Annotated in this window: 54 protein-coding genes and 1 tRNA gene (1 of these 55 cut by a window edge); 14 read left to right on the top strand and 41 right to left on the bottom strand. The window is 36.3% G+C overall.

Annotation, left to right across the window (positions count from 1 at the left end; genetic code table 11):
• Positions 1-1,781, top strand: the 3' portion of a protein-coding gene (locus tag LPB89_RS04770; RefSeq protein WP_230700501.1) for a S9 family peptidase. Its footprint begins 121 nt before the window's first position; the window shows 1,781 of its 1,902 coding nt (coding positions 122-1,902); its start codon lies off the left edge, out of view; its stop codon occupies positions 1,779-1,781.
• A 201-nt stretch (positions 1,782-1,982) separates the two neighbouring features.
• Entirely contained in the window at positions 1,983-4,424 is a 2,442-nt protein-coding gene (locus LPB89_RS04765; RefSeq protein ID WP_370635461.1) for a hybrid sensor histidine kinase/response regulator, read from the top strand.
• Here LPB89_RS04765 and LPB89_RS04760 read toward each other — a convergent pair.
• From LPB89_RS04760 to pdxA, 12 genes are all read right to left on the bottom strand, one after another.
• Entirely contained in the window at positions 4,421-5,773 is a 1,353-nt protein-coding gene (locus LPB89_RS04760) for a sigma-54 dependent transcriptional regulator (protein ID WP_230700497.1), read from the bottom strand. The genes LPB89_RS04765 and LPB89_RS04760 overlap by 4 nt on opposite strands.
• A gap of 129 nt (positions 5,774-5,902) precedes the next feature.
• Positions 5,903-6,199: a hypothetical protein gene (locus LPB89_RS04755; protein WP_230700496.1), complete on the bottom strand. Its 297-nt coding sequence runs from the start codon at positions 6,197-6,199 to the stop codon at positions 5,903-5,905.
• Positions 6,200-6,204: 5 nt separating this feature from the next.
• A complete protein-coding gene (locus LPB89_RS04750) occupies positions 6,205-6,504 on the bottom strand; it encodes a PepSY-like domain-containing protein (RefSeq protein ID WP_230700494.1) in 300 nt (99 codons plus the stop codon).
• A gap of 31 nt (positions 6,505-6,535) precedes the next feature.
• Entirely contained in the window at positions 6,536-6,826 is a 291-nt protein-coding gene (locus tag LPB89_RS04745) for a hypothetical protein (protein WP_154340565.1), read from the bottom strand.
• Between the two features lie 26 nt (positions 6,827-6,852).
• Positions 6,853-7,149 (bottom strand): hypothetical protein, encoded by a 297-nt coding sequence (locus LPB89_RS04740; protein ID WP_230700492.1) that lies wholly within the window; start codon positions 7,147-7,149, stop codon positions 6,853-6,855.
• 69 nt (positions 7,150-7,218) lie between these two features.
• On the bottom strand, positions 7,219-7,515 hold the full coding sequence (locus LPB89_RS04735; protein ID WP_230700491.1) for a hypothetical protein: 297 nt from the start codon (positions 7,513-7,515) through the stop codon (positions 7,219-7,221).
• Between the two features lie 304 nt (positions 7,516-7,819).
• Positions 7,820-9,166, bottom strand: a complete 1,347-nt coding sequence (accC, locus tag LPB89_RS04730; protein WP_127339109.1) for an acetyl-CoA carboxylase biotin carboxylase subunit — start codon at positions 9,164-9,166, stop codon at positions 7,820-7,822.
• Between the two features lie 111 nt (positions 9,167-9,277).
• A complete protein-coding gene (gene accB, locus LPB89_RS04725) occupies positions 9,278-9,766 on the bottom strand; it encodes an acetyl-CoA carboxylase biotin carboxyl carrier protein (RefSeq protein ID WP_127339108.1) in 489 nt (162 codons plus the stop codon).
• Between the two features lie 22 nt (positions 9,767-9,788).
• Positions 9,789-10,787, bottom strand: a complete 999-nt coding sequence (locus tag LPB89_RS04720; protein ID WP_230700489.1) for a beta-ketoacyl-ACP synthase III — start codon at positions 10,785-10,787, stop codon at positions 9,789-9,791.
• Between the two features lie 173 nt (positions 10,788-10,960).
• Complete coding sequence (gene rpmF / locus LPB89_RS04715) at positions 10,961-11,155, bottom strand: 50S ribosomal protein L32 (RefSeq protein WP_007137315.1); 195 nt, start codon at positions 11,153-11,155, stop codon at positions 10,961-10,963.
• 9 nt (positions 11,156-11,164) lie between these two features.
• Complete coding sequence (locus tag LPB89_RS04710) at positions 11,165-11,707, bottom strand: DUF177 domain-containing protein (protein WP_230700488.1); 543 nt, start codon at positions 11,705-11,707, stop codon at positions 11,165-11,167.
• A gap of 106 nt (positions 11,708-11,813) precedes the next feature.
• Positions 11,814-12,863, bottom strand: a complete 1,050-nt coding sequence (pdxA, locus tag LPB89_RS04705; protein ID WP_230700486.1) for a 4-hydroxythreonine-4-phosphate dehydrogenase PdxA — start codon at positions 12,861-12,863, stop codon at positions 11,814-11,816.
• Between the two features lie 57 nt (positions 12,864-12,920).
• On the opposite strand from pdxA, the gene LPB89_RS04700 reads away from it, so the two are divergent.
• Positions 12,921-13,511 (top strand): riboflavin synthase, encoded by a 591-nt coding sequence (locus LPB89_RS04700; protein ID WP_230700484.1) that lies wholly within the window; start codon positions 12,921-12,923, stop codon positions 13,509-13,511.
• 34 nt (positions 13,512-13,545) lie between these two features.
• On the opposite strand, the gene LPB89_RS04695 is transcribed toward LPB89_RS04700, so the two are convergent.
• The 5 genes from LPB89_RS04695 to LPB89_RS04675 form a co-directional block, all read right to left on the bottom strand.
• Positions 13,546-13,782: a hypothetical protein gene (locus LPB89_RS04695; protein WP_230700482.1), complete on the bottom strand. Its 237-nt coding sequence runs from the start codon at positions 13,780-13,782 to the stop codon at positions 13,546-13,548.
• Between the two features lie 393 nt (positions 13,783-14,175).
• Positions 14,176-14,249: transfer RNA gene (locus LPB89_RS04690), tRNA-Ile, on the bottom strand.
• 148 nt (positions 14,250-14,397) lie between these two features.
• Positions 14,398-14,802, bottom strand: a complete 405-nt coding sequence (mce, locus tag LPB89_RS04685) for a methylmalonyl-CoA epimerase (RefSeq protein WP_230700481.1) — start codon at positions 14,800-14,802, stop codon at positions 14,398-14,400.
• Between the two features lie 19 nt (positions 14,803-14,821).
• Positions 14,822-17,179 carry a hypothetical protein gene (locus tag LPB89_RS04680; RefSeq protein ID WP_230700480.1) on the bottom strand — a complete coding sequence of 786 codons (2,358 nt, stop codon included), beginning with the start codon at positions 17,177-17,179 and terminating at the stop codon, positions 14,822-14,824.
• The gene (locus tag LPB89_RS04675) at positions 17,139-18,143 is read right to left on the bottom strand and encodes a hypothetical protein (protein ID WP_230700479.1); all 1,005 of its coding nucleotides are present in this window, start codon (positions 18,141-18,143) and stop codon (positions 17,139-17,141) included. The genes LPB89_RS04680 and LPB89_RS04675 overlap by 41 nt, the downstream gene beginning before the upstream one ends.
• A gap of 170 nt (positions 18,144-18,313) precedes the next feature.
• On the opposite strand from LPB89_RS04675, the gene LPB89_RS04670 reads away from it, so the two are divergent.
• Positions 18,314-20,002, top strand: coding sequence for an Ig-like domain-containing protein (locus tag LPB89_RS04670; RefSeq protein WP_230700478.1), 1,689 nt, complete (start codon positions 18,314-18,316; stop codon positions 20,000-20,002).
• Here the strand turns inward: LPB89_RS04670 and LPB89_RS04665 are convergent.
• Positions 19,999-20,766 (bottom strand): nitrilase family protein, encoded by a 768-nt coding sequence (locus LPB89_RS04665; RefSeq protein ID WP_230700477.1) that lies wholly within the window; start codon positions 20,764-20,766, stop codon positions 19,999-20,001. The genes LPB89_RS04670 and LPB89_RS04665 overlap by 4 nt on opposite strands.
• 494 nt (positions 20,767-21,260) lie before the next feature.
• Positions 21,261-22,037, bottom strand: a complete 777-nt coding sequence (locus LPB89_RS04660; protein WP_230700476.1) for a DeoR/GlpR family DNA-binding transcription regulator — start codon at positions 22,035-22,037, stop codon at positions 21,261-21,263.
• A gap of 744 nt (positions 22,038-22,781) precedes the next feature.
• On the opposite strand from LPB89_RS04660, the gene LPB89_RS22020 reads away from it, so the two are divergent.
• Complete coding sequence (locus LPB89_RS22020) at positions 22,782-22,880, top strand: hypothetical protein (RefSeq protein ID WP_370635462.1); 99 nt, start codon at positions 22,782-22,784, stop codon at positions 22,878-22,880.
• Positions 22,843-23,148 (top strand): family 20 glycosylhydrolase, encoded by a 306-nt coding sequence (locus LPB89_RS04655; protein WP_255667667.1) that lies wholly within the window; start codon positions 22,843-22,845, stop codon positions 23,146-23,148. Before LPB89_RS22020 ends, LPB89_RS04655 begins: the two co-directional genes overlap by 38 nt.
• A gap of 16 nt (positions 23,149-23,164) precedes the next feature.
• Here LPB89_RS04655 and LPB89_RS04650 read toward each other — a convergent pair whose 3' ends face one another.
• Genes LPB89_RS04650 through LPB89_RS04635 form a run of 4 tightly spaced genes read right to left on the bottom strand, consistent with a single transcriptional unit; the run spans position 23,165 to position 27,035 of the window.
• Positions 23,165-23,911: a succinate dehydrogenase/fumarate reductase iron-sulfur subunit gene (locus tag LPB89_RS04650; RefSeq protein WP_154340540.1), complete on the bottom strand. Its 747-nt coding sequence runs from the start codon at positions 23,909-23,911 to the stop codon at positions 23,165-23,167.
• 48 nt (positions 23,912-23,959) lie between these two features.
• On the bottom strand, positions 23,960-24,337 hold the full coding sequence (locus LPB89_RS04645; RefSeq protein ID WP_230700475.1) for a four helix bundle protein: 378 nt from the start codon (positions 24,335-24,337) through the stop codon (positions 23,960-23,962).
• A 20-nt stretch (positions 24,338-24,357) separates the two neighbouring features.
• Positions 24,358-26,358: a fumarate reductase/succinate dehydrogenase flavoprotein subunit gene (locus tag LPB89_RS04640; protein WP_230700474.1), complete on the bottom strand. Its 2,001-nt coding sequence runs from the start codon at positions 26,356-26,358 to the stop codon at positions 24,358-24,360.
• 11 nt (positions 26,359-26,369) lie between these two features.
• Entirely contained in the window at positions 26,370-27,035 is a 666-nt protein-coding gene (locus LPB89_RS04635) for a succinate dehydrogenase cytochrome b subunit (protein ID WP_127339082.1), read from the bottom strand.
• A 321-nt stretch (positions 27,036-27,356) separates the two neighbouring features.
• Between LPB89_RS04635 and LPB89_RS04630 the strand changes: the two genes are divergently transcribed.
• Positions 27,357-28,718 (top strand): hydroxymethylglutaryl-CoA synthase family protein, encoded by a 1,362-nt coding sequence (locus tag LPB89_RS04630; RefSeq protein ID WP_230700473.1) that lies wholly within the window; start codon positions 27,357-27,359, stop codon positions 28,716-28,718.
• A gap of 202 nt (positions 28,719-28,920) precedes the next feature.
• Here the strand turns inward: LPB89_RS04630 and LPB89_RS04625 are convergent, their stop codons facing one another.
• Positions 28,921-29,358 (bottom strand): GNAT family N-acetyltransferase, encoded by a 438-nt coding sequence (locus LPB89_RS04625; RefSeq protein WP_230700472.1) that lies wholly within the window; start codon positions 29,356-29,358, stop codon positions 28,921-28,923.
• Between the two features lie 27 nt (positions 29,359-29,385).
• Positions 29,386-30,015 carry a hypothetical protein gene (locus LPB89_RS04620; protein ID WP_230700471.1) on the bottom strand — a complete coding sequence of 210 codons (630 nt, stop codon included), beginning with the start codon at positions 30,013-30,015 and terminating at the stop codon, positions 29,386-29,388.
• Positions 30,016-30,187: 172 nt separating this feature from the next.
• Between LPB89_RS04620 and LPB89_RS04615 the strand changes: the two genes are divergently transcribed.
• On the top strand, positions 30,188-30,595 hold the full coding sequence (locus LPB89_RS04615) for a helix-turn-helix domain-containing protein (RefSeq protein WP_171568302.1): 408 nt from the start codon (positions 30,188-30,190) through the stop codon (positions 30,593-30,595).
• 393 nt (positions 30,596-30,988) lie between these two features.
• Positions 30,989-32,281 (top strand): aminopeptidase P family protein, encoded by a 1,293-nt coding sequence (locus tag LPB89_RS04610; protein WP_127339075.1) that lies wholly within the window; start codon positions 30,989-30,991, stop codon positions 32,279-32,281.
• A 60-nt stretch (positions 32,282-32,341) separates the two neighbouring features.
• Here the strand turns inward: LPB89_RS04610 and LPB89_RS04605 are convergent, their stop codons facing one another.
• Positions 32,342-32,860 (bottom strand): ferritin, encoded by a 519-nt coding sequence (locus tag LPB89_RS04605; RefSeq protein ID WP_230700470.1) that lies wholly within the window; start codon positions 32,858-32,860, stop codon positions 32,342-32,344.
• 89 nt (positions 32,861-32,949) lie between these two features.
• Entirely contained in the window at positions 32,950-33,306 is a 357-nt protein-coding gene (locus tag LPB89_RS04600) for a hypothetical protein (protein ID WP_127339073.1), read from the bottom strand.
• A gap of 219 nt (positions 33,307-33,525) precedes the next feature.
• Here LPB89_RS04600 and LPB89_RS04595 point away from each other — a divergent pair, with 219 nt between their 5' ends.
• Together LPB89_RS04595 and LPB89_RS04590 are read left to right on the top strand one after the other, a co-directional pair.
• Entirely contained in the window at positions 33,526-34,329 is an 804-nt protein-coding gene (locus LPB89_RS04595) for a TIGR00266 family protein (RefSeq protein ID WP_230700469.1), read from the top strand.
• A gap of 162 nt (positions 34,330-34,491) precedes the next feature.
• On the top strand, positions 34,492-35,268 hold the full coding sequence (locus tag LPB89_RS04590) for an alpha/beta fold hydrolase (RefSeq protein ID WP_230700468.1): 777 nt from the start codon (positions 34,492-34,494) through the stop codon (positions 35,266-35,268).
• An 81-nt stretch (positions 35,269-35,349) separates the two neighbouring features.
• Here LPB89_RS04590 and LPB89_RS04585 read toward each other — a convergent pair whose 3' ends face one another.
• Together LPB89_RS04585 and LPB89_RS04580 are read right to left on the bottom strand one after the other, a co-directional pair.
• A complete protein-coding gene (locus LPB89_RS04585) occupies positions 35,350-35,724 on the bottom strand; it encodes a hypothetical protein (protein ID WP_230700467.1) in 375 nt (124 codons plus the stop codon).
• Positions 35,725-35,741: 17 nt separating this feature from the next.
• The gene (locus LPB89_RS04580) at positions 35,742-36,062 is read right to left on the bottom strand and encodes a roadblock/LC7 domain-containing protein (RefSeq protein WP_127339069.1); all 321 of its coding nucleotides are present in this window, start codon (positions 36,060-36,062) and stop codon (positions 35,742-35,744) included.
• A 288-nt stretch (positions 36,063-36,350) separates the two neighbouring features.
• On the opposite strand from LPB89_RS04580, the gene LPB89_RS04575 reads away from it, so the two are divergent.
• Entirely contained in the window at positions 36,351-36,494 is a 144-nt protein-coding gene (locus LPB89_RS04575) for a hypothetical protein (protein WP_158286340.1), read from the top strand.
• Between the two features lie 403 nt (positions 36,495-36,897).
• On the opposite strand, the gene LPB89_RS04570 is transcribed toward LPB89_RS04575, so the two are convergent.
• The 6 genes from LPB89_RS04570 to LPB89_RS04545 all read right to left on the bottom strand — a co-directional run bounded on the left by LPB89_RS04570 (position 36,898) and on the right by LPB89_RS04545 (position 46,814).
• A complete protein-coding gene (locus LPB89_RS04570; protein WP_230700466.1) occupies positions 36,898-39,663 on the bottom strand; it encodes a PD-(D/E)XK nuclease family protein in 2,766 nt (921 codons plus the stop codon).
• A gap of 63 nt (positions 39,664-39,726) precedes the next feature.
• On the bottom strand, positions 39,727-41,193 hold the full coding sequence (locus LPB89_RS04565; protein WP_230700465.1) for an OmpA family protein: 1,467 nt from the start codon (positions 41,191-41,193) through the stop codon (positions 39,727-39,729).
• A 112-nt stretch (positions 41,194-41,305) separates the two neighbouring features.
• The gene (gene kbl / locus LPB89_RS04560) at positions 41,306-42,499 is read right to left on the bottom strand and encodes a glycine C-acetyltransferase (protein WP_230700464.1); all 1,194 of its coding nucleotides are present in this window, start codon (positions 42,497-42,499) and stop codon (positions 41,306-41,308) included.
• Positions 42,500-42,570: 71 nt separating this feature from the next.
• Entirely contained in the window at positions 42,571-45,729 is a 3,159-nt protein-coding gene (locus LPB89_RS04555; protein WP_230700463.1) for an exodeoxyribonuclease V subunit beta, read from the bottom strand.
• 149 nt (positions 45,730-45,878) lie between these two features.
• The gene (locus LPB89_RS04550; protein ID WP_230700462.1) at positions 45,879-46,478 is read right to left on the bottom strand and encodes a lipoprotein signal peptidase; all 600 of its coding nucleotides are present in this window, start codon (positions 46,476-46,478) and stop codon (positions 45,879-45,881) included.
• A gap of 120 nt (positions 46,479-46,598) precedes the next feature.
• On the bottom strand, positions 46,599-46,814 hold the full coding sequence (locus LPB89_RS04545; RefSeq protein WP_230700461.1) for a hypothetical protein: 216 nt from the start codon (positions 46,812-46,814) through the stop codon (positions 46,599-46,601).
• Between the two features lie 175 nt (positions 46,815-46,989).
• Between LPB89_RS04545 and LPB89_RS04540 the strand changes: the two genes are divergently transcribed.
• Both LPB89_RS04540 and LPB89_RS04535 read left to right on the top strand, forming a co-directional pair.
• Entirely contained in the window at positions 46,990-47,346 is a 357-nt protein-coding gene (locus LPB89_RS04540) for a roadblock/LC7 domain-containing protein (RefSeq protein WP_230700460.1), read from the top strand.
• 32 nt (positions 47,347-47,378) lie between these two features.
• Entirely contained in the window at positions 47,379-47,759 is a 381-nt protein-coding gene (locus LPB89_RS04535) for a hypothetical protein (RefSeq protein WP_230700459.1), read from the top strand.
• A 192-nt stretch (positions 47,760-47,951) separates the two neighbouring features.
• On the opposite strand, the gene LPB89_RS04530 is transcribed toward LPB89_RS04535, so the two are convergent.
• From LPB89_RS04530 to gdhA, 6 genes are all read right to left on the bottom strand, one after another.
• Complete coding sequence (locus tag LPB89_RS04530; protein WP_035681592.1) at positions 47,952-48,332, bottom strand: TraR/DksA C4-type zinc finger protein; 381 nt, start codon at positions 48,330-48,332, stop codon at positions 47,952-47,954.
• Positions 48,333-48,339: 7 nt separating this feature from the next.
• Positions 48,340-51,741 (bottom strand): isoleucine--tRNA ligase, encoded by a 3,402-nt coding sequence (gene ileS / locus LPB89_RS04525; protein WP_230700458.1) that lies wholly within the window; start codon positions 51,739-51,741, stop codon positions 48,340-48,342.
• 130 nt (positions 51,742-51,871) lie between these two features.
• Positions 51,872-52,585, bottom strand: coding sequence for a DNA repair protein RecO (recO, locus tag LPB89_RS04520; RefSeq protein WP_230700457.1), 714 nt, complete (start codon positions 52,583-52,585; stop codon positions 51,872-51,874).
• Positions 52,579-53,613, bottom strand: coding sequence for an acyltransferase (locus LPB89_RS04515; RefSeq protein WP_230700456.1), 1,035 nt, complete (start codon positions 53,611-53,613; stop codon positions 52,579-52,581). Before LPB89_RS04515 ends, recO begins: the two co-directional genes overlap by 7 nt.
• Positions 53,614-53,622: 9 nt before the next feature.
• Positions 53,623-55,893 (bottom strand): T9SS type A sorting domain-containing protein, encoded by a 2,271-nt coding sequence (locus LPB89_RS04510; RefSeq protein ID WP_230700455.1) that lies wholly within the window; start codon positions 55,891-55,893, stop codon positions 53,623-53,625.
• Positions 55,894-56,067: 174 nt separating this feature from the next.
• Positions 56,068-57,411 carry an NADP-specific glutamate dehydrogenase gene (gene gdhA / locus LPB89_RS04505; RefSeq protein ID WP_230700454.1) on the bottom strand — a complete coding sequence of 448 codons (1,344 nt, stop codon included), beginning with the start codon at positions 57,409-57,411 and terminating at the stop codon, positions 56,068-56,070.
• Positions 57,412-57,671: the final 260 nt, after the last annotated feature.

Below are 57,671 nucleotides of genomic sequence, written 5' to 3'. Positions count from 1 at the left end.
ACGAAAAAAATATTGTTTTTAAGGTTACGACCCCTTCCATAGAAGAAAACAAATCACACTCTAAATTGTACACTTTACCGGTAACCGGAGGGAATGCCACTGAAATCAAAGACACCAAAGAAGTACTGAAAGACAAAAATATTTCGCCTGACGGAAAATTTTTGGTGTACAATGAAGAAGTGAAAATTAATAACGTTTTAGGAAAAGATTTTTATCCCAACCTCGACAAATCCGATGCTCAGATTTACGATGGTTTGGATTACCGTCACTGGGATACGTGGAATGAAGGGAAGTTCAACCATGTTTTTTATAAGGAAAACAAAGAGGGCACTGCCGGAATTGATATCTTAAGAGGAGAAACTTTCGACAGTCCGCAGAAACCGTTTGGCGGAGACGAAGATTACATCTGGTCTCCCGATGGAAAAAGCATCTTGTATGTCTGCAAGAAAAAAGCAGGAACTGCCTACGCTATTTCTACCAACACCAATATCTATGAGTACAATTTAGAGACTCAGAAAACAGTCAACAGAACCGAAGACAATTTAGGTTACGATATGGCTCCGCAATTTTCCCCAACGGGAAACCTGACGTGGCTGCAAATGAAACGCGACGGCTATGAAGCAGACAAAAATGACATTATTGTTGAATTCAAAGGAATCAAAATGAATTTAACTGCAAATTGGGACGGAACGGTAGATCATTTTATCTGGAGCAAAGACGGCAAAAACGTATTTTTTGTAGCACCGGTCGATGGCACCAAACAACTTTTCAGCGTTAATTTCCCTGGTTTGACCAGAATTGCCATTACAGTTCGTCAGTTAACGAATGGTGATTTTGACGTCAATGATTTAGTTGGTTTTTCCGGTGATGATATCATTGTGACCAGAACGGATATGAATCATGCGGCTGAGATTTTTTCTTATAATTTAAAGAAAAATACCTGGAAACAATTATCGAACGTCAATACCGAAACTTATAAAACATTAACCTTAAGCAAAACAGAGAAACGTTATGTAACCACTACAGACGGGAAGAAAATGCTGGTTTGGGTAATTTTACCTCCAAATTTTGATGCCAACAAAAAATACCCGACGTTATTATATTGTCAGGGCGGACCACAATCTGCATTGACACAATCGTATTCGTACCGTTGGAATTTTTCTTTAATGGCCGCCAAAGGTTATGTGGTCGTGGCTCCCAACCGTCGCGGAATGCCGGGGCACGGAGTGGAATGGAACGAACAAATCAGTAAAGACTGGGGCGGACAGGTGATGGATGATTATTTGTCTGCTATTGATGATGTGGCCAAAGAAAGCTATGTTGACAAAAGCCGATTAGGTTGTGTTGGCGCGAGTTACGGAGGATATTCCGTGTTTTACTTAGCCGGAATTCACAACAACCGTTTCAAGACTTTTATCGCTCATGATGGTGTTTTCAACACACAAAGTATGTTCGGAACTACAGAAGAAGTTTTCTTTAACAACTGGGATTTCGGAGGTGCTTACTGGGAAAAAGACAATGCCGTGGCACAAAAAACCTATACGACTTTCAACCCTGCCAGTTTAGTGCAGAATTGGAACAAGCCTATTTTAATTGTTCAGGGAGGAAAAGATTTCCGTGTACCGATCGGACAAGGACAAGAAGCTTTTCAGGCTGCCCAGTTAAGAGGAATCAAAAGCCGTTTGCTTTACTTTCCGGAAGAAAATCACTGGGTTTTAAAACCACAGAACGCTCAGGTTTGGCAGGGTGAATTTTTTAAATGGTTAAAAGAAACACTTTAGTTCCTATCCATTTAAAACCTGAAAACTGAAACTTTTCATACAAATAGCTGTAGATTTATATAATCTGCAGCTATTTTGTTTTTTAAATCTGGCAATTATATAAATATTAGGTTTAAATATATTTCTGAAAAGGGAAAAATTTAAATAAATTGCAGGCGTTTCGATTATAATAAACATTAATACCTACTACTGTTGTCATCTATGGAGAGTAAAAGAAGTTATATGCCGTTTAAAGTACTCTTCAGTTATATAGCACTGTTGGGATTAGTCGTTACCGTTGGATGGTTTTTGTATTCTGAAAATGTGGTATATAACAAACTTGAAGATAAAATTGCCTTAGAAAAAACAAAAATCCTTAGGGTGAGCAAACTTTTTTCGAACGTATACAAAACGGAAAGTTTAGCCCGAAAAACGATTCAGACCAACTCTGAGAATGATTTTAAAAGTTACCTGATCGAAACGGATTCCTTAAAATCCAGAATTGATACCTTAAAACAAATTGTCACCACGGAATATCAAAAAGTATTATTAGACAGTGTCACGTATTTGTTATCTGAAAAAACAGATAATATAAAACAGCTAAAAACCATAAAAAACAAAGCCGAGGACGAAGTCTCGGTGAATACTGCTATTAACGAAATCACTAAAATGGAGTTTAAACTCCGCAAATTAGAACTGCAGGATTTTACGAAAAGCCCGAATGATTTAGGCAGCTACCAGCGAAATGTACTCCAGAAATATGTCGATTACCTGAATCAGAATATTCCGGACGACAGTACCAACACATTGAGCAAACAAGCCTCTGATTCTATTCTGGCCAATTCCAAAAAACTGTTGAGCAACGTAAAACTAAAAGCAGAAAAGAAAAAGGAATCCCTGAATTTCGAAGAAAACAAACTGCTCAAAAACGAAATTGCCATCTCGGAGCAACTCCGAAAAGTCCTTCGTATTATCGAAAGGGAAATCATTATCAACTCGATCAAAAATAATTCACTAAAAGAAAAATCGCTTAAAAAGGTCAATGAGATCGTAACGGTCTCTGCTATTATCGGTTTGTTTTTAACTGTCTTTTTCTCCATTCTGATTGTCAGTGATTATTCGAAATCGCAGCTTTATAAAAAACAGCTGGAAATTGCGAACTTCAAAACCAAAAACCTGCTTAAAAGCCGCGAACAGTTGATTTCGACCGTAAGCCATGATTTAAAAACACCTTTAAGCACGATTGTGGGCTACACGGAACTGCTGGGCAATTCGGATGTGAATACCAAACAATCCTATTTCGTTAAAAACATTAAAAATTCCTCTGAGTATATTTCGCAGCTGGTTCAGGATTTACTGGATTTCTCACAGATCGAAGCCGGGAAAATCAGCATCGAAAAAGTACCTTTCCTGTTACCGGAAGTAATTGAGGATGCCGCGAGAAACATTCAGACGGTTTATAAAAACAAAAACATTGAACTTATTATCAATATTGATGAAAAACTGAACACAACGATTGTCGGAGATCCTTTTCGCCTGAAACAAATCCTGACCAATCTTGTCGGAAACGCTTATAAATTCACCGAAGAAGGCTATATCAAAATCAGCTCCTATGCGACTGAAAACAACTTTTTTGTCATTACCATCGAAGATACCGGAATCGGAATTGAAAAAGCAAATCAGCAATTAGTCTTTGAGGAATTTGCCCAGGCCAATGAAAATATCGAAAAAAAATATGGTGGAACCGGCCTTGGCCTCTCTATTTGCCAAAAAATAATAACAATTCTTGGAGGAAACTTAACTCTTGAAAGTACTTTTGGAGAAGGAAGTACGTTTGAAATCAGGCTTCCTTTACTATTTGACAATAGTTCCACTACTCCTTCAGAAATCAAAAAACCACCTGTTTTCAGTCCTGTCAAAGAACAGACGTTTATTGTCATTGATGATGATATTAATTTACTGAATTTAACGAGCGGGGTTTTAAGACAGGAAAAACATCATGTTTTATCTTTTAACAGGGCATCAAAAGCCTTAGAAGCCATTTCGAATACGAATTTCGATTTCATCATTACCGATATTCAGATGCCCGAAATGGACGGCTTTATGTTTATTGAAAAACTGAAAAGCTCCAATACTACAACATTTAAAAACCAGCCAGTAATTGCACTTACGGGCAGAACAGACCTTGATTTTTCGGTGTACAGCAAAGCCGGATTTACCACTGTTATTAAAAAACCCTATTCGCCAAAAGTCCTTCTGGAAACGATTCATAATATTTTAGAACATAATCCTCTTCCGGCTGATGAAATCAAAGCTGTACAGGAAATTTCTTCGACACAATTGTATTCATTGGAAACCTTAAAAGAGTTTTTAGGAAACGACAATGAATCCTTAAAAGATGTAATCAACTCCTTTATTGAGAGTACGGAAGAAAACCTGGTTTTGTTAAGCAAAGCCATTGCCGAAACAAACACCGCCGAAATTGGCGCTATAGCGCACCGAATTGCACCCATGTTCAAACAGATTCAGTCTAATGAAATTGCCATTATCCTAAAAGGTCTGGAAAAAGATGAGTTTAAGAATGATGCCCTGGAAGGTGTTTTTACAAAACTAAAAACCAAAACTGAGATACTTTTTGATTCTTTAAAACAGGAAATAGTTTAATCTATATTGTACTGCTTTAATTTATTATAAAGTGTTTTTCTGGTGATCTTAAGTAATTTCGCAGCTTCAGATTTATTGTTCTGCGCTTTAGACAAGGCATGAATAATGGTTTCCTTTTCATTATCTGACAACGAAAAATTTCCGGTCGCATTTTGCTGTTTCTGGATTTGGAAAAATTCAGCAGGCAAAACATCGCTTTCAATAAAATCGCCGCGTGACAATAAAGTAGCACGTTTTACGCAATTCTGAAGTTCGCGCAAATTTCCGGGCCAGCTGTAGTTCTGAAAAATTTTAACTACTTCCGGTGCAAATCCGATAATTTCCTTATTTAATTGCTGATTGGCTTTCTCCAGAAAATAATCGGCAAAAACCATCAGATCCTCTTCCCTGTCTGTCAATGAAGGGGACAGAATCGAAAACTCATTGATTCTATGGTATAAATCTTCACGGAAATCACCATTTTTTACCGCTTCACGTAAATCTTCGTTGGTCGCTGTAATAATCCTGATATCGACGTTTATTTCTTTATTGCTTCCAACAGGCTTGATTTTTCTTTCCTGAAGCGCTCTCAGCAACTGTATCTGATTTTCATATGAAAGATTCCCTATTTCATCCAGAAAAAGAGTTCCTCCGTTAGCGGCTTCAAAATAGCCCATTTTGTCGCTGATGGCTCCGGTGAACGATCCTTTCAGGTGTCCGAAAAATTCACTTGCAGCCAGTTCTTTTGGAATGGCACCACAATCGACAGCAATAAAATTATTGTTTTTTCGGTTACTTTGCTCGTGGATGCTTTTGGCGATAATTTCTTTACCTGTACCGCTTTCTCCGATAATCAGCACGGACATATCGGTTGGGCTTACCAATTGAATGTGGTCCAGTAATTTTTTTGAGGCAACGGAAATCCCTTTTACAAATTCGTTTTCATTTCCAGGAGTTTGTTTTCTGGCCGGTTTCTTTTCCTTTACAGGAGCATCGTCTGCCTGCGGTGTGGTTTGCTGCAGGGCATTTGTAATTACGAGCAAAACCTCATCGGGATTAAAAGGTTTGGAAATATAGTCGGCAGCGCCATTTTTAATCGCTTTTACCGCTGTATTTACATCCGAGTAACCTGTCATCAGGATTACAGGAGTTTCAGGGTTTGAGGCCTTAAATTCGGCCATAAGTCCAATTCCGTCAGAATCAGGCAATCGAAGATCCGTCAAAATCAAATCAAACGATTGATTTTTAATTGCTAATCGGGCTTCCGCAGCTGAAAAAGCAATAATTACTTCATACTGTTTTTTTATCAGAAATTTCTCCAATAATTTGCAGAATGAAATATCATCTTCTATTAGTAATATCTTTGGCATTTGTTTTTTGTGACTTTTTTGCTAAAATAATACTATTAAACTTGTCTTTTCACAAAATTTTGCAAAAAAAAAGAGATTGTTATTTAAACAATCTCTTTTTCACCAAAAACATAAATCTAATTCACCTAATTATATTTTTAACCAATTGCCATTGACATCTGAGTAAACAGTAGCCTTTTGGTCACCAACTGATATATCTAATTTGTATTCTTTTTTATCGTTTACGTAAGCCTTCACCAGTTTAGCACCCGGATAAGCAGCTTCCAAAGCTTTTTTCACTGCCGCCGGAACAGTATCTGCTCCGATTTCAGTATATTCACTCTGAATAGTTGCTTCCATTTTTACTTCCTCAGAATGTACCATGGAGGTGGCATAAATGGATAAGCTTCCTAAAACGATTGCTGCTGATAAAACTATCTTTTTCATCTTAATTATTTTTTAATGATGTTTCCTGCAGCATCTGTGAATACAGTGTATTTTTTATCTCCATTAGAGATTTCAAGTTTATATTCTTTCTTTTCGTTCACATATGCTTTTTCAAGTTTTGTACCCGGAAAAGATTTTTCAACTGTTGATTTAACTGCTGCCGGAACAGCGTCTGCAGTAACCTCAGTAAACTCATCCTGAACAGTTACAGATTGATTCATTGAACTTTTTAGCATCGGAGCTGTCGCTGCATTAACAGTTAAACTTCCTAAAACGATTGCTGCTGATAATAGTAACTTTTTCATAATGATTGTTTTATGGGTTATTGATAATTAGTTATTTTTTAAGAATATTTCCTTTGGCATCCGTGTAAACAGTAGATTTCTCTTCTCTCACAATGATCTCAATTTTGTATTCTTTTTTGTCATTGACATAAGCTTTCTCCAGTTTTACTCCCGGATAAGCATTGTCTAAAGCTGTTTTGATTGCTGCCGGAACAGCATCAATTTCTTTATATTCGTCTTGTGTGGTTTCGGACTGGATAGCAACACTTTTTACATAAGTGTTTCCAGCCTGCATGGATAACGTTCCCAGAACGATAGCCGCAGATAAAATTAATTTTTTCATAATCTATAGTTTTTTAGTTCAGCTGGTTATTTTTTGATCCAGGTTCCGTCTGCATTTGCAAAAAGAGAACCTACTTTGTCACCAACTGTAACGTCTAGTTTGTATTGCGAAGCTGCATTTTTATATGCTTTTGTAAGTACAGCATCCGGATATGCTTTTTTCAAAGCTTCTGTAACTGCTGCCGGAACTTCTTCTAATTTGATTTCAGTATATTCCTCCTGAATCGAGATTGTTTTTACGATTGTATTTGTGATTGGCGAGGTGGAAGCAAATGATGTTAAACCTCCCAAAACGATTGCGGCTGATAAAAATAAATTTTTCATGGTAGTTATTTTTTAATATTGTTAATTTGATCTTAGTATTCTTAATTTGAATCTTCACGGGAATACTAATTATTTTTTAATCCAGGTTCCGTCTGCGTTAGCAAAAAGATTTCCTGTTTTGTCTCCTACTGTAACATCCAGTTTGTATTCTGATTTTGCATTTTTGTATGCTTTAGAAAGTACGGCATCCGGATATGCTTTTTTCAAAGCTTCTGTTACTGCAGCCGGTACTTCTTCTAATTTGATTTCAGTATATTCATCCTGAACTGAGATTGATTTTACGATTGTAGTAGTTATTGGAGAAGTTGAAGCAAATGAAGTTAAACCTCCCAAAACGATTGCGGCTGATAAAAATAAATTTTTCATAATGTATATATTTAAATTATTTAATAGTTTGTTTTACGCTTTAGGTAATGAAATTATTGTGCCGTAACTTCAAAACCACCCGACAAACCCCTTAACCCCTTTAAAATAGGGCATTAAGCAAAACGTGCCAAAATTCAGGACTGTAAAAAACTGTATACTATTACGAAATAGTGTGTAAAAAGTATACACTAAATGTGTTTACTTCGATAATTTAAAGCAAAAACCCGACAGGTTTTTGAAACCTGTCGGGTTTATTAAGTAGGCCGTAAACGAAAAAAGGCTGTCAAAATTGACAGCCTTTTGTTTATTCTATTGGATTCATTTTAAAAGTATCCATAAATGCAGTAGTATAATCTCCTGCAATATATCTCGGATCATCCATTAATTGTCTGTGGAAAGGTATTGTAGTTTTCACACCTTCGATAACGAATTCATCCAAAGCTCTTCGCATTTTGCTAATCGCTTCTTCACGGGATTGCGCTGTTGTAATTAACTTGGCAATCATCGAATCGTAATTTGGCGGAATTGTATAACCTGAATAAACGTGAGTATCTAAACGTACCCCGTGGCCTCCCGGCATATGAAGCGTAGTAATTTTTCCTGGTGAAGGGCGAAAATCGTTATAAGGATCTTCAGCATTAATACGACATTCGATAGCGTGTAATTCCGGCAAGTAGTTTTTTCCTGAAATTGGAATTCCTGCTGCTACCATAATCTGCTCACGGATCAGATCATAATCAATAACCTGTTCTGTAATAGGGTGCTCTACCTGAATACGGGTATTCATTTCCATGAAATAGAAATTTCTGTGTTTGTCCACCAAAAATTCTACAGTTCCGGCTCCTTCGTATTTAATGAACTCAGCTGCTTTTACCGCTGCTGCTCCCATTGCAGTACGCAATTCGTCGGTCATGAAAGGGGAAGGTGTTTCTTCGGTAAGTTTTTGGTGACGGCGTTGTACCGAGCAATCTCTTTCAGAAAGGTGACATGCTTTTCCATAAGAATCCCCAACTACCTGAATTTCGATATGGCGTGGTTCTTCAATTAGTTTCTCCATGTACATTCCGTCATTTCCGAATGCTGCGGAAGCTTCCTGACGGGCGCTTTCCCAGGCTTTTAAAAGCTCTTCTTCTTTCCAGACAGCACGCATTCCTTTCCCACCACCACCGGCAGTAGCTTTAAGCATCACCGGGTAACCGAATTCTTTGGCTAATTTTTGTGTTTGTTCGAAAGATTCCAACAATCCGTCTGAACCTGGTACACATGGAACTCCTGCCGCTTTCATTGTTGCTTTAGCAGAAGCTTTATCTCCCATTTTATCGATCATTTCAGGAGCGGCACCAATAAATTTGATTCCGTGTTCCTGACAAATTTTTGAGAATTTAGCGTTCTCAGAAAGAAATCCATATCCCGGGTGAATTGCGTCTGCATTTGTAATTTCTGCAGCAGCAATAATATTTGACATTTTCAAATACGATAAGTTACTTGGAGGAGGTCCAATACAAACCGCTTCGTCAGCAAACTTAACATGTAGACTTTCTGCATCGGCTGTAGAGTAAACTGCTACAGTTTTAATTCCCATCTCTTTACATGTACGAATTACACGAAGTGCAATTTCTCCTCTATTCGCAATTAATATTTTTTTAAACATCTTACTTTAATTAGATAATTAGACAATTTGATAATTAGATAATTTTAGATGCCCGACAAACTTAATTCTGCCAAATCAATCTAAAATCTAAAATCTAAAATCTAAATTTATTTATGATGGATCAACTAAGAATAAAGGCTGGTCAAATTCTACAGGAGACATATCGTCAACAAGAATTTTTACAATTTTACCTGAAACTTCTGATTCGATTTCGTTGAATAATTTCATCGCTTCAATTACACACAGCACATCACCTTTCGAAATAGTGCTTCCCACTTCAGTGAAAACGGGTTTGTCCGGAGACGGTTTTCTATAAAAAGTTCCGATAATCGGAGATTTTATAGTTATGTATTTAGAATCCTCTGCCGCAGCTGGTGTTTCAGTGTTAACGTTTACAACAACCGGAGCTGTTTGCTGAGGGGCAACCGCTTGCTGCAAGGCAGGCTGAGCAGGTAATTGTTGCACGTAAGTAGCTTCTGTTACATTTGTTTCCAATGTTGTTCTGATAGTGATTTTTACATCATCCATTTCCAACTTCACTTCTGCAACTCCCGAATTTGCAACAAATTTGATTAGGTTTTGAATTTCTTTTAAATCCATAATGATTCGTTTTTAGTTTAATTTATTTTTTATCGTAAGCCCATTTCAGGTAAATAGATCCCCAAGTGAATCCCCCACCAAAAGCGGCGAAAATAACATTATCTCCTTTTTTGAATAAGTGTTCAAAGTCGCTTAACACTAACGGCAATGTCGCTGAAGTTGTATTACCATATCTTTCGATATTCATTAATACTTTAGAATCTTCCAGTTCCATTCTGCTTGCAGTGGCATCAATAATACGTTTGTTTGCCTGATGCGGCACTAACCAGTTCACATCTTCATTCGTCAGATTGTTTCTTTTCAGAATCAATTCGCTGGCATCTGCCATATTCGTTACTGCGTATTTAAAAACGGTTTTTCCGTCCTGAATGATATTGTGCTGTTTGTTCTGAACCGTTTCTAATGTAGTTGGGTTTAGAGAACCGCCGGCAGCGATTTTCAGAAAATCACGTCCTACACCATCACTTCTCAAATATTCATCCTGTAAACCTAAACCTTCATAATTTGGTTCGAATAAAACGGCTCCCGCTCCGTCACCAAAAATAATACAGGTTGCCCTGTCAGTATAATCAACAATAGAAGACATTTTATCGGCACCAATTAAAAGTACTTTTTTATATCGTCCCGATTGTATGTAAGCTGCAGCGGTAGACATACCGTATAAAAAACTTGAACATGCAGCCTGTAAATCGTATGCAAATGCATTTGTAGCTCCAATTTCTGTTGCAACATAAACTCCTGTAGAGGCTACCGGCATATCTGCAGTAGCTGTTGCCATGATAATCATATCAATCTCTAAAGGATCAATATTAGCTTTTGCTATTAAATCTTGTGCTGCTTTTATGGCCAGAAATGATGTTCCTTTATCAGCATCTTTAAGAATTCTTCTTTCTTTTATTCCGGTACGTGTGGTAATCCACTCGTCATTGGTATCAACCATTGTTTCCAATACTTTGTTTGAAAGCACAAAGTCAGGAACATAAGCTCCAACAGCGGTAATTGCGGCTGTGATTGTATTCATTATATTCTATTATTTCCTTTCAAATACTCCTATTTGAAAAATTTTTAAAAGACTTGAAAATTACAAAAAAAAACAAAGCGAAATTTGTATCTGTTTTCTTAAAAAACGAAAGTTATAACCAACAAAAAAAACTCTCACTATGTGAGAGTTCCAGTATTATTTACAAAAACGTATTAAGCAACCGCTACAGATTTATCGATAACAACTTGCCCTCTGTAATACATTTTACCTTCATGCCAGTAAGCTCTGTGGTATAAATGTGCTTCTCCAGTAATAGGACATGTAGCGATTTGAGCTACAGTAGCTTTATAATGTGTTCTTCTCTTATCTCTTCTTGTTTTCGAGATTTTTCTCTTAGGATGTGCCATTTTACTATATTATTTATCCGTTAATAGTTTTTTTAATTTGTCCCAACGCGGGTCAATATCTTCTTCTTGTTTACTCTCTTCTTTTTGTTCTTTTACTGTTAGTTCTTTCAGTTTTGTCAAGGCTTCGGTTTGCAAACTTCCGTCTTTTACTCCTGGATGAACCCGTTTTAGCGGTACCGAAAGTGCAATCATTTCATAAATGTACTGTGCTACATCTATTTCATGCTCTCCGTGCGGTAAAATCAGCAACTCTTCATTATCATTATTGAATTCATCCCCGAAGCGAACGATTAGTTTCATTTTCCCTTTTATAGGAAGATCAAACTCTTCACCTGTCAGATCACAAGGCACATTTACTGTTCCTTTATGTTTGAAATCCAACTCCATCATGTTGCTTTTCTTATCTAAAACCAGACTCACTTTGATATCCGAACTTTGAAATTCGTCGTAATCAAAGTTCTCAAAGAACGCGTTACTTATTTGATACTCAAAATGGTGTTTTCCTAGTTTTAACCCTACGAAAGGAATTAAAAATTCTTTTGTTTTGCTCATTTCAACATCAATTTGTCCAATCGCTATCTAAAACTCAGATACCTGAATTGGGGTGCAAAGATATAAAATTATTATAAAACTAATAATCTTATTCACCTTTTTTTGTTTATAACTGTTTTTCTTTTATTTTAAGTGGTTTTTGACTAATCTCCTCATACTGATTACGAGAGCGAAAAATATCAATTGCCAGATAAACTGCTTCTTTAAATGAATTGTAATCTGCTACGTCTTTCCCAGCAATATCAAAGGCTGTACCGTGATCCGGCGAAGTTCTGACCCTGTTCAGACCTGCTGTATAATTCACTCCTTTCCCAAAGGATAACGTTTTAAAAGGAATAAGTCCCTGATCGTGATAAGTGGCCACAATAGCGTCATATTTTTCGTATTGACCGCTTCCAAAAAAGCCATCTGCCGGAAATGGCCCGAAAACCATGGTTCCTTTTTCAAATATTTTTTTCAGGACAGGCTTTAAAACCAAATCATCTTCTTTACCGATTACGCCACCATCTCCTGCATGCGGATTTAATCCTAAAACAGCAATTTTTGGTTTTACGATACTAAAATCCTCTATTAAGGACTTTCTTACGGTTTCTATTTTTCTTGTAATTAATTCTTCTGTCAAATGTGCCGAAACTTCATTCAGAGGCACGTGATCTGTTAACAAACCAACCCTTAGATTATCCTGAACCATCATCATAAGCGCATTTCCTTCCAGCTCTTTGTCTAAATAATCCGTATGTCCCGGAAATTTGAATTCGTCCGACTGGATATTATACTTATTGATGGGAGCCGTCACCAGAACATCAATCTGTCCCTCTTTTAAAGCTTTTGTTGCAGCCACAAAAGATTTTATGGCATACTCTCCAATTTTCACATCATTAACTCCGAAGTTAATATCAACACCTTCTTTCCAAAGATTAAGGACATTGACTTTTCCGGGTATAACCTGATCTAATTTATCAACTCCGTGAAACTGTATTGTAGAGGTCACACTTTTTTTTACGAAAGAAAGTATTTTGGCATTTGCAAAAATAACCGGAGTACACAGTTCTAACATGCGGGAATCTTCGAATGTTTTCAGTATAACTTCGCTTCCAATACCGTTTAAATCTCCTATTGAAATTCCAACAATAATATTTTCTGCTTTTTTATTCATGTGCTCAGTTTATTTATTACTAATTTTGATATGCAAATTTAGTAAAATAAAACAACAATGTTCACAGGAATTATAGAAACCCTAGGAAGGATTCACGAAATACAAAAAGAGCAAAGCAACCTTCATGTCACCGTTGAATCTTCTTTCACCCATGAATTAAAGATTGACCAAAGCGTCTCACATAACGGAATCTGCCTGACAGTCGTCGCTATAAAAGACAACTTTTATACCGTAACTGCAATAGACGAAACAATCCTGAAAACCAATATAGGCGACTGGAAAGTAAATGATATCGTAAATCTGGAAAGAGGGATGAAACTCGGAGACCGTCTTGACGGACATATTGTACAGGGTCACGTAGATCAGACCGGAACCTGTGTCAATATTCAGGAAGCCAACGGAAGCTGGAATTACACTTTTGAATACGACCAAAATTTGAATAATATTACTATAGAAAAAGGATCTATTACCGTAAATGGTGTTAGCCTTACGGTCGTAAATTCGAAAACAAATGAATTTAGCGTGTCCATAATCCCTTACACTTTTGAGAACACCAATTTTAAAAATTTCACAATTGGAACTAAAATTAATTTAGAATTTGATGTCGTAGGAAAATACATTTCCAGACTCTATTCTATAAACAAATAGTTACAAATGCTGCCAAAAAAAGAAAAGCTTCAGTTTACACTGAAGCTTTTCTTTGTAAATTATATTGGTATAAAGTATACGTACCGAATAATAATGCTGCCATTACCAAAAGGATCAGCCCCTGGTCAATAGGAACACTAGGAGGTTTTACAGGTCCCGCCCCTGCTGCTGTTTTAGCCATTGGCTTAGGAGGATTATTCGCTGCCATAACACTTGAAACACTAATCAAGGTTACAAAAAACCCAAAAAAAATAGTTTTTGATATCTTCATAATTTTCAATCTACTGAAAAACAGTATAGTATATTATTAAAATTATTTTTCTTATTACAATTCTCACAAAAACAACGTTTTAAGCTCAAATTCTTGACAAATGTATAAGATTTTCAATCAAATGCAAGTTTTAAACCAAAAAAAATGAAATTTTAAAACAAAACACTTTTACGAAATCGTATTAGTTAAACATACGGCAATTTTACTTATTTGGTTTCAAAAAAAGATAACGCTTTGCGCAAATTTAATGAAAATTTAATCCGGTTTTAAAAATTCAATTGAGAAGTAAAAGAGCAGTATTAAAAAAAGCATCAATAATTTTTCCTACATTTTACCCCAATAAAAAAAGCCTTACAAACAAATGTTTATAAGGCTTTTTTAAGAATTGACTTGTGGTCCCACCTGGGCTCGAACCAGGGACCACCTGATTATGAGTCAGGTGCTCTAACCAGCTGAGCTATAGGACCGGTTTGAGGATGCAATATTACTACTATTTTTTATTCACTGCAAATATTTTACAGTATGATTTATATTTAATTTCAAATAACACAGGCTATTTTCAAAAACCCAATTGATTTTCAACACATTATTTAATGCGAAAAAAAGTATTTTTTTTTATTTAATTTCCTGACAAAGCTCTACTAAAACCCCATTTGTATGCTTTGGATGCAAAAAAACAACCAGTTTGTTATCGGCACCCTTTTTAGGAACTTCATTTATCAGTACAAAACCTTCGATTTTAAGGCGCGCAATCTCGGCCTGAATGTCTTCCACATCAAAAGCGATGTGATGAATTCCTTCTCCTTTTTTCTCTAAAAATTTCGCAATGGGACTTTCGGGATGAGTGGCCATCAGAAGCTCAATTTTATTGGTTCCTGTCTGAAAGAAGGAAGTCAAAACCCCTTCGCTTTCGACCGATTCCATTTTGTACGACGGAACGCCCAATAATTTTTCGAACAGTACATTGGCATCGTCCATATTTTTAACTGCAATTCCGATATGTTCTATTTTATTTACCATTTTTTACATTCAATTAGAATTACTGACTCACATACGTATTAAAATAACCGCATTCCGCAATTACGTCCTGATAATATTTGGTATCCGAATACTCCTTTTTGAGCGTTTTAAAACCGTTCCACGCAATAAAATTGATCTTATCGTCATCTGCTTCCCACCAATTTTTCAAACCGTTGTATTTTTTATTATAATAGTCATTGCGTTCGCATTTCGCTATCATATAAATGCATTTCGCCTTTTGTTCTTTTGTCGTTGCAGCCTCCAGTGCTTTTTGGTAATACATTTTAGGAATGTCGCAGTTGGTGATCATCTTTTTCATCGAGTCCCTGAACGTATACGGACTTGAACCATACCCCACGATACTTATTTCATAAAACGTTCTGCCGTTACCAAAATGGGTAATGTTATAAAAAGCATTTCCCAGCAGCAGACTGTTGGTATACACCTCTTCTTTCTGAGCAAGTTTATCCTGCATGGACTTTATGGTCGTTAAAAAGTCCATTTGAGAATATTTCTTTTTCTGATATGCCACATGATCACAATCGTGACAATCTTTTATGCTTCCGTTAAACGGATTTCCTAAAAACTGATTGTACTGAACAGAATCGGTCTGCTGCATAAAAGCAATTGCTTCCGGGATTTTATTTTTGAAAGTTGCCTGAACAGCCTGAAAATTATTTATATCTTTTAATTTCAGGCTATACACTCCAGCTCCGATTTTTTCGATTTCAGTTTTATTAGTCTTAGCCAGAAAAGCTTTCATATCCAGCAGCACCTTTTCATTATCATAAAAAGCATTTCCGTCATTCCAGTAGCTGTAACGGGATTCCCCAAATATCTCAGCCATCACAGGATTTCCTTTTTCTTTATAAAGGGCAGACAAGAAATTCCTGCTCCAGGAAACGGCGTTCTGGTAACGAAATTCCTGTTCCTTATAGGTTTTTGGAAGTTCATAGTACAACCAGTTCAAATCAGCTATAATTGTCTTTTCGTTTTTATCGTTGAGCTTATCAATTTTACTCAGATTATTGATAAAACGAAGCAATCGCAACTGATAACCTGCCAGTTCAGTTTTAGGAAGTGTTTTTTCAGCTTTATCGAAATTTTTATCTGCATTGGCAAAATCTCCTTTTAAGGTTTGCAGGTAACCCAGAACCAAATCCCACAGGTAAGGTCTTTCGGTGTTTCCGGCAGTTGCAATTTTCGAAATTAAATCGAAAGCACTTTTATCCAGTTTCGCCTGGTTTTCCGATTTATTCTCCGCAACGGTCTGCTGTTTCACCGGAACATTCTCTTCGGCCTTGAGCTGAAAAGAATTATTCAGGTTCTGCTCTTGTTTATTAACCAGTCGCGTGACCAGATAATTCAAGTGTTCACTTTTTGGATCTAATTCGTAAATCTTCTCTATGGCTTGTCTCTCATCTTTATAATAACCGTGAATGGCCCAAAGTGCGGCTTTTTCTTTACTATTCTTGGCCATTGCCAACGATTTATTCCAGTCAGCATCGTTTTGCGGATGAAAACTGTATGCGGTCACCACTCTCATTTCCGGGCATTTATCAAACACCTGTGCATATAAGTAGTTTGAAACTGCATATTTCTTTTGCTTGTAATTGATTCCCGCCACATAGGAAAGTGCCCTGTAATACAAGGTGTTCTTAGCAACCGAAGCTTCCGTTTTATTAAAAAACAAAATGGCCTTTTGCTTGTCATTACTGTAAAATCGTGCCTTTACGGTCAGAAACCAATACCTGTTTTTCAGAAAAGGATCTGAGGTGGTATTATAAACATTTTCAATAGACTGAATCATCTTCTGATCATCGAATGTTTTTGCCACCACAGGATCATAGCTCCAGTAATCACCGCCTAAAGAAACGGTTTCTATTTTTTGTGCCAGATAGAGAAATTCAATAAAACTTTTAATTTTATCGTCTTTCAGGCTGATTTTTTTCCCCCACTTCAGCGAAGCCTTATTTTCTTTTTTGGTTTTATAAAAAACATGAAGCTGTTCTATTTCGGGTTTGTTTTCCAGAGGTTTGTCCCTGTCTTCATATGAGGCTGGTTTATCTGGGCCAATCAGGAAATAGCTTATCGTTGCCGGATTTGCTTTTCCCTTCAGGTAGGTTTCCCAGTCTGCTTGTATATCCTCATTAAAACGGGAATTATGCTGAGTATCAAAACCAATCCCGTAAAAGATATCGCCTGATAAAAAAAGTGGCGTATAGGATTTGTCTGCGAATGTTTCCGGCGTAAAATTCGAATTATAACCAAAGTAATCCCAATCGTCTCCGCCTCCACAGGCATAGATTATTCCGTATACAAAAAGCAAGGAGGCACTAGAAACAAGAAATAACCTGTTCAAAAATATTCTTTTCATAGTTTTTTAAATTGAATTCGTCTAAATCGTAAAATATAATTTCTTTCGGAGGCTGCGCAGTATGCTCTTTCAGCTCTTCCGCCATTTGTTTTAAATCTTCTGCCGCAATTGCTTCAATTTTCAGCAGGTCGTTTTCTTCGTAAAATACCCCGTTTTTATAATTGGAATGTTTCACCTTAAAAAACACGGCACTGGTTTGTTCAAAATTTTTATCTTTCGTAAGCGCCTCAATATTCATTTTGGAACGCAGGCCAATCACCTTCTGATTTCTGATGTGCACTCCCCACGAATATACAGGCAAAGCAAAATCAAGCGGCAGCGGATATTTTTTTAAACTCTTCAGATATCGTGCTGCGATTTTGGGATCGTACACCGAGTTGAGCGAATCAGGGGCAATTGAGCCCATATTATAATACATCAAAACTCCGGAATCGACATTGGGAATTTTTGTCTTTTTAAAATATTTGACCTGATGCAACCGGATTGTAGCGGAAAGTTTTTTCTGTGAACGTTTTTTAAATTTTTCAATAAACTTCAGATAGTTGTCTTTACTCGCAAGCGTCCAGTCGCAATCGATCTGGATTTCCTGACAGCCAATGTTGTTCTCTTTATTGATTTCGGCAATCAGGCGAAATGTTTTTTCAGCCAGATCATCAATATCGAGATTCGGTTCTAACATGACTTTATTTTTGATAAAAACTACCGGAACTACCGTAAAACGCTGCACACTTTCCTGAAAACGAATGGGGGAAATCGGAATGGGCTGCTGCGTATGTGGATGCAAACCAATATCGAAATAACGAATATACAGCTTACGAACATGGTTATCTTCTAAAACTTCTTTTTCTGTCTGGGATAATTTAAAAAGGGTCTTCCAATAATAAAAAGATATAACCGGCTCTTCTTTTCTACTGCAGGACAGCAGTAAAAAAAACACCAAACCCATTAAAATATTCTTTTTCAAAACCAGTTAAATTAAAAACAAAACCAAAAGTAAGAAATTATAACGCATTTCGGAATCTATATCTAAAGAAACAACACGAGATAAAAACCGCAAATACTAATAAAGGCATAAAAAATTTCTATTAAAGCAAATATAATTGTTATTTTGTGGAATAAAATTCAAAACCTGTTATGTTGAAAAACACACTGAAATATATTTCCTTTTTATTGGTACTATCAATGATAAGCTGTGCTAAGAGAGGCAGTATTACCGGCGGACTGAAAGATACCCTTGCTCCTGTTCTGATATCCAGCTCCCCAAAAAATCTTAGTACTGACTTTAAAGGAAATGAAATCACTTTGACTTTTGATGAATACATAAAGCTTAAAAACATAAACAAACAGCTGATTATTTCACCTCCAATGAAATATGAGCCACTGATCACACCCACCAATGTGAGCAGATTCATCACCATCAAGCTTAGAGACACCTTACAGCCCAACACTACCTACAGCCTGAATTTTGGGCAGGGTATTACAGACAATAACGAAGGAAACGCCTACAACCAGTTCAAATATGTTTTCTCGACCGGATCTTATATCGATTCGCTTACCCTTAACGGAAAAATCAAAGATGCTTACGAAAAAAACGTAGACAATTTTGTGTCTGTAATGCTTTATGAAGTAAATGACAAATTTAAAGATTCGGTTATTTACAAAGAAAACCCGAGGTATATCACGAATACGTTAGACAGTATGAGAACTTTTAGATTTGAAAATTTAAAAGCCGGAAAATATCTTTTACTGGCCTTAAAGGACAAAGGAAGCAACAATAAATTCAATCCGAAGGATGATAAGATCGGATTTCTTAAAAGCTACATCACCGTGCCAAACGACACAGTATATGAGGTAGAATTATTCAAGGAAACACTTCCGTTAAAAACCTTCAAACCCATACAGGCTTCCGGAAACAGATTGTTGCTGCCGTATGAAGGAAAACAAAACTTCAAGAATTCGAAACCAAAGATCGTCCTGAAGAACAATACCGAAATCCTCGAGACTATTGTAACACAATTCCCGAAGAAAGATTCTTTGCAGATCTGGTATAAACCCCTAAAAGCAGACTCCTTGTCTTTGGAAGTAGACAAAGACAGTTACAAGAAAAGGTTTAGTTTTAAAATTAAAGACCAGAAAAAAGACAGCTTAAATATAAAGGCGGTACAAAACGGAGTGATCAATTTCAGGGACCGGTTTACTTTAGAAACCGAAACCCCTTTGGTGAAATTTGATAAATCTAAAATCAAATTAGTAAATAAAGATTCCGTGGCGGTAGATTTTACAACGGAGTATGATGAATTTGACCAGAAACTATATGTTGATTTCAAAAAAGAGCCTTTGGAGAAATACCACTTTACCTTTTTTCCGGGTGCTTTAACCGATTTTTACGAAAAGGCAAACGACACCTTATCGTATAAGCTCACGACAAAAGAACTGGCCGATTACGGGAATTTGATATTGAATTTAAAAAATGTAAAACGCTTTCCTATAATCGTAGAACTGACGAATAAAAAGGGAGATATTGTATTGGCGGAAGCGTATTCCGAAGGCGAAACCAAAATCGAATTCAATCTGGTAGAGCCTAATGCGTTTACAATTCGTATCATTTACGATGATAACAAAAACAAAATGTATGATCCCGGAAGTTATCTTGAAAAAAGACTTGCCGAGGAAGTCTATTACTATCAACAGGAATTTGATGTCCGTGCCAACTGGGACCGAAATGAAACGGTTGATTTAAGCATTCCTTTCAGTCCGGAAGTCGAGAAAAAACTGGATGAAAAAAAGAAAAAAGAGGAAGCAAAAAAGAGAAAAGCTTTTTAGATCCTAATTTCAAACTGATCCCTGTCACTTAGAAAATCCAGTTTCTTACGGGTTTCCAACATTGGATCCTTATCAATTTCAACAATAAAAACACCTTCATTTTCCTGGGGATCCAAAACCGGATTCCCAAGGAAATCAATTGCCTGCGAATGACCAATATGTTCGTAATTGTTAGCATCCAGTCCGACCCTGTTTACCGCAACTACATAACTCAGGTTTTCAATGGCGCGTGCTTTCAGCAGAGCGTCCCAGGCATTGGTGCGGACTTTGGGCCAGTTGGCAACGTATAAAAGCAGGTCATAATTCTCTGTATTTCGTGCAAAAACAGGAAATCTCAAATCATAACAAATCTGAAGACAGATTTTCCAGTCTAAATATTCTACGATTACTTTCTGAGTTCCGGCTTCATAATACTTATGTTCTCCGGCCAGTGAAAACAAATGACGTTTGTCATATTGTTGTATTTCTCCATTTGGAAAAACGAACAGCATCCGGTTGTAATACTTCCCTTCTTCCGCAATAATCAAACTTCCCACTAGGGCGAACTGCTTCTGTTTTGCCAAAGACTGCATCCAGAGCACGGTTTCTCCCTGCATGGTTTCGGCTACTTCGCTGGCATTCATGGTAAAACCGGAGGAAAACATCTCAGGAAGCACGACCAGATTCACCCCTGAATCGATTTGATTTATTTTCGATTCGAAGTTTTTTCTATTTGTGGAAGCATCTTCCCAATAAAGATCAGATTGTATAAGTGCAATTTTCATAGCTCAAAAATACGAATTTTCAGCCAAAAATTATTTTTTTAGTTATAAAACACTTTGTACAAAAAATTCTCAAAATGCATTCAAAAACAAGACTTCTTTTGGAATTTAAAAATCGGCACTTGGTGTTAACGTGAGCAGCACGGCAACCAGGACCAAACGTATTGATCAGACTGATCATTCGTGGAAATGGCTCCCTAAACGGAAACAACCAGCCGATGTAGTGGTCAATGATCTACTTATTGATAATACCCAATTAAACTTACCGGGAATTGAAAAACGGAGTCGGATTCACCAAAATTGACGGAACTTTAGATGCCTGGATGCTTGGTTCGATCTTGATGGTGCTTTTGATACAGAACAAGGCCCGTATGATTAGATAAAATTGCCGATTTACAGAAATTGATGCTGATTTTTAAAAACAACGGGGATTCTGATGAAGATTTAAAAAATATCTTTCATCAGAACTGGATTAATTTTTTAATGAAAAACTGGAATTAGAGAAACACTAAACTTGGAACTGCCTTCTTATACGATTGCAATTTTTCGTGATCCGGACTAACTTCGGTAACCACATAATCGACCTCGGATAAACTGGCAATTTTCATTTTTAAAACGGTATCGAGTTTTTCGGAAATAGTCAGAATAGCCGTTTTTTCGGAAGCCTGAATCATTGCTTTTTTTACCTGAACGGTATCCCAGTCAGAATCTGAAAAACCACCTTCGATATCTAATGCACTAGTTCCTAAGAGCAGCAGGTCAACTTTAATGTTGGCCAACTGATTGTAGACATCACCGCTCACGCACATTTGGCTGTAAGATGAAATGCTTCCGCCAATCATAATGATTTTGACATTCGGTTTATCCAGAAGTTCCACCGCAGAAAGAACAGTGACAGTAAAAATAGTAAGATTCAAATCATTTGGAATCAGGCGTATGAACTCCCTGATGGTTGTTCCCCCGCCAATCAACAAAACCATACCATCATGAAGTAAACCTAACGTTTTTTGCGCAATCACCTGTTTCGATTCGCCTGCATACGTTTGATTGGAAGAAGAATGGTGATACGCTTTTGTCATCGCGCCGCCTTTAACCTTAATCAATAATGATTCTGATTCAAGTTCATTAATATCACGTCGTATCGTATCTTCTGAAACAAATAATTTCGCAGAGAGCGTTTCAAAACTGACACGGGTGTGCAGATTAATCTCTTTTAAAATATGATTTTTACGTTCTTCCTTAGTGTAATTAACTATTTCATTATCATTATTCATGCAAATTCAATTGTATTGAAACAAATGTAACAATAAATGCAATATTATTGCGGAACAAAATAGAGCATGGAGAAATAAAAAAGTTAATTACCCTATTTTAAAGACATTTAAACCGAATCACGTTTTGCATATTTTTTGCAGAAAACAACCAAAATAAACCACGAAAGAAAGCTTTATACTTTTTTTACTCTTTTGTTATTGCATCGGAAATGCACAAGGCTGTTCTGGACAATACTACTATAATTCCGACTCCGAATTTCTATAGGCTGCGGGCGACAGTATTCGTCTCAACGGAAAGATCAAAGTTGTTTTTGAAAATAATAAATTCAGTACCGCCGAACTCAGAACAGCAAAAAATTTTGAAGATGCTGTTAAGGGAAATCTACTTAACGAAAAGCTGCTGTCGAAGTGTTGTTTATTGCTAAAAACCTTCGTTCTCATTCAGTAAGAAAGCTTATAAAATAAATATTACTTCCAAAAAATCATTGCCACAGGTAACCGAAGACGAATTATTTTATGCTCTGCAAAGTTTACTGCAGCTGCTGCCGAATAAACTTGTAAATCATGAAACAAAATTGTCCTGTATAACCGTTGAAGACCCGCCACGAAACGCTTACCGGGGATTTCACCTGAATGTTTGCCCTAACTTTTTACCATCGATGTTATAAAAAAATTTATCACAAAAATTTCCAGCTATAAATAAAATAATTTCTATTAGCATTTAACAGAAGATCAGGCTGGAGAATTGAGATCAAAAAGTATCCAAAATTAACTGGGGTCGGTTCTGAAAGAGCGCAGACTTTGGTTGGAAATAAATTGGAAAGATTCCCCTTATTTTTTTGACGGAAATCCATTCGGTGGTTATTATACTCAGGAAGAAATTAAGGAGGTTGTTAAATTTGCCGAAGCACATTATGTAAACATCATTCCTGAAATCGAAATGCCCTGTCATGTGATTGCAGCCGTTACTGCTTACCTAATTTATCGTGCTTTCCGGATTGTTTTTATACAACAGGAAGGGAAAAGAAAAACAGGAAATAAAGGCTTCGCAATTGTATTACGAGTAAAACATAAAAAAGCATCAGCCTGCGCTGATGCTTTTTCTATTTAAAACTAAATGGTATTACTTATCCTTTTAAGCTTGCAGACAAATACTCGCGATTCATACGTGCGATATTTTCAAGAGAAATTCCTTTAGGGCATTCTACTTCACAAGCTCCTGTGTTGGTACAGTTACCAAAACCTTCAGCATCCATTTGGTGCACCATGTTTAAAACACGGTCAACTGCTTCTATTTTCCCTTGTGGTAACAAAGCATACTGTGATACTTTTGCAGCAACGAATAACATTGCTGATGAGTTTTTACACGTTGCAACACATGCTCCACAACCAATACAGGCAGCAGCATCAAATGATTTATCTGCATCGTGTTTGTTAATTGGAATTGTATTGGCATCAATTGTATTACCTGAAGTATTTACAGAGATAAATCCTCCTGCGTGCTGAATTCTGTCAAATGAACTTCTGTCAACCACTAAATCCTTAATTACCGGGAAAGCTTTTGCTCTGAATGGCTCGATAAAAATCGTATCACCATCTTTAAACATACGCATGTGTAACTGACAAGTGGTAACTCCTCTGTCTGGTCCGTGTGCTTCTCCGTTGATGAATAAAGAACACATTCCGCAGATTCCTTCGCGGCAATCATGGTCAAATGCTACCGGCTCTTCTCCTTTATTGATCAATTGTTCGTTAAGAACGTCAAGCATTTCAAGGAAAGACATATCTGGTTCGATTCCGTCAATTGGGTAATCAACGATTCCTCCTTTATCCTGGGCGTTTTTCTGACGCCATATTTTTAATGTAAGTTTCATAATTCTGTTATGGGTTATAAGTTAAGAGTTAAAAGTTATAGGGATTTCCTACTCCATTTTCGTCCTAGCTAAATAATTTATGTATCCATTTAATATTGCTTTAGTTCTTTCGAACTTCTCTCTAAATTGTTGCAACAAACTATCTTCAATATATCTCTCATCTATAGCTGTAATTACCTGATTTAATGATTCACTTAATGAACCTCGTGCAATTCTGCAAAATTGGATATTTTCTTGATAATGATATCTACCAAATCCTTCGGCTATATTATCACTAACAGATCTCGAAGATCTTTTAAGCTGGCTCGTTAAGGCATATTTTTCGTCAATTGGAAATTTCGGAAGAATATTTTGAGAAACAAAGATTCTTAATTCACGTGCCGCTTTCCAACACTCTAAATCTTCGAACGACTTTAATGAACTCATAACCCTTAACTCTTAACTTTTTACTTGTAGCTTCTTTGAACTAATTTAATGTTTTCGTAAACCAGAGGTTCTTTGTGTAATACGGCATCACTTGGTTTTCCTTTGTATTCCCAGGCTGCAACATATGCAAAGTTTTCGTCATCACGAAGTGCTTCTCCTTCTTCAGTTTGGTATTCTTCACGGAAGTGACCTCCACAAGACTCATTACGGTGTAATGCATCTTTCGCGAACAATTCTCCTAACTCTAAAAAATCGGCAACACGTGTCGCTTTCTCTAATTCCTGATTAAATTCGTTAGCGCTTCCAGGCACTTTTACATCTTTATAAAACTCTTCACGTAAAGCGGCAATTTCTTCGATAGCTTCAGTCAAACCTTTAGCATTACGGGCCATCCCTACTTTATCCCACATAATTTTCCCTAATTTCTTGTGGAAATAATCTACAGAATGAGTTCCTTTATTATTGATAAATCTGTCGATCTGATCTTTTACATTTTTCTCTGCTTCCACGAATTCCGGCAAGTCTGTAGAAATCTCTCCCATTTTAATATCCGGAGCCAAATAATCCCCGATAGTATAAGGTAATACGAAATATCCATCAGCTAAACCTTGCATCAGGGCAGAAGCTCCAAGTCTGTTTGCTCCGTGATCAGAGAAGTTAGATTCTCCAATAGAGAAACATCCGGGAATGGTAGTCATTAAGTTATAATCAACCCAGGTTCCACCCATAGTGTAGTGAACCGCAGGGTAAATCATCATTGGTGTTGTATAAGGATCTTCGTCAACGATTTTGTAATACATCTGGAATAAGTTTCCGTATTTACTTTTCACGATTTCAGCTCCTAATTTCGTTACCAAAGCAGCATCATTAGCATCTAAACCTTTTACGAAAGCTTCTTCGGTTCCGTAACGTTTAATTGCTGCAGCAAAATCCAGGTAAACAGCTTCACCCGTTTTATTAACTCCAAAACCGGCATCACATCTTTCTTTTGCAGCACGGGACGCTACGTCACGAGGTACTAAGTTACCAAAAGCAGGATATCTTCTTTCTAAGAAATAATCTCTCTCCGCTTCCGATAAATCAGTTGCTTTTTTCTTTCCTTCGCGAATTGCCTGAGCATCTTCTAATTTTGCAGGAACCCAGATACGACCGTCATTACGTAATGATTCAGACATCAAAGTCAGTTTTGACTGATGATCTCCTGAAACCGGAATACAGGTTGGGTGGATTTGTGTATAACAAGGATTTGCGAAAAACGCTCCTTTTTTATGAATTTTCCAGGCTGCTGTTGCGTTACTTCCCATCGCATTTGTAGAAAGGAAAAATACGTTTCCGTATCCTCCTGAACCAATAACTACGGCGTGAGCAGAGTGTCTTTCGATTTCTCCTGTAACTAAGTTACGGGCGATGATACCTCTCGCTTTTCCATTCACGATAACAAGGTCTAACATTTCGTGACGGTTGTACATTTTTACTTTTCCACGACCAATCTGACGGTTCATTGCAGAATAGGCTCCTAACAATAATTGTTGTCCGGTTTGTCCTTGTGCGTAAAATGTACGGGAAACCAAAGTTCCTCCAAAAGAACGGTTATCTAATAATCCGCCATATTCACGAGCCAATGGCACTCCCTGAGCCACACACTGGTCAATAATATTAGCAGAAACTTCAGCTAAACGGTGAACGTTTGCTTCACGTGCACGGTAGTCACCCCCTTTTACAGTATCGTAGAACAATCTGTAAACGGAGTCACCGTCACCTTTATAATTTTTTGCTGCATTGATACCACCTTGTGCGGCAATAGAGTGCGCACGTCTTGGTGAATCCTGAAAGCAGAAAGCTTTTACGTTATATCCCTGCTCAGCCAAAGTAGCCGCAGCTGAACCTCCAGCCAAACCTGTACCAACAATGATAATATCTAAATTACGTTTGTTTGCAGGGTTTACTAAATTAATATGATCTTTATAATCTGTCCATTTGTCCGATATTGGGCCGTGTGGAATTTTTGAATCTAATGCCATTATAATTTATATTAATTATTGAAATGATGAAATAATGCGATAATTACGAAAAGTGCCGGTACTACAACTGCAAAACCGTAACCCACTTTACTTAAAAATCTGGAATATTTATTGTGCATCCCCATTGACTGAAGAGACGAACCGAATCCGTGCCAAAGGTGAAATCCTAATAACACAAAAGAAATACAATACAATCCAGTTCGGATCGGATCATGAAACTTATGCACTAACTCTCCATAATATCTTGTCGCATCAGGTGCAGTTCCGTTTACGTATTTATACGCAACTTCCGGAAACCAAAAGTCATAAAAATGCAATCCTAAGAAAGCTAAAATAACCAATCCGGAAATAATCATATTTCTGGAACTCCATGATGCATTTGCAGCACCGTTGTATTTTGCATACGAAATTGGTCTTGCAGCGCTGTTCTGAGCAGTAAGAACAAATCCCATAACGAAATGGAAAATTACCCCAATTGCCAAAACTGGTTGCATTACATATTGAATTAGCGGATTGTAACCCATAAAGTGAGAAGCTTCGTTAAAAACATCTTCACTAATAATAGAAATGAAATTTAAGGAAACATGCAGCGCTAAAAACGTGATTAAGAATATTCCCGAAAGAGCCATAGCCACTTTCTTTAAGATGGAAGCATTCAACTGTGCAGATTGTGCCATAAGTGTTTAAGTAGTTTGTTTTAAAAAATTAGACAAAAATAAAGCAATTAGACATGAACTACAACCATTTCGTTGTTATTTATAATGATTTTAAAGAGGTTTCCGTGACTTTATTGCAAATTATTTAAAAACAAGAAAATAGATATTTTTATCAGGTCATTTTAACGTAATCCTGACTTTTATATAATTACCAAATTGCTATTTTTTGCCGCTTTTTAGGTTCTTTTCCTCAAAAGTAACCCCATCCTGAATTTTATTGATCAAAAACAGGGAAATTTCAGCAGCATAATTTTACCTTTATCGGCTTCAAAAAAAATCAGAATGAAAACAGGAATTGACGCTATTTCTTTTGACGTAGCCAACATACATCTACCCATAAAAACTTTGGCAACCGCCAGAAATATTGAACCTGAAAAATTAGAAAAAGGTCTCGGACTAATTAAGATGACTTTACCCGATGTACATCAGGACGCGGTGGTTTTTGGAGCCAATGCTTTAACCAGACTAATTACCGAGAATCAAATAAACCCAAACGAAATCAGTCGGATTTATGTCGGAACCGAAAGCGGCATTGACAGTTCTAAACCCATTAGCTCTTTCTTAATCAGCCTGATGGAACAAAAATTTGGCGAGGATACTTTAGCCGAATGTGACGTTGTCGACTTTACGTTTGCCTGTATTGGCGGAGTGGACGCTTTGCAAAATTGTATTGATTTTGTAAAACTAAATCCATCTAAAAAAGCAATTGTCGTGACAACCGATTTTGCAAAATACGACTTAAACTCCACCGGAGAATACACACAGGGCGCCGGAGCATTAGCCATGTTAGTAACTTCGAACCCACGAATTATTGCTTTTGATGAAAATTGGGCTACCAGTACCAAAGGGGTTTTCGATTTTTTCAAACCCTACAGGACTATCGCAAAAGAAGCGATAACACAAAACGAAAACAACGATCCGTGGTTTGATAACCTTGAAGCCGAAATCGAAATTCATAAGGACCAGCCGGTTTTCGACGGTCAGTACTCGAATCAGTGTTATATGGATCGTACCAGATCGGCTTACTTCTCTTTCAAAAAACTAAAAAACACTACCGAAACTTTATACAATTCCTGGAACAGCATTATCATGCACCTTCCCTATTCGTTTCAGGGACGCCGAATGTTGTCTGAAATTTATGCTTTAGACCATGCCGATAAAATTATTTCAGACAATATCGAACCGGCAGATTATCAGACTAAAATCAAGGAAGTTGGAAAATCAGACGAATATAAAAAGTTTGTAACCGAAAAATTACAGCCTGCAGAACTGGCTTCCTCTTTAATTGGAAATCTTTATACAGGTTCCATTTTCATGGGATTGTTGTCGACTCTGGCGCATTATTACGATACAAAAACAGAAGTTGCCGGAAAAAAATTCGGATTTCTGGCCTACGGAAGCGGATCGAAATCAAAAGTTTTTGAAGGAACCATTCAACCGGAATGGCAAGTGGCTTTAGCCAAAACCAAGCTTTTTGAAAATCTCGAAGAAAGTGTTGAAATTGATTTTACAACTTACGAAAGCCTTCACAAAAAAGAACAAAAACAAAGCATCCGAACGCCTAAAAACGAATGGGTTTTAGACCGAATCGAAAAAGAAATCCCTAATTTGATCGGGGCTAGATATTATAAATGGATTGATTGAGAAATTCCAATTTTTTGAAATTACAAATTCCAATTCAATACGATTAACCTTTGTTAAAGTTTTGAACTTTGACAAAGGTTTTTTTAAGCTCAATTTTGGTCATTGCGAGGAACGAAGCAACCACAATAGCAAGAGCAACCAGTGTAAAAAAGTGAGATTGCTTCGTTTCTCGCAAAGACTTTTGCAACTGTTTCTCCTTACATCATTTATAAATCGTAAACTTATTATGGCTTAAAGTAAAACCAAGGTTTTCATAAATCAGGACATTTTCTACTCTTCTTCGGTTCGTGGTTACTTCTATGCTTTTCAAATTATTTTGTTCTGCAAAATTTTTTATTTCATTAATTAGCAAACGTCCAACGCCCTGACCACGGTATTTTTGATCAATAAAAAACTCCTGAATTTCACCAACCAAACCGCAATGATGCAGAAGATGCTGCGTATGAAAACTAATAAATCCCGCCCCTTCGTTTTCGTTTTCAGCGATCAGATAAACATTCTTAGGGCTAGCAATATTTTCATTGAATATTGCCGCAAAGATTTCAAAATCTAATTCTTCATTTTCAAGTTCACAAATTGACTTGTACACAAAATCTAGATCCTGCTTTTCGACTTTTCTGATTTTTATTTTTGATTTCATAATCTTGTAAATAGTGAAACTAGTTTGCTAACACATTTTGGAAAGACTTATGCTTCCATTAACAATCTTTTTTAATTCCTCAAAATCTGCCAACCATTCAATCGCTATAAATTTTGAACAATTATTTTTCATATCATCTGACCAATCAATTAAAATTGCGGCGCCATCGTTTTTAATCTCGTCTTTCACAAACTCGACTGTTTTATTTGCTCCCACAGGTCCTTCACCTCTCAGGTCAAAAACTATATTTTTTGTTTTGGAAAAAACCAAACATAACGAAAGTCTCTTCTTTTGACTGGTATCGAGATCTTTCATCTTGTCTTTTTTGGAAAAAGTATCAATTTCAAAAATTTTTGAAATCACAATATCTTTTGGATTTGCATTCCTTTTTAAATATATAAATACAGAAGTCGGATTAAATATCCTTCTAAACTTTGATTCTTTAAAAGATTCCGCAAAAGTTAAAGGCTTAAATATCTTTATATTTTCATGATGTGCCTTTCCTGTAAAAATAGCTGTTAATTGCGCTTTCATGTCATCAAAATGCGCTCCACCCTGCAAAAAAATGGTAACCAATTCGCCCTTTCTTAACTCAAATGGTGGTATAAAATAATGATTGGTTTTTATTCCTTTACTTTCGATTATAAGCTCTTTCATTTTTTATTCTCCTTATCAAGATTACTCAATTTTAAATTCAAAATCAAAAATCGTCAGAAAAATTGTATGTTTGTAAAATTAAGAAACCAATTTACAAAATCTCCCCAACAAACAAAGATCCGTTTTTAAGCAAAACAAAAAAACATAAAAGAATTTTAAATATCTTTGAACTATGAGCACAGCACCAAAACCAAGACACATCGGGCGAAACATAAGCCGAATCAGAGAGCTTCGCGACATGAAGCAGGAAGCACTTGCACAAGCAATTGGTACAACCCAGCAATCGATCTCTATTATTGAAGGAAGCGAAAGCGTTGACGACGAAAAACTAAAAGCAATTGCCCAGGCTTTAGGCGTACCTGCCGAAATGATCAAAAACTTTTCTGAAGAAGCTGTTTTTAATATTATTGGAAATACTTATGATAATGGTTCAATTTCCGTAAATCATAGTTGCACTTTTAATCCGTTAGATAAACTTCTAGAATCTTACGAAGAGAATAAAAAACTTTACCAACAATTAATTCAGGCTGAAAAAGAGAAAGTTGCTTTTTTGGAGAAGTTACTGAGTGAGAAAAAATAATCTCTACGAAAGATATATCTATAGAAAAAACCGAAGTTTGATTACTTCGGTTTTTTTTTATGCAAATACAATCGCAATCCTGTCATTCCGAGGAACGAAGGAACCGCATCTACAGCATCCGCACAGTAAGTCGCACTCTGGATGCGGTTCCTTCGTTCCTCGGAATGACACAAGATTGCGCAAAACAATCACCGACAAACCCGACAGGTTTTTAAAACCTGTCGGGTTTAATCGTAATTCTCCACCTTTCAAAATAAAAAATCCCCCAAATCTGCTTAATCTGCGAGAGAAAAAAACTCCCCAAACAAATAAGAAAACTTTAATAAAGCAATTATACGCCACTTCTTCAAAAATCACTAATTTTGAAATTCGAAGTTCAAAAACGAAATTATTATGAAATATCATCAAATAAACAGCGCTCTTTTTGTAAAAAACCGCAGAAAATTTACGGCAGAAATGAAACCTAACAGTGTTGCCGTTTTCAATTCCAATGACATTTACCCCGTTAGTGCCGACAGTACTTTGCCCTTTGCACAGCACAGAGATATATTTTACCTGAGCGGTGTAGATCAGGAAGAAAGCATCTTGCTTTTGTTTCCGGATGCGCCTTATGAAAACCAAAAAGAGATTCTTTTCCTGAAAGAAACCAACGATCATATTGCCGTTTGGGAAGGCGAAAAGCTAAGTAAAGAACGTGCTTTTCAGGTTTCAGGAATCAGAACGGTGTATTGGTTGCAGGATTTTCATAAAATTTTGAACGAAATGATGACGTATGCAGATACGATGTACATCAACACCAACGAACATTACCGCGCGACTGTGGAAACAGAAACCCGTGAAGCCCGTTTCATAAAATGGTGGAAAGAACGTTATCCGGCACATAATGTAGCGAAAAGCAACCCGATTTTACAACGCATCCGTTCTGTAAAAGAAAGCGAAGAAATCGATTTGATCCAGAAGGCGTGCGATATTACCGAAAAAGGTTTCCGCAGATTATTGTCGTTTGTAAAACCAAACGTTACCGAATACGAAATCGAAGCCGAACTGATTCACGAATTCATCCGCAACCGCTCTAAAGGTTTTGCGTACACTCCAATTATTGCTTCGGGAAACAATGCTAACGTTTTGCATTATATCGAAAACAACCAGCAATGTAAAGCCGGAGATTTGATTTTACTGGATGTCGCTGCTGAATACGCGAATTATTCGAGCGATATGACGAGAACAATTCCGGTTTCAGGAAGATATTCAGAAAGACAAAAAGCCGTTTACAATGCGGTTTTGAAAGTAAAAAACGAAGCCACCAAAATGCTGACTCCTGGAACGCTTTGGAAACAATATCATATTGAAGTGGGTAAAATCATGACTTCAGAATTACTGGGTCTGGGTTTAATTGACAAAGCCGATGTTCAGAACGAAAATCCGGACTGGCCAGCCTACAAAAAATATTTCATGCACGGAACTTCCCACCACATGGGACTGGACACGCACGATTACGGATTGCTTCACGAACCCATGAAAGCTAATATGGTTTTTACTGTTGAGCCTGGAATCTACATTCCGGCAGAAGGATTCGGAATCCGTTTGGAGGACAACGTTGTGGTGCAGGAAAAAGGAGAACCTTTTAACCTGATGCGCAACATTCCGATTGAGATAGATGAAATCGAGAGCCTGATGAATGAATAAATAAAATAAAGCCCTTAATAATTGAATATTAAGGGCTTTTTAAATTTTATAAATTGGTTATTATCCAATTTTCGATATTTGCAAATCCAATTCAAATTTGCCTGTAGCTTCGTTTTCGTTAATCAACTCAAAAAGCTCTAAAGCTCTTCTCGCATTTTTCTCCTCTTCTCTTTGCTCAGCAACATACCACATCATAAAATCTTCTGTAGCATAATCATTTTCTGCCCTGCATTTTGCGATTACCTTGTTAATAGCCTGAGTAACGGCAATTTCATTTTGCAAAGCGATTTCAAATACTTCCCTGAAAGAAGCAAATTCCTGTTGCACTTCGGGAACAGATGGCGTAATTGCAATCCCTCCCATATCTGTAATATATCTGAAAACTTTAAGGAAATGTTCTCTTTCTTCCTCGGCTTGTTTATACATGTATGATGCCGTATTATCAAAACCATTTCTGTCAAGCCATGCAGCCATCGCTAAATATTTATTGGAAGCATCGCTTTCTATTTTTGCCTGTAAGTTCAATATATTTTCTATTCCTTCAATTAATGAAGTACTTGTTCTTAGTAAATCTTTCATAACCTTTAATTTTTATACGTGTAAATTTACAAAAATTAAAGACAACAGGTTGCGACACCTGCAAATTTGGATTTAATCTAAGTAAAACATTAAATTAACTCCACTTTAAGAATATTGCAAAGCATGGAATGCAGGTTGAGGGTAAATTTAGTTCCGTTTAGTAATTCCCTAAGCTGAACTATTTCACAGATCGTAAGATTTCTTGAAAAATTTCTTTTAGTAGTTTCAATCAATTGTGCATCTGACTTATCAGACAAGTCATAAAGCATATTGAGAATGTCAACGTTATTTACCTTTCTTTGAAAAATCAAAAAATCATGAATTTTATAACTTGATACTGTATCTACAAAATTGATAATTATACTATTAGTCAAATCACATTGATAACTGTATCCTTTTTCGGTTTCAAATAATATTTTGGTGGTCAAATCGCTAACTAATGCCATTTTGATAAAAATTAATAACGCTGCAAAAATATAGAATTTAAACCAATTAAACATGTAATTAAGACTAATTTAAAATAACAAAAACTTTTTGTCTTTTTAAATTAGTCTTTCATCTCAATTTTCGCATTTAAAAAATAGTTTTTTTTAGAAAATAAAAAGGAAACCTGTAACGTTCTAAAACATCATTCGACTTATTTTAAAACTAAATATATAGAAATCATGCAGGCACACGAAATAGAGTATCAGATTTTTGGAGAAGAAATGCAATATGTTGAAATAGAACTGGATCCACAGGAAATTGTAATTGCCGAAGCCGGCAGTTTTATGATGATGGAAAACAATATCCAGATGGAAACCATATTTGGTGATGGTTCGCAACAACAGGGATCAGGCTTGTTTGGCAAACTTTTGAATGCCGGAAAAAGAGTTCTTACGGGCGAAAGCTTGTTTATGACAGCATTTTTAAACCAAGGCACTACAAAAAGCAAAGTATCCTTTGCATCTCCCTATCCGGGAAAAATTCTGCCTATTGATTTAACGCAATTTCAGGGCAAATTTATCTGTCAAAAAAGTTCCTTCTTATGTGCTGCCAAAGGTGTTTCTGTAGGGATAGAATTCTCTCAGAAACTAGGCCGCGGCTTATTTGGCGGTGAAGGTTTTATCATGCAAAAAATTGAGGGAGACGGAATGGCTTTTGTACATTCCGGAGGAACAATGGCTAAAAAAGAATTAGCACAGGGTGAAGTTCTAAAAGTAGATACGGGATGCATCATTGGTTTTACCAAAGACGTAGATTACGATATTGAATTTATTGGCGGAATCAAGAATTCCATTTTTGGCGGTGAAGGCTTATTTTATGCTACTTTAAAAGGCCCAGGAACGGTTTATATACAATCATTGCCTTTCTCAAGATTAGCCGACCGCATTATTGCTTCTGCACCAAGATCCGGAGGAAACAGCCGTGATGAAGGAAGTCTTCTTGGCGGATTAGGAAATCTTCTGGATGGCGATAATCGGTTTTAATGGTATAAAATGGTTTTCGGAAACGGAAACCATTTTTATTTCAAAACTTCTTTATTCTCAAAAATAATAGCATTATAGAATAAATATTAACTCAAAAGCACATATATTTCTTATAAAGTCTGTGCTTTCTTATCTTTGTGCTTTACTCTTTAAACTATCATTTTGAAAACTATTTTATATAAAAACACCAAAATATCGTATACCGATTCGGGACAAGGAACTGTAATTGTATTGCTGCACGGCTTTTTGGAAAACAAAAAAATGTGGCAGGAATATGTCACTCTTTTCGCTGAAGAATATCGCGTGGTCACAATCGATTTACTGGGACACGGGGAATCAGATTCTTTAGGCTATGTGCATTCCATGGAGGATAATGCCAATGCTGTACATGAAGTTTTAGAACATCTAAAAATCGAAAAAGCCATCGTTGCGGGGCATTCTATGGGAGGCTATGTTGCTTTGGCCCTGGCCGAATTGCATCCGGATAGCATTAAGAAATTAGTTCTGTTAAACTCAACTTCCAAAGAAGACAGTGCAGAGAAAAAACTAAACAGAACCCGCGCCATCAAAGCAGTAAAACAAAATTATGTAAGTTTTGTAAGCCTGGCGGTAGCCAATTTGTTTAGCGAAGACAACAGAACAAGATTAGCCGCAGAAATTGAAAAAACTAAAGTTCAGGCATTAAAAACACCTTTACAGGGAATTGTAGCTTCTTTAGAAGGAATGAAAATCAGAAAAGACAGGGAAGCACTTTTACGTGAAAACCTTTTTCCGGTTTTACTGGTTTTAGGCAAAAAAGATCCGGTTCTAAACTACGAAGAAAACGTAACACAAATAAAAGATACAGCTATAACACTTGTCTCTTTTGACGATGGACATATGAGTCACATTGAAAACAAAGAAGAGCTTAAAGTGGTACTGGCTGATTTCTTTAAATAAATCGATCCTTTAAAAAGCAAAAAAGGCTGTTCAAAAAATTTTGAAACAGCCTTTTTCTCATTATTGGGGGCAAAAATTATATTATAGTTTTGAGATAATATCTTTTTTAAATTTCCCCAAAGTTGCTCTTGTCATTCCAAGATTCGCCTTTGTTGAATCAACCGCCAGATAAATAAAATAACTTCCATCTTCAGAAACATCAATAATATGAATCTGATCTGTTAATGTAATTAGGATATCATTGATTTTTTGATCCAGTCCCAAAGCTTTGATAGCGTTTAATTTTGCTTTTACAACTTCTAAATTATAAGCGGAAGCTAATTCCGGGTCAAAAGCCGGATTTAAAGAAAGCGAGCAATAAGACATTCCTGTTTCGACCTGAGTTACTGAAACGGCAATAAACCCGTTAATATTCTCTTTTAAATCGTTTTGAAAATTCTGTAAAAAATCTGACATGTTTTAATTGTATTTAATTAATTGTTGAAAACGGTATCCATTCTGCGTAACAGAAGTCCCATTTTACTAATATCTTTAGAAAGCAGTGCCACGCAATTATCATCCGAATTCTTATTTGCCACCACGATACCATCGTTGTTTTTAATCATTACCTGTTTTAAATCTCCATTATTTACATCTTCCGTCATTTCCAGGCACATCTTTAATATCATCCCTATCATTGCAGCCACATTCCCGTCGTATTCAAGATTAACTGATTCTACCAAAATTCCATCTATATTAAAAACCAATCCGGATTCTGCTCCTGTTTCCTCAACCAGTGTATTTAAATCAATCATATTATTGTTATAAAAATTTTAAAATAATCTTCAAAGATATTTCAATAAACAGAATTGTCCGCTAAACACTTGTTAAAAAAACAGGCCTGCTAATCACCTGACCTACTTTTATTTATACTTTAATTTTTAACTCTTTTTAAAATAAATTCTGCAAAAAAATTTAACAGAAAAAAGAAATTCAACTACAATTCAAACAATCTGTTCAATAAAAATCAAATGATGCGATTAACCTTTGGCATCAGCGGGTTTACGGGAAGTTTTTCCTAAATTTGCAAAAAAATTATCCAAATGAAAACGGTAGACGAATTACGCTTTGATCTGAATGTAAAACTGATGAAGTTTAGAAGATTTCGTTTTGAGAACGGAAGCATAAACAATACGATAACAGAGGAACAGAAAAAGAAAGGTTTCTTTAAAAAAATATTCAGCTAAAAATTACTTACAAAAAAAGCGGAAATTGTTCTCTAACAATTTCTGCTTTTTTACTTATGGGATGGAACTTACCCTTTTTGTGTAAAATTAACCGGGTTGAAATCATGATTACATTTTTGTAATTAGGATTCATAATAATCCGGCCCTGAATTTTTGATTTTCCATAATTCGTTCATTGAATCAGTCAATCATGTCTGGTTATAATCTATCTCAGGTTTCTTCTCATAAAACAAATTTCGAATGGCTAAAAAGAGTTCTTTCAATTTGAAAATAGTGCAATTTCTCATCGTACAGCCGCTTTATTTTTTTGTTTAAGACCAGCTGAATATGTCCATCTGTGCGAAAACTGTTTATCCTTTGTTTTTCAACTGAAAATAAAATCGTCTTTTAAAACACAAATCATCTAATTTATTTTTTCTTCAAACGGAATAGCGGGATCAAAAATTTCTTTTAGCAATAAAGCGATCTCTTCCAGGTAACTGTGTAGAATTTCTTTGCTGACCGTACTATCCAGTTCTTTCTCCTCCTTAAATCCAAATGGTAGAAATCCTGATTTTAAATTTTTGAAGGAGATAATTCCAACTTCCATAGGAATATCCACCGCTTCTTTCTCAAACATATACGCATAAGCCAGAACCTGAATAATTTTGTCATTTTTAAGCTCCTGAGTTAATCCATTCCATGATTTAAGTATCACATTAGTTTTCTCTACTTTTCCGGTCTTATAATCGATAATTCTTACTTTTCCGTTTCGCAGTTCAATTCTGTCCACATTTCCTTTAATCAAAACAGGAAATGGCAAATCAGGATGGCTGAAGTGACGCTTAAATGTTTTTTCCAAAGCAATGATTTTAATGGCATCTCCGTTTACAATAGAATCCAGTTCCATTTTCAGGAAGTTGGAAACATTTCGTTTGGCTACTTCAAAAGCCAAAAGATTGCGTCCTTTTTTTATTTCACCTTCTTTATAAACTACTTTAAATTGCCTTAGTACTTCATCATCCAGCAGTTTAAAACAATTTTTTATATCCGCTTCCGAAATAAATTTGTCTACAAAAGGATCGTATAATGCTTTTAAAGTTTCATGTATAATTGTTCCCAGTGTATTCAGGGCAATATTTTCTTCGACTTCTTCCACTTCACGAATCCGCAGGATTTTCTGAAAATAAAATTCAATCGGATTCCGGATATAACTGGTCAAAGCTGACGGAGAAAAACCAGTCTCCGCAATTTCTTTTAACCGTTCCATAACCGCTTCAGATTTCGGAATTACCATTGGTTTGTAAGCCGTTGTTGGCAAAACAGGATTGTAAATATCAAAAGTAAGGTTATGCTTTACTTGCTTTTCGACTTCCAGCTGCGTTATAAAGCGACTGCGTTCCCCGGCATCTAAACCATCATTTTCCGTATTGTAAATCAGGAAAATATTTTTTGCCCTTTGCAACAAATGGTAAAAGTGATAGGTATAAATCGCATCCTTCTCTTTAAAAGTTGGCAGACCCAATTCTTTTTTTACATCATAAGGAATAAATGAATTTTGGGATTTCCCGGCAGGAAATTTTCCTTCATTCATAGAAGTTACGATTACAGTATCAAAATCCAGAACACGGCTTTCCAGAACCCCCATAATCTGCAATCCTTTCAAAGGCTCACCCTCAAAAGAAACTTCAGCTACATCGATTACCTGTTTGTAAATCGCGTACAGCGTATCAATATTGTCAATATGTGTGTGTCTGGAATAATAATTAATCAGTTTATTGATCACTTTAAAAATAGCAAAGACAAAAGCCTTAGCAATTTTTTCTTCTTCATTGTCGTGGCTGAAATTTTCCTTGATTACAAGCAAAAGCGTTGAAATGTTTTCAAGAACTGCCACCGATCCGTTCTCCCATTTTTGAAAGAGTAATTTAAAAAGATCCGATACATCTGAATTCAGTTCAAACAATCTGTTGTGTGTAATAAAAGTATAATTATTCTCTTTTATGATCTTAACCAGATTACCAGTATGGGCATAAGGCTCCACAAGAGGATGCGTTAAGATATCCAATATATCCTTATAATAAAAAACATAGCTTTCTCCTTTTCTGGATAGTGCATTGGTATGCATTTTAAATAATTTCGCGATCAATATTTGCGATGGATTATTTTTACCAGAATATCCCATAGTGATATTCAAAGACCCAACCGAAGAAGGTAAAGCGTACAAAACGGGCATTAAAAGATTCTCTTCACCTAAAACAATGGCAACCTTATCAAGGGAGGTTAAGGGATTTTCAGCAACTATTTTTTCGATGATACTTCCTGCTAATTTGGCCTGGCCGATCGTTTTTGGAGTTCCGATAACCTGAATATTTTTTGATTGTGAAAAATCATCCACAATCCATTCAAAAGGATTCGACTTATAGTGTTTCCAGTTTTCTTTAAAGCGACGGACAAAAAGTCCTGCATCGTGATAAGGATCATTAAGGAAAGTCTGATCCACGTCCCAATAAATTTTAGCCTGATCTAGGGCTAAAAGATGCTGTACGATTTTTTCTTCAGCAGCATTTAATGCGTTGAAACCCGCAAAAACAAAATTGCGCCCTGAAGTTGTATTCGAAAAATGATTTAAATTATGGACTGCTTCCCGATAAATCAAACCCTGATATCCTATTCCTTTATGAAGCAAATGATTGTATAAAGACTCATAATACAAGGGAAGAAGTTTCCAGAAATCAATATATTTTTCTAAAAGCTTTGTTTTATTTTCGACTTCTATTCCCCACTTTTTGATATCTTCAATATCATTCAGATAAGACAAAACATGCGAAGGATCTAATAGGTAACGGTCAATTTCATTAAAATCCTGAAGAAGTGTTTTTGCCCAATTGGCAAATAATTCGAAGGACTGCTGGTTTTGTTTTTCTGTAACCGAAAGATATACTTCATAGAATTCAAACAAAAGTTCAATGGAATCAACAGACCGAATGGATGCGACATCCTGCACGAAATCCTCTATGCTAATGATATCGGGAGAAAGAATTGTATGGGTTGTTTCTTTTTTTAAAGCTTCAATTAAAAAAACCTTTGCTCTTTTATTTGGGAGAATAATAGTAGTTTCAGCAAGTTTACCGGAATAATCCTGAATTATAACAGCGGCTATTTTTTCGAGAAAAGAAGTATTTATCATTGTATAAAAATAAAAAAAGCCATTCAATTAAGAATGGCTTTTAGAATTTATTTAGAAAGTAAATTACAATTTACCTTCGTATTTAGAACCGATATGTTTGATTTCAGTTCTTCTGTTTTGTGCTTTACCTGCAGGAGTTTTGTTACTCGCAACTGGTTGAGACTCACCGAAACCTTTAGATACTAAGTTATCAACATTTACTCCTCTTTCGATCAAAGCGTTCATAACTGCAGCAGCTCTGTCTTCAGAAAGTTTTTGGTTCAATTTGTCAGAACCATCGCTATCTGTGTGACCTTCAATGCTGAATTTCGCGTTTGGATAGTTTTTAAGGATTTCTTTAATTGCATCCAATCTAGCTGGAGTTTCTTTGTCTCCTGTTTTGAAAGTAGCTTTACCTGAGTTAAAGTAGATTGCTCTAGCTTGAACTTTAAGGTCTTCTAAAGCCTCAGAAGTAACTTCTGGACAACCTCTGTTAGAAGCAGGACCTGCAACTGTAGGACAATCATCATCTTTATCAAGAACACCATCTTTATCAGCGTCTAAGAAAGGACAACCACCGTTTTCTTTTGGACCAGCAACTGTAGGACATTTGTCATCTTTATCAGCGATTCCGTCTCCGTCAGCATCTGGACAACCTTTTAAAGCAGCTAAACCAGCAACATCTGGACAAGCATCATCTTTATCAGCAATTCCGTCTCCGTCAGTATCAGGACATCCGTTTAATGCAGCTAAACCAAAAACATCTGGACAAGCATCAGAAGCATCAACGATTCCGTCTCCGTCAGTATCAGGACATCCGTTGAATTGTTTTAAACCAGCAACGTCTGGACAAGCATCATCTTTATCGTAGATACCATCACCGTCAGTATCTTTACCACCAAATTTGAAGATAAGACCTGCAGTGTGTTGGAAGTGAGATGGAGCATCTGGAACACCAGCTGCATCTTCTCTATCACCACTAACTGACCATTTGTATTTAGTAGCAAGCTCTAAACCAATAGCATCAGTAAACCAGAAAGTTAAACCAGCACCTGGGTTAACAGTTCCGTAGCTGCTGTCTCCGAAGAAAACATAACCACCACCAACAGATAACGAAGGATCGATTACTTTAGATTTAATTAATTCCTGGAAGCTGTACTTAATAGTAGCATCAATTCCGTAATACATCAAATCACCTGGATTTTCAACAATCATTCCTCTTGCATCATGCCCTGCAGCATTTGGAGCAAAACGAACATATTTGTCAATTTTATTCACAGACCCTTGTAAACCAACAGAAAATCCTGACCCTACGTATCTAGACACTCCAATATAAGATAAAGATGGAAGGATATTCCAGTTATCTTTTACAGCGAATGGCTGAGAAAAATGCGCTGGAAAAAAGTCAACATGTTCTGGACTTGCACTAGTCCTAGTATCTACGGCATTAACTCCAAAAGAGATAGCCCATGGATTGTTACTGTCTTGCGCGTGAGAAGCTAACCCCATCACCATCATTACAGCAACTAAAAGTTTGTTAAGATGTTTCATACTTAATTTTTTTAATTACAATTTAGTTAATTACTAGCAAAAGTAACACCAAAATTTTTAAATACAAAATGAAATGTTAAAAAAAACCTACAAAAATTCACTAAAATGGGAATTATATAACTTTTAACATTTTACCAACTGATACAAAAGCACTTATAGCTTTGTCCAAATGCTCTTTTGTGTGCGCCGCAGATAGTTGAACACGGATTCTTGCCTTGTCTTTCGGGACAACAGGAAAAAAGAAACCGATAACATAAATGCCTTGTTTTAAAAGTTCATTTGCCATTGTTTGTGATAATTTTGCATCGTACAGCATAACAGGAACAATTGCAGAATCGCCGTCGATAATATCAAATCCGGCCTTTTTCATACCTTCCTTAAAATAATTAGTATTCCATTCTAATTTATCTCTTAGCGAAGTATCTTTTTCCAGTAATTCAAAAACTTTGATTGAAGCCCCGACAATTGCGGGAGCAAGCGAGTTTGAAAACAAATAAGGTCTTGATTTTTGACGCAGTAATTCAATAATTTCTTTTTTTGCTGTTGTATAGCCTCCCATTGCTCCACCCAGTGCCTTACCAAGTGTACCTGTGATAATATCAACTCTTCCCATAACACCTTTTGCTTCAAGTGTTCCTTTACCGGTTGCGCCAATAAATCCTGCAGCATGACATTCATCGACCATTACCAAAGCATCGTATTTATCAGCCAGGTCACAGATTTTATCCAGGGGAGCAACAACACCATCCATAGAAAAAACACCGTCGGTAACAATTATTTTAAAACGTGCACCTGCTTCATTAGCCTTAATTAACTGCTGTTCCAGATCTTCCATATTACTGTTCTCATAGCGATAACGGGCTGCTTTACACAAACGAACGCCATCGATAATAGAAGCATGATTTAAACTATCCGAAATAATAGCGTCATTTTCCCCAAATAATGGCTCAAAAACACCACCATTGGCATCAAAAGCGGCTGCATATAAAATAGTATCTTCTGTGCCATAAAAATCAGCAATCTTTTTTTCTAATGTCTTATGAATATCCTGAGTACCACAAATAAACCGAACAGATGACATTCCAAAACCGTGCGTATCCATAGCATCTTTAGCGGCCTGAACCACCTCAGGATGAGAGGAAAGCCCTAAGTAATTATTAGCACAGAAATTCAGAACTTTTTCTCCTGTTGAAATCGTAATTTCAGCATCCTGCGCCGAAGTTATGATGCGTTCTTTTTTAAAAATTCCGTTTTCTTCAATTGTTTGCAACTCACTTTGCAAATGATCTTTAATTTTACCGTACATTTTTATTTATTTAATATGTTAAATATTAACAACTTAACCGAAGCCAACTCTTTAACATCTGATTAATTTCATCACAAATTTACCACATCGACATCTGTTCCTATATACACCAAAGCTCTTTTTAACACTTTGTACCCTAAATCTTCAATAGCTTCCTGATATTCCTGAATTTGTTTCGTATATTTCGTATTACTAACACCAGTTTTATAATCCAGAAGGTAAGCTTCCTTGTCCTTTGTCAGAACAATCCGGTCCGGTTTTAAAATCTTGCCTTCTTTCTGAACAATCGTCTGCTCATTCAGAATCTTATCATTTCCGTTAAAACAAATACTTAATTCCGGATGATTAACGATTTCCCGAAGTGTTATCAATACCTTTTCTGTCTGATCTAATGTAATAAGCCCGTTTTCGAGTGCTTTTGTAACTGCCAGATCCACATCTGATTTATCTTTAACAAACGCTAAGATCTCATGAATTACATTTCCATATGCAATCGCTTCCTGCTGATGTGTACCCCACATTAAAGCTTCCCGTTGTGCAATTTTTATATTTTTCGGATTTAAAACCTCAGAAACCATCGGAATTACTTTAACCAGATCTGCCATTTTTGATGGTGGAGAGAGTTTCATCTTGTTTCCAAAATCGTATTCTGTCTTTTCGGGATCGTAAATTCCTTTGTTTATCAAATATTTAATAAAAAAAGAAGCCATATTATTCGGAAATTCTCCGTCTTTTCGCTCCTTTAAAGATTGCGAAATAACATATAACTGTTCTTCGGCACGTGTCAGGGCAACATATAAAACATTTATATTATCCAGCAGTTCTTCCTGTTTTTTCATATTAAAAACTGCCGAGGCGCTTTCGCCAAAACCTTCCACAGCACTGCTATTATCAATCAGGGCTTTTGGCACACCCAAATCAGCTTCTTCTGTATCCAGCCACAGCTTATCTTTTGGCTTTCTGTTGTAATCTTCTTCTGCAAAAGGCATTATGACTACCGGAAACTCGAGACCTTTCGATTTATGAATGGTCATAATCCGGACTGCATTATTTCCTTCCGGAGACGGGATACTGAATTTCTCCGCATTTTTATCCCAATACCCCAGAAAATCTGCAATACCTGCCTGATTTCTGATGTCGCGCTCCAAAACAATATCCAGAAAAAACTGCACATAGGCATTTCCTTCTGAAGGAAGAATGAATTTTGAAATGATTATTTCGACCGCTTCATACAAAGACTTCTTCCTGATATCTTCAAAAGAAAGTGAAACATCAAACGCTAAAAGCCAGTTTTCAAAATCACTTTCGAGTCTCTGAGCCATCCCGTTTGCGATAAAATCATGAATCGGAATTTGAGTTTCCAGAGTCGTTCCTAAGAAATGCAGAAAATTAGCTTTTGCTTCCAGATCAGCGCTGTTATTCAGATATTTCAGCAGATGAACAATCAATCGAACTTCTGTAGCATTCTGAATCATCAGGGTTTCCGACGAAAGAAGCGGAATGTTCTGTTCTGTCAAATAATTGGCTATTGCAATTCCCTGGTCCCTTTTGCGGGTCAGAACTACGATGTCCTTATATTCAAAACCTTCCTTAACCACTTTTAAAATTGTATTTAAAGTCGCCAGCACATATAAATCCGATTTTTCCACAACGTCTTCTTCGTCTGCAAAATCATTTTTTTCTATTATGGGAAGAAAAGAAATATTGACATAGCCGCCCTTTTTGGAATTTGGATTCTGAAAGCTATGGTTTTCATATAAATCCTTATAATCTTCATTCGTAAATTCCGTGGAAATTAGTTTAAAAAAAGCATTATTAAAATCAATTACTTCGCTGTAGCTTCTGTAGTTTGTATTTAAATGTTCCAGTTTTTTATCCGGATTCGCAAAAGGATTTGCTTCTTTACTTAATTCAATAAACTGCTCGGCCTTTCCTCCCCTCCAACGATAGATGGATTGTTTTGGATCACCAACAATCATAAGCGTTCCTTTATTCCCGAAATCATCCTGACCCGAAAGCGCATTGTCAATTAGCGGAATCAGATTCTGCCATTGCATCTCTGAGGTATCCTGAAATTCATCAATAAAAAAGTGGCGGTAACGTTCTCCCAAACGCTCATAAATAAAAGGTGCCGGCTGGTTCTGAATTTCACGATGAATAATCGCGTTGAATTCTGAAATTGACAAAATATTTTGTTCTGACTGAATTTTTGCCAGTTCATTGCTCACCGTATTCAGCAAAGAAAGGGGTGTTATGTTTTTCAGAAAAGCTTTGTAGAAATCTCTTTTTTCGAAGTTCTTATAGATCTTATCCAAAGTAAGCAGTAATTCCGGAATAAGATTTTCAATCAGAGCCCGGTCACTGGCCGTTTTATTGATGGCGATATCCTCAAACTCGTGAAATGTTTTATTTCTCGGATTGAATTTGCCATCACGAATACTTTCCAGATGATTTGGAAAAGTCCCTCTTGAAAACGACTTTAAGTCAATTCCGTTTTTATCGATCAACTCGAGAGTCTGTGTCGCAAATCCGGTATTTTCTTTTTCTAAATCGGTACACAAAACCGACATTTTCTTTTTTATAGCAACAAATTCCTCAATGGTTTTATCCTGAAAATGGGAAATTTCATTTCTGTTGTTTTCGTTCAGCACCAGTCTTCCGGTTTCAAGAATTTCACGCGAAACATCCCAACTTTTATCGTCGTCAGTTTTTTCCATGGTAAAATCAATCAGCAATCTGGTCAGTGTTTCATCCTGTCCAGCCTGAGCAATAATTGCGTCAACGGCTTCTACCAGCAAATTTTCGGTATCCAGCGTGACCTCAAAAGTCATGGGTAAATTCAGGTCATGTGCAAAAGCACGAATTACCTTATGTGTAAATTTATCGATCGTAGAAATATCAAAAGCAGCATAATTATGAATAAGATGCTTGATAATATTCTGGGATTTTGTTTTGATTTTTATGATCGAAAGACCTGTTTCACGGGACAAATCTTCCATTAAATCCACAGCCTTTGAAGAAGGTTCGTCTTTGGTAAATTCAGACAAACTCCCTACAATACGGCTTTTCATTTCGTGAACTGCTTTATTAGTAAAAGTTATCGCCAGGATATTACGGTAGGCATCATTTTTAGGAGAAGAGAGAATAATTTTAAGATATTCTTTGACCAAAGTATAGGTCTTTCCCGAACCCGCAGATGCATCATAAATAGAAAAAGACGGACTTTGCATAGGTTTGATTTTTGTATCGTAAAAATAGCACAATAAATAGTAATCCCAATACGGTGAAATTTTCAATAAAAAAATTCCAAATTCCAATTGATATGCTGTGATTTACAGCTATTGGAATTTGGAATTTTTTTATTGGTATTTTCTACCTTTTATGAATGTTTTGGAAATGCTCTCTTATTAAACACCAGCAGGATACCAACACCGGTCGAGATCGCCATGTCGGCAACATTGAAAATAGCGTTGAAAAACATAAAATGCTTACCTCCGACTAAAGGCAGCCAGGCTGGCAGATTACCTTCCCAAATCGGAAAATAAAACATATCCACTACCAAACCATGAAACCAGGTTCCGTATGGAGTTGGTGAAAAAAGCGTTGCCAGATTATGTGTGCTGTCGTCAAAAATTACTCCGTAAAAAACAGAATCCAGTATGTTTCCGGCTGCACCGGCAAAAATTAAGGCAATAGAAACGATCAGATAAGTTGAATGGCGTTTTTTTATGGCATCAGCCAACCAGTATCCGATTCCGAATACAGCAAAAATCCTAAAGACGGTCAAAATTAATTTACCATATTCGCCGGGAATTTTGGTTCCCCAGGCCATTCCTTCATTTTCTATAAAATGAATTCTAAACCAGTCCGTAATCACAACTTCCTCACCTAAGACAAAGTTTGTTTTTACGTAAATTTTAGAAAGCTGATCGATAAGTAAAACTAAAAATATAAGGAAATACGATTTTCGTAATGACATTTTATGAAATTTTGATGGCAAAAGTAATAATTTAATCAAAAAGAACGCCCCTTAAGGAGCGTTAATTGTTTTATAATAAAATAAAGCGGCCTAAAAATAATTTTGACCCGCTAGACATACCTATTTTTTAACACTTGAATTTCCTGCTGTTTTAGGAGCATCCGTAAAAAATTCAGTAAGGGATTTAAACAAACCTTTCCCTTCTTTTCCTGCAGTGGATTTTTTAGCCGCATCCTTTGTGATCTGGGATTTCAATTTAACCCTAATTTTCTCAAACTCTTTCATTCTGTTTTCAACATCCGAGTTAACATCTTTGAATTTCAACACTTTAGCCATAATGTAAGGTTTTACAGTAAAAAAATTAAATTATTATTCGTTCGGTAATACAATGATACATAAAATAATTTATATTTGTTAGTAAAATTAACAGTAGTTTAGTCAGAATACATCCCGAACTTTAAATACACTATGAATAGTAACATATTTTAACAACTCCTTAAATCCTTCCAAAATGAATGAAATCACTACCATCCTGAACGATTTTCTGGTTAATACAAAATCAACATCAGCACTAATTGTAAACGGAAAAGGAAAACTCATTACATCACTGCATATAGATTACGGAGACAGTGTAGCCGCCATGAGTGCAGCTATTTTATCCATGAGTGAAAAATTCTTATCGGATCTGGATAAGGGTTCTTTGAAGCAGTTGTTTTTAAAAACAGCAGAAGGGGTTGTCATAGGAAATAAAATCAGCGGCTCAAACTTTGTCGTGGCTTTTTCAAAAGACGGGAGCAATCTTGGACTATTGATGCGTACAACAGATGAACTGTCCACAGAATTAAGCAAAAATTCCCTATTGAAATAAATAAATCTATTAACCACAAAAACCACAACATTATGAGTAACGACTTTTTAAACGTGTTTTTAAATGAAATGAAAACAAACGTAAACGGCTTTATTGCTATTGCCGTAACCGAAATTGAATCTGGATTAAGCTTTGGTAATTTAAGTTTAGACCCCTCTTTTGACCCTGAACTGGCAGCTGCGTATAACCTTGAAGTTGTTAAAGCAAAATTAAATGCCGTAAAAGCTTTAAATTTAAATCAGGACATTGAAGACATCTTAATTACGCTTTCATCCCAAATTCATATTATTGATATCTCACCGAATAAAAAATTCATGATTTACCTAGCGGCAGACTCTTCTAAAGCAAATTTAGGGATGACAAGAGCCATCCTGAAAAAACATAAACTGGAACTGGAAAAGAATTTAGCGTAATGCCCTATATTTTATTGCTTAATTAGAACTGACCTTAATCAAGACAGTTCCAATTAAGCAATATTTTTTTAACCCTGCACGGCTAAGTACCCTCACTGCCTATTTTCTCTTCAGGCGTAAGACATTAAGATAATCCCCGGATAATACTTCATAAAAAACGCCCCAAAAAGGAGCGTTTCATATTTGTATATCTTATCGTTGCAGATTTTTTGCTTCGATACTCATTGTAGCGTGAGGCACGATTTTCAGTCTTTCTTTACCGATAAGTTTACCTGTTACTTTGCAGATACCATATGTTTTATTTTCTACACGGAATAATGCATTCTTCAAATCGCGAATAAACTTTTCCTGTCTGATAGCCAACTGTGAGTTCGCTTCTTTTGACATTGTTTCACTTCCTTCTTCGAAAGCTTTGAAAGTTGGGGAAGTATCATCTGTCCCATTATTCAGATCATTCATGTAAGCACTTTTTATTAAATCCAGATCGGCTTGTGCTTTTTGTATTTTATTTTGGATTATTTCTTTGAACTCCGCCAAATCGGCGTCAGAGTATCTTGTAATTTCATCTACCATTTTTATATTATTTTGAAATTAATATCATTGTTTTAATATCGTCAAACTCAATTTCTGTGCCGCTTTCCAGAGCATCAGTAAAAATCAAATTATCTGTTAATGTCTCCGACTTAATATAGTCTTCATTTTTTAAAATAGCTTCCTCTAAAAGGCCGCTTCTTTTAATTTGTACTTTAATCTTATCAGTCACCTCAAATCCTGAATCTTTACGGATATTCTGAATTCTGTTTACCAATTCTCTCGCAATACCTTCTTTTTTCAAATCTTCGGTGATTGTTATATCAAGCGCAACTGTAATTCCGTTTGAATTTGCTACCAGCCATCCTTCGATATCCTGAGATGTTATTTCGACATCTTCCAGAGATAAAGTTACATTATTTCCAGCAATAACAATATCTAACGTCCCCTGCTTGTCCAACTGATTGATCTGATCCGAAGAAAAACCTTGTATTTCCTTAGAAATCAAGCCCATATCTTTTCCAAAGCGCGGTCCTAAAGTCTTAAAGTTAGGCTTAATCTGCTTTACTAAGATACCGGAAGCATCATCTAAAAGCATGATTTCTTTAACGTTTACCTCTGCCTTTATAAGCTCGGAAATTGCTTCGATTTCAGCTCTTTGATTCTCATCAAGTACCGGAATCATTACCTTTTGCAGCGGCTGACGTACTTTGATCATTTCCTTTTTACGGAGTGATAAAACAAGAGAAGAGATGGTTTGGGCCTTCTGCATTTTGCTTTCTAACGTTTTATTAACAAAGTTTTCGACAAATTTTGGAAACTCAGCCAAGTGAACACTGGCATAGTTCTCAGATCCTGTTGAAATTGTCAAGTCGCGGTACAATTTATCCATGAAAAAAGGAGCGATTGGAGCGCTTAATTTACTGATCGTTAGCAGACAAGTATAAAGCGTCTGATACGCTGCAATTTTATCGTGAGCGTATTCGCCTTTCCAGAAACGACGACGACACAAACGAACATACCAGTTACTCAGATTTTCCTGTACGAAGTCAGAAATAGCCCTTGCTGCTTTTGTAGGCTCATAATCTTCATAACATTCATCCACAAATTTTATTAAGGAATGCAATTCAGACATAATCCACTGATCGATTTCAGGTCTTTCGTTTAACGGAATTTCAGCTTCTTCATATTTAAATCCATCGATATTGGCATATAGCGAAAAGAAAGAATAGGTGTTGTATAAAGTTCCGAAGAATTTACGACGCACCTCAGCAATTCCTTCCAAATCAAATTTCAGGTTGTCCCACGGATTCGCATTCATAATCATGTACCAGCGGGTGGCATCAGGACCATATTCTTCAATGGTTTTAAAAGGGTCTATCGTATTCCCTTTACTCTTAGACATTTTTATTCCGTCTTTATCCAGAACCAAACCGTTTGAAACTACATTTTTATACGCTACTTTATCAAAAACCAAAGTTCCGATAGCGTGTAAGGTATAAAACCATCCACGAGTCTGATCTACACCTTCTGCGATGAAATTCGCAGGGAAATCTTTATTCTCGTCGATTTTATCTTTATTTTCAAAAGGATAATGCCATTGTGCATAAGGCATTGCACCAGAATCGAACCAGACATCAATCAAATCGCTTTCGCGTTTCATTGGCTGGCCTGAAGCTGAAACTAAAGTAATTCCATCCACTACATTTTTGTGCAAATCAATTAAATCATAATTGGATTCGGACATGTTTCCGATTTCAAAACCTTTAAACGGATTTTCTTTTTGAAAACCAGCTTCGATAGATTTTTCAATCGCATTGTACAATTCTTCAACAGAGCCAATAAGAACTTCTTCTTTTTTATCTTCAGTTCTCCAAATTGGCAACGGAATACCCCAATATCTAGAACGAGATAAGTTCCAGTCGTTGGCATTTTTCAGCCAGTTTCCAAAACGTCCCTCACCAGTAGACTTAGGCTTCCAATTGATAGTTTCGTTCAGGTCGAACATTCTATCTTTTACATCGGTTACTTTAATAAACCATGAATCTAGCGGATAATATAATAACGGTTCATCAGTTCTCCAGCTGTGTGGATAACTATGTACGTATTTTTCAACCTTAAAGGCTTTATTTTCTTCTTTTAATCGAATAGCGATCTCAACATCAACAGAACGTTCCGGAGCTTGTCCTTCATCGTAATATTCGTTTTTAACGTATTTACCGGCAAGATCCCCTAAATGAGAGGTAAACTTTCCTTGTAAATCTACCAGCGGCACAGCTGTTCCGCTTTCGTCCAAAACCAGCATCGGCGGAATTTCGGGCTTAGCTTCTTTTGCCACTTTAGCATCATCGGCACCAAAAGTCGGGGCGGTATGTACAATTCCTGTACCGTCTTCTGTAGTCACGAAATCTCCGGCAATTACCCTAAAGGCATTTTCAGCATTTTGATAAGGCAACACATACGGTAATAATTGTTCGTAACGGATTTCAACTAAGTCAGCACCTTTTGCTTCTGCCAGAATTTTGTACGGAAGTTGTTTGTCGCCGTTTTTCACTTTGTCAAAGTCAGCATCGTCTTCGCTTGCGAAAAACCCTTTCCCGAATTGTTTTCCGACTAAATTTTTAGCCAGAACCACATTTACAGGTTCGAATGTATACTGATTGAATGTTTTTACTAAAACGTAGTCAATTTTTGGACCAACGGTCAAAGCGGTGTTCGATGGCAATGTCCATGGCGTTGTCGTCCAGGCTAAGATGTGGATTTCTCCAAAACCCTGTAAAAAGCTTGGCAATGTTTCCGGTAAAGTTTTGAATTGCGCTACAATCGTAGTATCCGTAACATCACGGTAAGCTCCGGGCTGATTTACTTCGTGAGAAGACAATCCTGTTCCTGCTTTTGGGGAATACGGCTGAATCGTATAACCTTTGTACAACAAACCTTTATCGTAGATTTGTTTCAAAAGCCACCAAACCGATTCCATATATTTGGGTTTGTACGTCACATACGGATCTTCCATATCAACCCAGTACCCCATTTTTTCGGTCAAATCATTCCATACGTCGGTATAACGCATAACGGTTTTTTTACACGCTTCGTTATATTCTTCGATAGAAATGGTCTTGCCAATATCTTCTTTTGTGATTCCAAGTTCTTTTTCGGTACCCAATTCTACAGGTAGTCCGTGCGTGTCCCAGCCAGCTTTTCTTTTTACCTGAAAACCTTTTTGAGTTCTGTATCTGCAAAAAATATCTTTAATGGCACGTGCCATCACGTGGTGAATTCCCGGTAATCCGTTTGCTGAAGGCGGACCTTCAAAAAATACGTAAGGCTCAGCACCTTCGCGAGTTGTTACACTCTTTTCAAATATATTTTCTTTCTTCCAAAAATCAAGTACTTCTGACGCTACTGTTGGCAAGTCAAGTCCTTTGTATTCAGTAAATTTTGTGCTCATTTTATCCTTTTCTTAATCGAGGTGCGAAAGTAAGGAATTTTGAGGTAAATAGATAAAAGATGAAAGAAAAAAGAGTGATGTCCCGTAATTTCAGTCAGATTCCGCAAAAAATAGTTGCGTTTTCTAAAATTTAAGAGAAAACTTCTTTTAAAACTTCCAAAGATTTTGGTTTTTTGAATCCGTCTAAGTGAAAGCTGTAGTAGTCAATCAGTATTTTAAGTAGTATTTGCCTTTCAATTACATGAAAAACTTTCTGGTCATTATCAAATTTTAAATCAATAAGTTTTTTAAACAAAGTACTTTCGTGTTCCGTCAGCGAACCTACACCATGAAAAAGGGTAAAAACCCCGTCATACATTTCAAAAAACGGCAGTTCTATTTCGGAAACATCCGGATAAAACCCTAAATACTTAGTGGTTTCGAGAAGCAGGATTAAATGAAAATTAGAAATATCATCATGATGATCCAGCCAGGTCAAAGCGGTCTCCAAAAACGTAAATAGCGATTCGTTTTTTTCTTCTTCCTGAATGGAATAATGAAGCATTTCCGACAGAAACATGACCATGGTACTTTTTACAATATCAGTATGAATACTCTGAAAAGGAACTGCCGTTTTTATTTCCTTAAAATTCTCCAAAGTTCCTTTGTTTTTATGCACGGCTTCAATTTCGAGAATGGACAAAGGCTGAAAATAAGCAATTTTCTGACTGGCTTTCCGGCTCGAAAAAGCATCGCGTACAAAATAAGATTTCAGGCCGTTGGAAAGCGTAAAACATTTTACGATCAGGCTTTTTTCCTGAAATTTTAAAGAGGAAATTACAATTGCTTTGGTTTTGACTAACATACCGTCGGAATGGGCTTTGGTTTATTCGTTTTAAATCTATCCAGAAATCTTCGTTCGATTAAAAACCAGGACAGGACAGCAAAGAACAAAGTAATCAAAATTACAGCAACGGCCATTAAATAAGCATTGTATTTTTCGAACAAATCATATTGCCTGAAAATCTGAATAACAGGAAAATGGTAAATGTAAAGTCCATAAGTAAAATCACCATACTTCCCGAAATTATTCAAAAAAGGAAGATTGTAGGCCATAATGATCACAATACAGCCAAAAGCTGCAGGGTAAAATACATCGGTTTGAAGATTTGAAAAATAATAACTCAGTAATATCAAAACCGAAAACATCAAAATTGTTTTTTTGAATTTCATAATGAACTCAAAATTCAAAAACAGAAAAATTCCTGTTACGAAATAAGACAAATAACCCGGCAGTTGTTTCGCTAATAAGGGTTTATTGAAATAAGAATCCATCATAAACCAATAGAGTAATGACAGAAAATAAAGACTTACAAGTATCAAAATGGGTCTTTTTGTCTTTTTAATTGCGTAAAAAATCAAAGGCAAAACAATATAAAATCCTTCCTCCACTTTTAAGGTCCACAAAGCCCCATTTACAGCACAAAGAAGATTGCCTTCAAAAAGCCCCGGCAGGCAGGGCTGCATGAAATTTAGAAAAACCAAATTCCATCCCAAATATTTATAGGTATTGCTATCTGAAAAATAATCCAAAAAATCAGCGCTGCTAAAGAAAGAAAAAATTAAAACTGAAAAAACGACCACAACCACATAAGCCGGCAAAATCCTTTTGGCCCGTTTGATGAAATACTCTTTTAATGAAGACGTATTCACAAAACTTTTAGCCACCAGAAAACCGCTTATTACGAAGAATCCTTTTATAGCAATAATAGCATTAGAAAAATGGGACAAAAAAGCCAGGTTACTATTTTGAGAAAGTTCCGAAAGATGTGCCAACAGAATATTTGCAGCAAAGAAAAACCGTAAAAAGTCAAAACAATTTTTAGTATTCATAGCGCCAAACTACCTGATAATCATTACTTTTTTAACTTTAGTTTCAGCTCCGTCCTGAGCCGAGATAAAAATCATATACACTCCGGAAGCTACTTTATATCTGCCAAAAGCGGTGGTATCCCACTCTATTGTTCCGCCTTCGGAGGTCGTTTCGTAAACGAGATTACCTTCAATATCCGTAATTTTTACATTCGCTTTATCCAGTAATCCCGCTACTTTTACTGTTCCTCCATAATTAGGGCGAACTGGATTTGGATAAACATACACCTCATTCAAATTATCATTTGCGGCAGTTGATACTCCTTTAAAAGAAATAAGTCCCTTGTCTGTTGCTATAAAAACTTCCCCTGTCGCGCTGTTAATGTCAATATCGTTTATGGTATTACTAGGCAAAGGAGAATTGTTTATGGTGAAATGATATTTGGTTTCCTGACCATTCGGAGAAACCAGAAAAACACCGGAATCGGCAGTCGCGATCCATTTGTTGTTGGATCCGTCGACTACAATATCTGTAATAAACTGTTCGTACAGCAGTTCCTGTGCCAACCCATCTTCCAGAATAATGATCGGTTTTGTTGTTAATTGGGGGTCTGTTAAAAAGCTGTTCACATTCGAAAGAATCCTTAGTCCTTTTGCGGTTCCTATCCAGAGCTGATTGTTATTGTCAGGAGTTGCCACACGTGCATCAATAAAAGGAAGATTTCCGGCATCACTGCCCATTGTGATTTTTTTGAAAACATTTCCTTTTTCATTAAATCCGATAATCCCATTATTATAGGTCGCCATCCATTTTGTTCCGTTTTTATCAATTGACATCCGGCCAAAAGGACAACTTGCAACATTTGTGATGATTGATTTTGTCGAATAAACCTGCCAGTCTCCGTTTGGTTTAAGCATTTTGATCCCGTTATCCACCAGGCTGTTATTCATCCATAAATTTCCGGATTTATCAAACACGGTTCCGTTTATCCAGACATCAGGCGTACCCGGAATAGCGTCTAACGAGCTGTTTCCTGTTCCATAGAGATAAATAGGCACTTCTTTTTCTATCTTTAATAAACCGGCATCGTAAGAACCTGCATATACTTTATTTTCATTATTTGGATCTACTGCTATTCTTACTAAAGATTTGGCACCCAGAACTTCCTCATAAGGAATATCCAGCCACTGATCCTGACTGAATTTACTAATCCCGTAACTGTCTTTCGGATATGGATTATAGACTCCTGAATAATCTCCAAAAACAGTCCATAACGAATTTGTTGTCGCCTGAAGCGCAAAAACACTATTCCGCAAAGGACCTTTTGGTGTACTGTTCTCAAAGGCAGAAGCTCCCGAAAGTGTTGACGAGAACAATCCATTTTCAGCGGTACCAATATAAATTAAGTCTCCAACAGTTGTAGCACAGCTAAAACTCACTTTATCATTCAGCACCTGCGTATTGCTAATCTGACGGCTCAGGACCATTTGGCTATTATAAACATAGACCGTATTGGCTGTCGTGATAAATAGATTATGATTTTTAGCCCGCATGTCTACAGCCGTTTGCGGGAGCTGAATAAATCCTGTAAAGGTGTTGGAATTATACCTGTGAACGTATCCTGCAGCATTAATTGCAATAAGCTGTGTATCGAATGTTTCAACGCTCGACCAATCTCCTGAATTAACTATACTCCACTGATTGAAATCGATTAAATTCGCATTCGCACTATCCGCTTTTCGGATTCCGTTTGAAGTCGCAGCATAAATAAACCCGTTAAAAAAAGAACTTTGTTTTACGCTTATTTCAGCACCATTATCCCCAATAAAATAGGTATCCCCAAATTGTAATGTTTTTAAATTAAACTGTACAATTCCAAAATCACAGGAGACATACACAAGGCCGTCATGCTCCATAAAGTGATTGATTTTTTTTAAATTAGGAGCTAACTGTTTATTGATAATATCTACTTTTTTTGAAATGCTTCCGTCCGTTTCATTAACGATAGTCAACAAACCATTTTCATATCCTATTAAAGTTTTCTTAGAAGTCTCACTATAATAAACAGCAGAAATCGTTTGTCCTGAAAGTCCTTCGACAGTAGTCGTTGTTTTAACACTTTTGTTTGTCTGGTTGCTGGCAAAAATTGCGTTTTCTGAAGCCGCAAAAACAGTGGTTGTGCTTTCTGAAATATCTTTTATTTCATTAAACGAAAAATAGCCCTGCCAGGACAGTTTATTCTGTGCGACAGCAAATTGCATCAGCAATAAAAACAAAATATACAAAAACCTTCTCTTCATTATCAATTATGTTCGGATGGACAAATATACTACAAACGTAAGTATTTGAATTTTGTTCTCTTCATAAATAATTCACGTTATTAGGGATCACGAATTTTATTATTTAAAAACAAAAAAAAATGCCTTCATTCCTCGTTAAGACGAATGAAGGCATTTATAAAATAGTTCTTAAAATTATACTACACCCTGAGCAAGCATAGCATCAGCAACTTTAACGAATCCGGCAATGTTAGCTCCTTTTACATAATTTACGTAACCATCTTCGCCAACGCCATATTTTTTACATTGGTTGTGAATTCCAACCATGATATCTTTCAGTCTCAAATCTACTTCTTCACTGGTCCAGTTCAGACGAATTGAATTTTGGGTCATTTCTAGTCCTGAAGCAGCAACTCCACCGGCATTTGCAGCTTTTCCGGGAGCGAATAATACTTTATTATCCAGGAATAATTTGATAGCATCTAATGTTGAAGGCATATTTGCAGCTTCCGTAACACATAGTACACCATTATCAATTAATTTTTTGGCATCTTCCCCGTTCAGTTCGTTTTGAGTAGCGCAAGGAATAGCGATATCCACTTTTACTTCCCATGGGCTTTTCCCTTTGTGGAAAACAGCATTTGGATATTTTTTAGTATAAACTTCAGCTCTGTTATCACCCGTTGCTCTCATTTCTACCATATGTTCGATTTTCTCTCCGGAAATTCCTTCTTCATCATAAATGTAACCATCAGGTCCGGAAATCGTAACTACTTTCCCTCCTAATTCATTTATTTTTAACGCCACACCCCAGGCAACATTTCCGAAACCTGAAATAGCCACTCTTTTTCCTTTAATTTCATGTCCGATAGTACGCAACATCTGATCTGTAAAATACACAACACCATATCCGGTAGCCTCAGGACGTATCAATGAACCTCCGTAAGCAATTCCTTTTCCGGTTAAAACACCTGTAAATTCATTTCTGATTCTTTTGTACTGACCAAATAAGTATCCGATTTCTCTGGCGCCTACCCCGATATCCCCGGCAGGAACATCCAGATCAGGACCAATATGACGGCATAATTCAGTCATAAACGACTGGCAAAAACGCATGATTTCACCATCCGATTTTCCTTCAGGATCAAAATCAGAACCTCCTTTTCCACCTCCCATAGGAAGTGTGGTAAGGCTATTTTTAAAAACTTGTTCAAAAGCAAGAAATTTTAATACAGACAAGTTTACCGTATGGTGAAATCTTATTCCTCCTTTATAAGGTCCGATTGCTGAATTCATCTGAATTCTAAAACCTCTGTTTACAATGATCTCTCCGTTATCATCTACCCATGGAACCCTGAAAATTATAGAACGTTCCGGTTCTGCAATTCTAAGAAGTAAGTTTTTTCCATCATACTTTTTTCTTTCTGCAATAAATGGAATTACCGTTTCTGCAAATTCTCTAACGGCTTGAAGAAATTCTGGCTCGTTTGGATTTTTTGACTCTACAAGAGCCATAAATTCATTTATTTTTTGTTCCATTTCTAAATAAATTATTCTAGTAAATTATTTTATTCTGACTCTTTTAAACTTAGAAAACACGTTTAAGAAAACGTTTTCGTTTTGACACACAAAGATATAGTAAATTGACAATTCAATGTTATTTTTTTTCGTTTCAATCAACGAATTGTATATTTTTCAAACAATCCTAAAAATAGTATTTTACACTTCTAAATTTACATCAAAACAACCGAATTAAAGTTAGCAAATTAAGTATTTTGCTACTTATTTTCTAATAGGAC

Origin of the sequence: Flavobacterium sp. ENC (genome assembly GCF_020991415.1) — a bacterium.
Taxonomy (GTDB): Bacteria; Bacteroidota; Bacteroidia; order Flavobacteriales; family Flavobacteriaceae; genus Flavobacterium.
Note: the sequence above shows the minus strand (reverse complement) of the source record. Positions and strands in the feature narration are given on the sequence as shown.

Coding starts and splice junctions, on each gene's coding strand:
- LPB89_RS04765 (WP_370635461.1), top strand. CDS start 1,983: ATGGAGAGTAAAAGAAGTTATATGCCGTTTAAAGTACTCTTCAGTTAT.
- LPB89_RS04760 (WP_230700497.1), bottom strand. CDS start 5,773: ATGCCAAAGATATTACTAATAGAAGATGATATTTCATTCTGCAAATTA.
- LPB89_RS04755 (WP_230700496.1), bottom strand. CDS start 6,199: ATGAAAAAGATAGTTTTATCAGCAGCAATCGTTTTAGGAAGCTTATCC.
- LPB89_RS04750 (WP_230700494.1), bottom strand. CDS start 6,504: ATGAAAAAGTTACTATTATCAGCAGCAATCGTTTTAGGAAGTTTAACT.
- LPB89_RS04745 (WP_154340565.1), bottom strand. CDS start 6,826: ATGAAAAAATTAATTTTATCTGCGGCTATCGTTCTGGGAACGTTATCC.
- LPB89_RS04740 (WP_230700492.1), bottom strand. CDS start 7,149: ATGAAAAATTTATTTTTATCAGCCGCAATCGTTTTGGGAGGTTTAACA.
- LPB89_RS04735 (WP_230700491.1), bottom strand. CDS start 7,515: ATGAAAAATTTATTTTTATCAGCCGCAATCGTTTTGGGAGGTTTAACT.
- accC (WP_127339109.1), bottom strand. CDS start 9,166: ATGTTTAAAAAAATATTAATTGCGAATAGAGGAGAAATTGCACTTCGT.
- accB (WP_127339108.1), bottom strand. CDS start 9,766: ATGGATTTAAAAGAAATTCAAAACCTAATCAAATTTGTTGCAAATTCG.
- LPB89_RS04720 (WP_230700489.1), bottom strand. CDS start 10,787: ATGAATACAATCACAGCCGCAATTACCGCTGTTGGAGCTTATGTTCCT.
- rpmF (WP_007137315.1), bottom strand. CDS start 11,155: ATGGCACATCCTAAGAGAAAAATCTCGAAAACAAGAAGAGATAAGAGA.
- LPB89_RS04710 (WP_230700488.1), bottom strand. CDS start 11,707: ATGAGCAAAACAAAAGAATTTTTAATTCCTTTCGTAGGGTTAAAACTA.
- pdxA (WP_230700486.1), bottom strand. CDS start 12,863: ATGAATAAAAAAGCAGAAAATATTATTGTTGGAATTTCAATAGGAGAT.
- LPB89_RS04700 (WP_230700484.1), top strand. CDS start 12,921: ATGTTCACAGGAATTATAGAAACCCTAGGAAGGATTCACGAAATACAA.
- LPB89_RS04695 (WP_230700482.1), bottom strand. CDS start 13,782: ATGAAGATATCAAAAACTATTTTTTTTGGGTTTTTTGTAACCTTGATT.
- mce (WP_230700481.1), bottom strand. CDS start 14,802: ATGGTAAATAAAATAGAACATATCGGAATTGCAGTTAAAAATATGGAC.
- LPB89_RS04680 (WP_230700480.1), bottom strand. CDS start 17,179: ATGAAAAGAATATTTTTGAACAGGTTATTTCTTGTTTCTAGTGCCTCC.
- LPB89_RS04670 (WP_230700478.1), top strand. CDS start 18,314: ATGTTGAAAAACACACTGAAATATATTTCCTTTTTATTGGTACTATCA.
- LPB89_RS04665 (WP_230700477.1), bottom strand. CDS start 20,766: ATGAAAATTGCACTTATACAATCTGATCTTTATTGGGAAGATGCTTCC.
- LPB89_RS04660 (WP_230700476.1), bottom strand. CDS start 22,037: ATGAATAATGATAATGAAATAGTTAATTACACTAAGGAAGAACGTAAA.
- LPB89_RS04650 (WP_154340540.1), bottom strand. CDS start 23,911: ATGAAACTTACATTAAAAATATGGCGTCAGAAAAACGCCCAGGATAAA.
- LPB89_RS04645 (WP_230700475.1), bottom strand. CDS start 24,337: ATGAGTTCATTAAAGTCGTTCGAAGATTTAGAGTGTTGGAAAGCGGCA.
- LPB89_RS04640 (WP_230700474.1), bottom strand. CDS start 26,358: ATGGCATTAGATTCAAAAATTCCACACGGCCCAATATCGGACAAATGG.
- LPB89_RS04635 (WP_127339082.1), bottom strand. CDS start 27,035: ATGGCACAATCTGCACAGTTGAATGCTTCCATCTTAAAGAAAGTGGCT.
- LPB89_RS04630 (WP_230700473.1), top strand. CDS start 27,357: ATGAAAACAGGAATTGACGCTATTTCTTTTGACGTAGCCAACATACAT.
- LPB89_RS04625 (WP_230700472.1), bottom strand. CDS start 29,358: ATGAAATCAAAAATAAAAATCAGAAAAGTCGAAAAGCAGGATCTAGAT.
- LPB89_RS04620 (WP_230700471.1), bottom strand. CDS start 30,015: ATGAAAGAGCTTATAATCGAAAGTAAAGGAATAAAAACCAATCATTAT.
- LPB89_RS04615 (WP_171568302.1), top strand. CDS start 30,188: ATGAGCACAGCACCAAAACCAAGACACATCGGGCGAAACATAAGCCGA.
- LPB89_RS04610 (WP_127339075.1), top strand. CDS start 30,989: ATGAAATATCATCAAATAAACAGCGCTCTTTTTGTAAAAAACCGCAGA.
- LPB89_RS04605 (WP_230700470.1), bottom strand. CDS start 32,860: ATGAAAGATTTACTAAGAACAAGTACTTCATTAATTGAAGGAATAGAA.
- LPB89_RS04600 (WP_127339073.1), bottom strand. CDS start 33,306: ATGGCATTAGTTAGCGATTTGACCACCAAAATATTATTTGAAACCGAA.
- LPB89_RS04595 (WP_230700469.1), top strand. CDS start 33,526: ATGCAGGCACACGAAATAGAGTATCAGATTTTTGGAGAAGAAATGCAA.
- LPB89_RS04585 (WP_230700467.1), bottom strand. CDS start 35,724: ATGTCAGATTTTTTACAGAATTTTCAAAACGATTTAAAAGAGAATATT.
- LPB89_RS04580 (WP_127339069.1), bottom strand. CDS start 36,062: ATGATTGATTTAAATACACTGGTTGAGGAAACAGGAGCAGAATCCGGA.
- LPB89_RS04575 (WP_158286340.1), top strand. CDS start 36,351: ATGAAAACGGTAGACGAATTACGCTTTGATCTGAATGTAAAACTGATG.
- LPB89_RS04570 (WP_230700466.1), bottom strand. CDS start 39,663: ATGATAAATACTTCTTTTCTCGAAAAAATAGCCGCTGTTATAATTCAG.
- LPB89_RS04565 (WP_230700465.1), bottom strand. CDS start 41,193: ATGAAACATCTTAACAAACTTTTAGTTGCTGTAATGATGGTGATGGGG.
- kbl (WP_230700464.1), bottom strand. CDS start 42,499: ATGTACGGTAAAATTAAAGATCATTTGCAAAGTGAGTTGCAAACAATT.
- LPB89_RS04555 (WP_230700463.1), bottom strand. CDS start 45,729: ATGCAAAGTCCGTCTTTTTCTATTTATGATGCATCTGCGGGTTCGGGA.
- LPB89_RS04550 (WP_230700462.1), bottom strand. CDS start 46,478: ATGTCATTACGAAAATCGTATTTCCTTATATTTTTAGTTTTACTTATC.
- LPB89_RS04545 (WP_230700461.1), bottom strand. CDS start 46,814: ATGGCTAAAGTGTTGAAATTCAAAGATGTTAACTCGGATGTTGAAAAC.
- LPB89_RS04540 (WP_230700460.1), top strand. CDS start 46,990: ATGAATGAAATCACTACCATCCTGAACGATTTTCTGGTTAATACAAAA.
- LPB89_RS04535 (WP_230700459.1), top strand. CDS start 47,379: ATGAGTAACGACTTTTTAAACGTGTTTTTAAATGAAATGAAAACAAAC.
- LPB89_RS04530 (WP_035681592.1), bottom strand. CDS start 48,332: ATGGTAGATGAAATTACAAGATACTCTGACGCCGATTTGGCGGAGTTC.
- ileS (WP_230700458.1), bottom strand. CDS start 51,741: ATGAGCACAAAATTTACTGAATACAAAGGACTTGACTTGCCAACAGTA.
- recO (WP_230700457.1), bottom strand. CDS start 52,585: ATGTTAGTCAAAACCAAAGCAATTGTAATTTCCTCTTTAAAATTTCAG.
- LPB89_RS04515 (WP_230700456.1), bottom strand. CDS start 53,613: ATGAATACTAAAAATTGTTTTGACTTTTTACGGTTTTTCTTTGCTGCA.
- LPB89_RS04510 (WP_230700455.1), bottom strand. CDS start 55,893: ATGAAGAGAAGGTTTTTGTATATTTTGTTTTTATTGCTGATGCAATTT.
- gdhA (WP_230700454.1), bottom strand. CDS start 57,411: ATGGAACAAAAAATAAATGAATTTATGGCTCTTGTAGAGTCAAAAAAT.